The organism is Streptomyces sp. NPDC049687, from assembly GCF_044465285.1.
GTDB lineage: Bacteria > Actinomycetota > Actinomycetes > Streptomycetales > Streptomycetaceae > Streptomyces.
In genome coordinates this window covers 226,851-283,023 of record NZ_JBITLN010000001.1, presented here as the reverse complement: position 1 = coordinate 283,023, position 56,173 = coordinate 226,851, and the positions used below count along the sequence as shown (strand labels likewise).

General features: G+C 72.1%; 52 protein-coding genes and 1 pseudogene (2 of these 53 only partly in view). 28 read left to right on the top strand and 25 right to left on the bottom strand.

Translation table 11 applies throughout. From position 1 onward, the window contains the following. The 4 genes from ACIBVL_RS01315 to ACIBVL_RS01300 all read right to left on the bottom strand — a co-directional run. On the bottom strand, window positions 1-486 hold the 5' portion of the coding sequence (locus ACIBVL_RS01315) for a Tat pathway signal sequence domain protein (RefSeq protein ID WP_399089847.1). Its footprint begins 246 nt before the window's first position; the window shows 486 of its 732 coding nt (coding positions 1-486); the start codon lies at window positions 484-486; its stop codon lies off the left edge, out of view. Then, complete coding sequence (locus ACIBVL_RS01310; RefSeq protein ID WP_399089844.1) at window positions 483-806, bottom strand: hypothetical protein; 324 nt, start codon at window positions 804-806, stop codon at window positions 483-485. Before ACIBVL_RS01310 ends, ACIBVL_RS01315 begins: the two co-directional genes overlap by 4 nt. 86 nt (window positions 807-892) lie before the next feature. After that, window positions 893-1,357, bottom strand: coding sequence for a PaaI family thioesterase (locus ACIBVL_RS01305; RefSeq protein WP_399089841.1), 465 nt, complete (start codon window positions 1,355-1,357; stop codon window positions 893-895). 51 nt (window positions 1,358-1,408) lie between these two features. Next, window positions 1,409-3,688, bottom strand: a complete 2,280-nt coding sequence (locus ACIBVL_RS01300) for an FdhF/YdeP family oxidoreductase (protein ID WP_399089838.1) — start codon at window positions 3,686-3,688, stop codon at window positions 1,409-1,411. Window positions 3,689-3,933: 245 nt separating this feature from the next. Between ACIBVL_RS01300 and polA the strand changes: the two genes are divergently transcribed. Then, complete coding sequence (polA, locus tag ACIBVL_RS01295; RefSeq protein ID WP_399089835.1) at window positions 3,934-6,660, top strand: DNA polymerase I; 2,727 nt, start codon at window positions 3,934-3,936, stop codon at window positions 6,658-6,660. A gap of 236 nt (window positions 6,661-6,896) precedes the next feature. Then, a complete protein-coding gene (locus ACIBVL_RS01290; RefSeq protein WP_399089832.1) occupies window positions 6,897-7,286 on the top strand; it encodes a hypothetical protein in 390 nt (129 codons plus the stop codon). On the opposite strand, the gene ACIBVL_RS01285 is transcribed toward ACIBVL_RS01290, so the two are convergent. Next, a complete protein-coding gene (locus ACIBVL_RS01285) occupies window positions 7,252-8,118 on the bottom strand; it encodes a DUF4184 family protein (protein WP_399089829.1) in 867 nt (288 codons plus the stop codon). The two genes, ACIBVL_RS01290 and ACIBVL_RS01285, sit on opposite strands and share 35 nt — an antisense overlap. Window positions 8,119-8,453: 335 nt before the next feature. On the opposite strand from ACIBVL_RS01285, the gene ACIBVL_RS01280 reads away from it, so the two are divergent. The 3 genes from ACIBVL_RS01280 to ACIBVL_RS01270 all read left to right on the top strand — a co-directional run bounded on the left by ACIBVL_RS01280 (window position 8,454) and on the right by ACIBVL_RS01270 (window position 11,530). Continuing rightward, the gene (locus ACIBVL_RS01280; RefSeq protein WP_399089826.1) at window positions 8,454-10,232 is read left to right on the top strand and encodes a lytic transglycosylase domain-containing protein; all 1,779 of its coding nucleotides are present in this window, start codon (window positions 8,454-8,456) and stop codon (window positions 10,230-10,232) included. A 146-nt stretch (window positions 10,233-10,378) separates the two neighbouring features. Further along, window positions 10,379-10,513 carry an SPW_0924 family protein gene (locus tag ACIBVL_RS01275; RefSeq protein WP_399089823.1) on the top strand — a complete coding sequence of 45 codons (135 nt, stop codon included), beginning with the start codon at window positions 10,379-10,381 and terminating at the stop codon, window positions 10,511-10,513. Window positions 10,514-10,534: 21 nt separating this feature from the next. Further along, window positions 10,535-11,530 carry a DUF3068 domain-containing protein gene (locus ACIBVL_RS01270; RefSeq protein WP_399089820.1) on the top strand — a complete coding sequence of 332 codons (996 nt, stop codon included), beginning with the start codon at window positions 10,535-10,537 and terminating at the stop codon, window positions 11,528-11,530. On the opposite strand, the gene hrpB is transcribed toward ACIBVL_RS01270, so the two are convergent. Together hrpB and ACIBVL_RS01260 are read right to left on the bottom strand one after the other, a co-directional pair. Beyond that, entirely contained in the window at window positions 11,520-14,066 is a 2,547-nt protein-coding gene (gene hrpB / locus ACIBVL_RS01265; RefSeq protein WP_399091961.1) for an ATP-dependent helicase HrpB, read from the bottom strand. The genes ACIBVL_RS01270 and hrpB overlap by 11 nt on opposite strands. 82 nt (window positions 14,067-14,148) lie before the next feature. Then, window positions 14,149-15,084, bottom strand: coding sequence for a class I SAM-dependent methyltransferase (locus tag ACIBVL_RS01260; protein ID WP_399089817.1), 936 nt, complete (start codon window positions 15,082-15,084; stop codon window positions 14,149-14,151). Window positions 15,085-15,361: 277 nt separating this feature from the next. Between ACIBVL_RS01260 and rpsA the strand changes: the two genes are divergently transcribed. From rpsA to ACIBVL_RS01235, 5 genes are all read left to right on the top strand, one after another. Further along, entirely contained in the window at window positions 15,362-16,855 is a 1,494-nt protein-coding gene (gene rpsA / locus ACIBVL_RS01255; protein ID WP_067015219.1) for a 30S ribosomal protein S1, read from the top strand. A gap of 270 nt (window positions 16,856-17,125) precedes the next feature. After that, on the top strand, window positions 17,126-18,655 hold the full coding sequence (locus tag ACIBVL_RS01250) for a flavin monoamine oxidase family protein (RefSeq protein WP_399091958.1): 1,530 nt from the start codon (window positions 17,126-17,128) through the stop codon (window positions 18,653-18,655). 111 nt (window positions 18,656-18,766) lie between these two features. Next, entirely contained in the window at window positions 18,767-19,705 is a 939-nt protein-coding gene (locus tag ACIBVL_RS01245; RefSeq protein ID WP_399089813.1) for a PAC2 family protein, read from the top strand. 63 nt (window positions 19,706-19,768) lie between these two features. Continuing rightward, window positions 19,769-20,383, top strand: a complete 615-nt coding sequence (coaE, locus tag ACIBVL_RS01240) for a dephospho-CoA kinase (protein ID WP_399089810.1) — start codon at window positions 19,769-19,771, stop codon at window positions 20,381-20,383. 50 nt (window positions 20,384-20,433) lie between these two features. Continuing rightward, window positions 20,434-20,814, top strand: coding sequence for a tetratricopeptide repeat protein (locus ACIBVL_RS01235; RefSeq protein WP_399089807.1), 381 nt, complete (start codon window positions 20,434-20,436; stop codon window positions 20,812-20,814). A 9-nt stretch (window positions 20,815-20,823) separates the two neighbouring features. Here ACIBVL_RS01235 and ACIBVL_RS01230 read toward each other — a convergent pair whose 3' ends face one another. Next, entirely contained in the window at window positions 20,824-21,090 is a 267-nt protein-coding gene (locus tag ACIBVL_RS01230) for a DUF6343 family protein (protein ID WP_399089804.1), read from the bottom strand. Between the two features lie 86 nt (window positions 21,091-21,176). Between ACIBVL_RS01230 and ACIBVL_RS01225 the strand changes: the two genes are divergently transcribed. The 4 genes from ACIBVL_RS01225 to ACIBVL_RS01210 all read left to right on the top strand — a co-directional run bounded on the left by ACIBVL_RS01225 (window position 21,177) and on the right by ACIBVL_RS01210 (window position 23,256). Beyond that, complete coding sequence (locus ACIBVL_RS01225; protein ID WP_399089801.1) at window positions 21,177-21,413, top strand: acyltransferase domain-containing protein; 237 nt, start codon at window positions 21,177-21,179, stop codon at window positions 21,411-21,413. After that, window positions 21,414-21,674, top strand: coding sequence for a hypothetical protein (locus ACIBVL_RS01220; protein ID WP_399089798.1), 261 nt, complete (start codon window positions 21,414-21,416; stop codon window positions 21,672-21,674). A 74-nt stretch (window positions 21,675-21,748) separates the two neighbouring features. Further along, window positions 21,749-22,432, top strand: a complete 684-nt coding sequence (locus ACIBVL_RS01215; RefSeq protein ID WP_399089795.1) for a class I SAM-dependent methyltransferase — start codon at window positions 21,749-21,751, stop codon at window positions 22,430-22,432. A 62-nt stretch (window positions 22,433-22,494) separates the two neighbouring features. Further along, window positions 22,495-23,256 (top strand): uracil-DNA glycosylase, encoded by a 762-nt coding sequence (locus ACIBVL_RS01210; protein WP_399089792.1) that lies wholly within the window; start codon window positions 22,495-22,497, stop codon window positions 23,254-23,256. 47 nt (window positions 23,257-23,303) lie between these two features. On the opposite strand, the gene ACIBVL_RS01205 is transcribed toward ACIBVL_RS01210, so the two are convergent. Continuing rightward, complete coding sequence (locus tag ACIBVL_RS01205; protein WP_399089789.1) at window positions 23,304-23,894, bottom strand: TetR/AcrR family transcriptional regulator; 591 nt, start codon at window positions 23,892-23,894, stop codon at window positions 23,304-23,306. Window positions 23,895-24,048: 154 nt separating this feature from the next. Between ACIBVL_RS01205 and ACIBVL_RS01200 the strand changes: the two genes are divergently transcribed. Both ACIBVL_RS01200 and pip read left to right on the top strand, forming a co-directional pair. Next, window positions 24,049-25,068: an aldo/keto reductase gene (locus ACIBVL_RS01200; RefSeq protein WP_399089786.1), complete on the top strand. Its 1,020-nt coding sequence runs from the start codon at window positions 24,049-24,051 to the stop codon at window positions 25,066-25,068. A 78-nt stretch (window positions 25,069-25,146) separates the two neighbouring features. Continuing rightward, window positions 25,147-26,115, top strand: a complete 969-nt coding sequence (gene pip / locus ACIBVL_RS01195) for a prolyl aminopeptidase (RefSeq protein ID WP_399089783.1) — start codon at window positions 25,147-25,149, stop codon at window positions 26,113-26,115. A 13-nt stretch (window positions 26,116-26,128) separates the two neighbouring features. Here the strand turns inward: pip and ACIBVL_RS01190 are convergent, their stop codons facing one another. Both ACIBVL_RS01190 and ACIBVL_RS01185 read right to left on the bottom strand, forming a co-directional pair. Beyond that, the gene (locus ACIBVL_RS01190; RefSeq protein ID WP_399089780.1) at window positions 26,129-27,613 is read right to left on the bottom strand and encodes a LamG domain-containing protein; all 1,485 of its coding nucleotides are present in this window, start codon (window positions 27,611-27,613) and stop codon (window positions 26,129-26,131) included. A 108-nt stretch (window positions 27,614-27,721) separates the two neighbouring features. Then, window positions 27,722-28,372: a GntR family transcriptional regulator gene (locus tag ACIBVL_RS01185; protein WP_399089777.1), complete on the bottom strand. Its 651-nt coding sequence runs from the start codon at window positions 28,370-28,372 to the stop codon at window positions 27,722-27,724. 173 nt (window positions 28,373-28,545) lie between these two features. Here ACIBVL_RS01185 and ACIBVL_RS01180 point away from each other — a divergent pair, with 173 nt between their 5' ends. The 6 genes from ACIBVL_RS01180 to ACIBVL_RS01155 all read left to right on the top strand — a co-directional run bounded on the left by ACIBVL_RS01180 (window position 28,546) and on the right by ACIBVL_RS01155 (window position 35,599). Next, window positions 28,546-30,012 (top strand): NCS1 family nucleobase:cation symporter-1, encoded by a 1,467-nt coding sequence (locus ACIBVL_RS01180; RefSeq protein ID WP_399091955.1) that lies wholly within the window; start codon window positions 28,546-28,548, stop codon window positions 30,010-30,012. A 5-nt stretch (window positions 30,013-30,017) separates the two neighbouring features. Continuing rightward, window positions 30,018-30,746, top strand: a complete 729-nt coding sequence (locus ACIBVL_RS01175; protein WP_399089774.1) for an aspartate/glutamate racemase family protein — start codon at window positions 30,018-30,020, stop codon at window positions 30,744-30,746. A 172-nt stretch (window positions 30,747-30,918) separates the two neighbouring features. After that, the gene (locus tag ACIBVL_RS01170) at window positions 30,919-31,710 is read left to right on the top strand and encodes a nucleotidyltransferase family protein (protein ID WP_399089771.1); all 792 of its coding nucleotides are present in this window, start codon (window positions 30,919-30,921) and stop codon (window positions 31,708-31,710) included. 209 nt (window positions 31,711-31,919) lie between these two features. Then, complete coding sequence (locus tag ACIBVL_RS01165) at window positions 31,920-33,797, top strand: FUSC family protein (protein WP_399089768.1); 1,878 nt, start codon at window positions 31,920-31,922, stop codon at window positions 33,795-33,797. A gap of 60 nt (window positions 33,798-33,857) precedes the next feature. Beyond that, window positions 33,858-35,237 (top strand): amidohydrolase, encoded by a 1,380-nt coding sequence (locus tag ACIBVL_RS01160; protein ID WP_399089765.1) that lies wholly within the window; start codon window positions 33,858-33,860, stop codon window positions 35,235-35,237. A 188-nt stretch (window positions 35,238-35,425) separates the two neighbouring features. Next, complete coding sequence (locus ACIBVL_RS01155) at window positions 35,426-35,599, top strand: hypothetical protein (RefSeq protein ID WP_399092088.1); 174 nt, start codon at window positions 35,426-35,428, stop codon at window positions 35,597-35,599. Window positions 35,600-35,603: 4 nt separating this feature from the next. On the opposite strand, the gene ACIBVL_RS01150 is transcribed toward ACIBVL_RS01155, so the two are convergent. The 3 genes and pseudogenes from ACIBVL_RS01150 to ACIBVL_RS01140 form a co-directional block, all read right to left on the bottom strand. Next, on the bottom strand, window positions 35,604-37,469 hold the full coding sequence (locus ACIBVL_RS01150; protein WP_399091952.1) for an ABC transporter ATP-binding protein: 1,866 nt from the start codon (window positions 37,467-37,469) through the stop codon (window positions 35,604-35,606). Between the two features lie 268 nt (window positions 37,470-37,737). Then, window positions 37,738-38,178 (bottom strand): hypothetical protein, encoded by a 441-nt coding sequence (locus tag ACIBVL_RS01145; protein WP_399089762.1) that lies wholly within the window; start codon window positions 38,176-38,178, stop codon window positions 37,738-37,740. A gap of 581 nt (window positions 38,179-38,759) precedes the next feature. Next, window positions 38,760-39,377, bottom strand: a pseudogene (locus ACIBVL_RS01140) (ATP-binding protein); the annotation flags it as partial. A 265-nt stretch (window positions 39,378-39,642) separates the two neighbouring features. Here ACIBVL_RS01140 and ACIBVL_RS01135 point away from each other — a divergent pair. From ACIBVL_RS01135 to ACIBVL_RS01125, 3 genes are all read left to right on the top strand, one after another. Then, complete coding sequence (locus tag ACIBVL_RS01135; RefSeq protein ID WP_399089759.1) at window positions 39,643-40,503, top strand: helix-turn-helix transcriptional regulator; 861 nt, start codon at window positions 39,643-39,645, stop codon at window positions 40,501-40,503. After that, window positions 40,504-40,758: a DUF397 domain-containing protein gene (locus ACIBVL_RS01130; RefSeq protein WP_057580268.1), complete on the top strand. Its 255-nt coding sequence runs from the start codon at window positions 40,504-40,506 to the stop codon at window positions 40,756-40,758. It begins immediately after the preceding gene. Window positions 40,759-40,886: 128 nt separating this feature from the next. Further along, a complete protein-coding gene (locus ACIBVL_RS01125) occupies window positions 40,887-41,699 on the top strand; it encodes an SAM-dependent methyltransferase (RefSeq protein WP_399089756.1) in 813 nt (270 codons plus the stop codon). Between the two features lie 18 nt (window positions 41,700-41,717). Here ACIBVL_RS01125 and ACIBVL_RS01120 read toward each other — a convergent pair whose 3' ends face one another. The 6 genes from ACIBVL_RS01120 to ACIBVL_RS01095 all read right to left on the bottom strand — a co-directional run bounded on the left by ACIBVL_RS01120 (window position 41,718) and on the right by ACIBVL_RS01095 (window position 48,718). Beyond that, window positions 41,718-42,422, bottom strand: a complete 705-nt coding sequence (locus tag ACIBVL_RS01120) for a dual specificity protein phosphatase family protein (RefSeq protein WP_399089753.1) — start codon at window positions 42,420-42,422, stop codon at window positions 41,718-41,720. Between the two features lie 103 nt (window positions 42,423-42,525). Beyond that, on the bottom strand, window positions 42,526-43,461 hold the full coding sequence (locus tag ACIBVL_RS01115) for a hypothetical protein (RefSeq protein ID WP_399089750.1): 936 nt from the start codon (window positions 43,459-43,461) through the stop codon (window positions 42,526-42,528). Next, window positions 43,458-45,623 (bottom strand): PEP/pyruvate-binding domain-containing protein, encoded by a 2,166-nt coding sequence (locus tag ACIBVL_RS01110; RefSeq protein ID WP_399089747.1) that lies wholly within the window; start codon window positions 45,621-45,623, stop codon window positions 43,458-43,460. The genes ACIBVL_RS01115 and ACIBVL_RS01110 overlap by 4 nt, the downstream gene beginning before the upstream one ends. Window positions 45,624-45,865: 242 nt before the next feature. Continuing rightward, complete coding sequence (locus ACIBVL_RS01105) at window positions 45,866-47,353, bottom strand: glutamate synthase subunit beta (RefSeq protein WP_399089744.1); 1,488 nt, start codon at window positions 47,351-47,353, stop codon at window positions 45,866-45,868. Between the two features lie 104 nt (window positions 47,354-47,457). After that, window positions 47,458-47,937, bottom strand: coding sequence for a DUF1772 domain-containing protein (locus ACIBVL_RS01100; RefSeq protein ID WP_399089741.1), 480 nt, complete (start codon window positions 47,935-47,937; stop codon window positions 47,458-47,460). Window positions 47,938-47,944: 7 nt separating this feature from the next. After that, window positions 47,945-48,718 carry a DUF2293 domain-containing protein gene (locus ACIBVL_RS01095; RefSeq protein ID WP_399089738.1) on the bottom strand — a complete coding sequence of 258 codons (774 nt, stop codon included), beginning with the start codon at window positions 48,716-48,718 and terminating at the stop codon, window positions 47,945-47,947. Between the two features lie 163 nt (window positions 48,719-48,881). On the opposite strand from ACIBVL_RS01095, the gene ACIBVL_RS01090 reads away from it, so the two are divergent. Then, window positions 48,882-49,514, top strand: a complete 633-nt coding sequence (locus ACIBVL_RS01090; protein ID WP_399089735.1) for a uridine kinase — start codon at window positions 48,882-48,884, stop codon at window positions 49,512-49,514. A gap of 121 nt (window positions 49,515-49,635) precedes the next feature. On the opposite strand, the gene corA is transcribed toward ACIBVL_RS01090, so the two are convergent. Further along, on the bottom strand, window positions 49,636-50,763 hold the full coding sequence (corA, locus tag ACIBVL_RS01085) for a magnesium/cobalt transporter CorA (RefSeq protein ID WP_399089732.1): 1,128 nt from the start codon (window positions 50,761-50,763) through the stop codon (window positions 49,636-49,638). Between the two features lie 211 nt (window positions 50,764-50,974). Here corA and ACIBVL_RS01080 point away from each other — a divergent pair, with 211 nt between their 5' ends. Next, complete coding sequence (locus ACIBVL_RS01080) at window positions 50,975-51,769, top strand: methyltransferase domain-containing protein (RefSeq protein WP_399089729.1); 795 nt, start codon at window positions 50,975-50,977, stop codon at window positions 51,767-51,769. 60 nt (window positions 51,770-51,829) lie between these two features. On the opposite strand, the gene ACIBVL_RS01075 is transcribed toward ACIBVL_RS01080, so the two are convergent. From ACIBVL_RS01075 to ACIBVL_RS01060, 4 genes are all read right to left on the bottom strand, one after another. Next, on the bottom strand, window positions 51,830-52,786 hold the full coding sequence (locus ACIBVL_RS01075; RefSeq protein ID WP_399089726.1) for a carbohydrate kinase family protein: 957 nt from the start codon (window positions 52,784-52,786) through the stop codon (window positions 51,830-51,832). 38 nt (window positions 52,787-52,824) lie between these two features. Continuing rightward, window positions 52,825-53,730 carry a pseudouridine-5'-phosphate glycosidase gene (locus tag ACIBVL_RS01070; RefSeq protein WP_399089723.1) on the bottom strand — a complete coding sequence of 302 codons (906 nt, stop codon included), beginning with the start codon at window positions 53,728-53,730 and terminating at the stop codon, window positions 52,825-52,827. A 122-nt stretch (window positions 53,731-53,852) separates the two neighbouring features. Further along, a complete protein-coding gene (locus ACIBVL_RS01065) occupies window positions 53,853-54,407 on the bottom strand; it encodes a methylated-DNA--[protein]-cysteine S-methyltransferase (RefSeq protein WP_399089720.1) in 555 nt (184 codons plus the stop codon). A gap of 35 nt (window positions 54,408-54,442) precedes the next feature. Beyond that, the gene (locus ACIBVL_RS01060; protein ID WP_399089717.1) at window positions 54,443-55,315 is read right to left on the bottom strand and encodes a glycerophosphodiester phosphodiesterase; all 873 of its coding nucleotides are present in this window, start codon (window positions 55,313-55,315) and stop codon (window positions 54,443-54,445) included. A gap of 280 nt (window positions 55,316-55,595) precedes the next feature. On the opposite strand from ACIBVL_RS01060, the gene ACIBVL_RS01055 reads away from it, so the two are divergent. Beyond that, window positions 55,596-56,173: the 5' portion of an MHYT domain-containing protein gene (locus ACIBVL_RS01055; RefSeq protein ID WP_399089715.1), read on the top strand. Its footprint extends 289 nt past the window's final position; 578 of the gene's 867 nt are visible here — the first part of the coding sequence; it begins with the start codon at window positions 55,596-55,598; its stop codon lies beyond the right edge, outside the window.

The window sequence follows — 56,173 nt, the reverse complement described above, 5'->3', positions numbered from 1 at the left end:
CGCGTACGGCTGGGACACGCGGGTCACGGTGACCGGTGGGCCGGATTCCACGGTCAGCAGCACCTCGAAGGCGAGGGTGTGGGGCGGGGCGCCGGGCGGGACGGTGCGGCCGCCGAGGTAGGTGACCTCGACGACCTGGGCGGGGAACGGCGGTCGGGGAGTGGCTTGTTCGCGCTGGTGGGGGCGGGTCGCGTACAGCAGGCCGCCGCCCCCGAGGAGGCCGGCGGCGATGAGGGCGGCGAGCGCGGTCCTGCGGTGGGCGGCGTAGCGGCGGGCGAGTCGGGCGCGTCTGCCGGTGGCCGGGGCGGGCGAGTCCGCCTCGGGGGCGTCCCACGCGGGTGTGCGTGCACCGGGATGGGTGGTGTCCCGCACGTGTGTGTCCGCACCGGGGTTGCTCGTGCCCCGCGAGCGGGTGTCTTCGCCGGGTGGGGCGGTGTCCCACGCGTGCGTGCCCTCGCCGGGCTCGACCGGGCCGATGCCGCTCACCGCCGGGCACCTTCGCCGGGGCCGCCGGAGCGGTACCGGTCCGTGCAGCCCGCCCGTGCCTCGCGGTCGATCAACCGGTCCGCCGCGTCGGCCCCTTGGTGCTTCTTCTCGGCCCGCGCGGCGTCCACCACGCTCCGCAGGATCTCGTACCGCCCGTTGGACAGCCCCGTCGACCGGCAGTCGCCGTAGGTGTCGCTGTCCAGGACCTCACCCGCCCAGTGGGTGAGGATGCGGGTGCACAGCGCCTCGGGGGGAGTGGTGGACGGGGAGGGGGCGGGGTGCCCGCTTTGAGCGGCCTCGCCGCGGGCGCTCACCAACACCCCCGCAGGCAAGGCCACTCCGAGCAGTCGTGCCCCGTCCCCGCCCGCGGGGTCCCTGCGGTTGTCATGCTCCGACGCCAGGGGTGTCAGCCCGCCGCGCGAGCGTCCCGCAGCAGACAGGTCAGCCGTGCGGTGCACACCCGCCGGCCCTCCTCGTCGCTGATCACGATCTCGTACGTCGCCGTGGACCGCCCCTGGTGCAGCGGTGTGGCCACGCCGGTGACCAGGCCGGAGCGGGCGCCGCGGTGGTGGGTGCAGTTGAGGTCGACACCGACGGCGATCTTGGAGCTGCCGCCGTGCAGCATCGACCCGATCGAGCCCAGGGTCTCGGCCAGCACCGCGGAGGCGCCGCCGTGCAGCAGTCCGTACGGCTGGGTGTTGCCCTCCACCGGCATGGTGCCGACGACCCGGTCCGCCGAGGCCTCGACGATCTGCACGCCCATGCGTGTGCCGAGGTGGCCGGCGGAGAACAGGGCCACGAGGTCGACGCCCAGCTCGGCGTACTCGTCGACGACCTCTTGAGGGAACTTCACGTACTGCTGCTCGCCCATGGGGCCCGGCTCCGTTCGTCGATCCAAGTCAAGCGATCACTGAGCAAACGCTCAGTCGGTCGTCGATTGTTCCAGACGGACCACGACGGACTTGCTGGCCGGGGTGTTGCTGGTGTCGGCCGTCGCGTCCAGCGGGACCAGCACGTTGGTCTCCGGGTAGTACGCGGCCGCGCAGCCCCGCGTCGTCGGGTACACCACGACCCGGAATCCGGGCGCCCGCCGCTCCACCCCGTCCTCCCACTCGCTCACCAGGTCCACGTACGACCCGTCCGCGAGCCCGAACGCGCGCGCGTCGTCGGCGTTGACCAGGACGACCCGGCGGCCGTTCCTGATGCCCCGGTAGCGGTCGTCGAGGCCGTAGATCGTGGTGTTGTACTGGTCGTGGGAGCGCAGTGTCTGCAGGAGGAGGCGGCCCTCGGGCAGCTTCGGGTACTCGACCGGCGCGGCGGTGAAGTTGGCCTTGCCGGTGGCCGTCGGGAAGCGGCGCTCGTCGCGCGGGGCGTGCGGGAGGGCGAAGCCGCCGGGGCGGGCCACCTTCGTGTTGAAGTCCTCGAAGCCGGGGATCACGCGCGCGATGCGGTCGCGGATCGTCGCGTAGTCCTTCTCGAACTCCTCCCACGGCACCTTGCTGTCCTCGCCGAGCACGCGGCGGGCGAGCCGGCAGACGATGGCCGGTTCGGACAGCAGGTGGCCGCTCGCGGGGGCCAGGCGGCCGCGCGAGGCGTGCACCAGGCCCATGGAGTCCTCGACGGTCACGAACTGCTCTCCGCCGCCCTGCAGGTCGCGCTCGGTGCGGCCGAGGGTCGGCAGGATCAGGGCACGGGCTCCCGTGACGACGTGCGAGCGGTTGAGCTTCGTCGACACGTGCACCGTCAGCCGGGCGCGCCGCATGGCCGCCTCGGTGACCTCGGTGTCGGGGGACGCGGCCACGAAGTTGCCGCCCATCGCGAAGAAGAGCTTCGCCTCGCCGTCGCGCAGCGCGCGGATGGCCCGTACGACGTCGAAGCCGTGCTCGCGCGGGGGCGCGAAGCCGAACTCCTTCTCCAGGGCGTCCAGGAACGCCGGTGCCGGGCGCTCGAAGATGCCCATGGTGCGGTCGCCTTGCACGTTGGAGTGGCCGCGCACCGGGCACACGCCCGCCCCGGGGCGGCCGATGTTGCCGCGCAGGAGGAGGAAGTTGACCACCTCGCGGATGGTCGCCACGGAGTGCTTGTGCTGGGTGAGGCCCATGGCCCAGCAGACGATCGTGCGCTTGGAGGCGAGCACCATGCGCAGGGTCTCCTCGATCCGCGCGCGCGTGAGACCCGTCGCGGTGAGCGTCTCGTCCCAGTCGGCGGCGCGGGCGGCCTCGGTGAACTCCTCGAAGCCGTGGGTGTGCTCGGCGATGAACGCCTCGTCCAGGGCGCCCGCCGTCTGGAGGATCAGCTTGTTGAGGAGGCGGAAGAGGGCCTGGTCGCCGCCGATGCGGATCTGCAGGAACAGGTCGGTGAGCGCGGCGCCCGCGGTGAGGCCCTTGGGGGTCTGCGGGTTCTTGAAACGCTCCAGGCCGGCCTCGGGCAGCGGGTTGACGCTGATGATCCGCGCGCCGCCCGCCTTGGCCTTCTCCAGGGCGGAGAGCATCCGCGGGTGGTTCGTGCCCGGGTTCTGGCCGGCGACGATGATCAGGTCGGCGTTGTGGAGGTCCTCCAGCAGGACGCTGCCCTTGCCGATGCCGATGGTCTCCGACAGGGCGGACCCGGAGGACTCGTGGCACATGTTGGAGCAGTCCGGCAGGTTGTTCGTGCCGAGCTCGCGGGCGAAGAGCTGGTAGAGGAACGCGGCCTCGTTGCTGGTGCGGCCCGAGGTGTAGAAGACGGCCTCGTCGGGGGAGGCGAGGGCGGCGGTCTCCTCGGCGATGATGTCGAAGGCGCGCTCCCAGGTGACCGGCTCGTAGCGCTCGCCGCCCTCGGGGAGGTACATGGGGTGGGTGAGCCGGCCCTGCTGGCCGAGCCAGTAGCCGCTCCTCGTCGCGAGGTCGGCGACCGGGTGGGCGGCGAAGAACTCCGGGGTGACCCGGCGCAGGGTCGCCTCCTCCGCCACCGCCTTAGCGCCGTTCTCGCAGAACTCCGCCGCGTGCCGGTGGTCGGGCTCCGGCCAGGCGCAGCCAGGGCAGTCGAAGCCGTCCTTCTGGTTGACCCGCAGCAGGGTCAGCGCGGTGCGCCTCACGCCCATCTGCTGCTGGGCGATGCGCAGGGAGTGCCCGATGGCCGGCAGGCCCGCCGCCGCGTGCTGCGGCTCGGCGACCTGCGGCGCGTCCTGGACCGGGTCAGCCTTGGGCGGCTTCGTTGCCATCGCACGCTCTCCTTCGACCTGCCGTCTGCCGTCTGCCGTGTGCGCAGCGCGTACCGCCGTGCGCGGTACGTCCCCGATACTCGCACGCACCGCCGACGACGAGGGCGGCCGGGCGCGCGGAGGGTGGAACCTATGGTTGCGCAATGAGCAATGGTTGCGGAAGGGGCAACCAGTGGCGGCCTCGGCAATGGCCGGGCGGCGGCGGCCGGGGCCGAGTGTCAGTGGGGCGTGGCAGGATCGGGGGCGTGGCAGAGACAGCATCGAAGAAGACCGACACCCCCACCGGCGGAAGCCGGCCGCGCCTGATGCTCATGGACGGGCACTCGCTGGCCTACCGCGCGTTCTTCGCGCTGCCCGCGGAGAACTTCACCACCGCGACGGGCCAGCCGACGAACGCGATCTACGGCTTCGCGTCGATGCTGGCCAACACCCTGCGTGACGAGGCGCCCACGCACTTCGCGGTCGCCTTCGACGTCTCCCGCAAGACCTGGCGCTCCGAGGAGTTCACCGAGTACAAGGCGAACCGCTCGAAGACCCCGGACGAGTTCAAGGGGCAGGTCGAGCTGATCGGCGAGCTGCTCGACGCGATGCACGTCTCACGGTTCGCGATCGACGGCTTCGAGGCCGACGATGTCATCGCCACCCTCGCCACCCGGGCCGAGGCCGAGGGTTTCGAGGTGCTGATCGTCACCGGCGACCGCGACTCCTTCCAGTTGGTGAGCGAGCACACGACGGTGCTGTATCCGACGAAGGGCGTCTCGGAGCTGACCCGGTTCACCCCGGAGAAGGTCTTCGAGAAGTACGGGTTGACGCCCGCCCAGTACCCCGACTTCGCGGCGCTGCGCGGCGACCCGTCCGACAACCTCCCGGGCATCCCGGGCGTCGGCGAGAAGACGGCCGCGAAGTGGATCAACCAGTTCGGTTCCTTCGCGGAGCTGGTCGAGCGCGTCGAGGAGGTCAAGGGCAAGGCCGGGCAGAACCTCCGCGACCATCTGGAGGCGGTCAAGCTCAACCGCCGTCTCACCGAGCTGGAGCGGAACGTCGAGCTGCCCAAGGGCGTCGCCGACCTCGAGCGGGCACCGTACGACCGCAAGACCGTCGCGATGGTCCTGGACACCCTGGAGATCAGGAACCCCTCGCTGCGCGAGCGGCTCCTCGCCGTCGACCCGGGCGGCCAGGAGGCCGAGACGACCCCGGTGGTCACCGGCGGTGTGGAGCTGGACGGCACGGTCCTGGGCACGGGCGAGCTGGCCGGCTGGCTCACCGAGCACGGCGGTGAGACGCTCGGTGTCGCCACGGTCGACACCTGGGCGCTGGGCACCGGCTCGGTCGCCGAGGTCGCCCTCGCCGCGGCCGGGGGAGCGGCCGCCTGGTTCGATCCGTCCCAGCTGGACGAGGCCGACGAGCGGGCGTGGGTGGCCTGGCTCGCCGCCGAGGACCGCCCCAAGGTCCTTCACAACGCCAAGGGCGCGATGCGCGTCGCCACCGAGCACGGCTGGTCCGTGGCCGGCGTTCGCATGGACACCGCCCTCGCCGCCTACCTGGTCAAGCCGGGCCGTCGCTCCTTCGACCTGGACGCCCTGTCCCTGGAGTACCTGGGCAGGGAACTGGCCCCGGCCGCCACGGCCGACGGCCAGCTCGCCTTCGGCGCGGACGACGGCGCCGAGGCCGAGGCACTCATGGTGCAGGCCCGCACGATCCTCGACCTCGGCGAGGCCTTCCGGGGCAAGCTCGAGGAGGTCGGCGCGGCGGACCTCCTCCAGGGCATGGAGTTGCCCACCTCCGCGCTCCTGGCCCGTATGGAGCGGCACGGCATCGCGGCTGACCGCGCCCATCTGGAGGCCATGGAGCAGATGTTCGCGGGCGCCGTGCAGCAGGCCGTGAAGGAGGCCCACGCGGCGGCGGGACACGAGTTCAACCTGGGCTCGCCCAAGCAGCTCCAGGAGGTCCTCTTCGGTGAACTGGCCCTGCCGAAGACCAAGAAGACCAAGACCGGCTACACCACCGACGCCGACGCCCTGGCCTGGCTCGCCACCCAGACGGACAACGAACTGCCGGTGATCATGCTCCGCCACCGTGAGCAGGCGAAGCTGCGCGTCACCGTCGAAGGCCTGATCAAGACCATCGCCGCCGACGGCCGTATCCACACCACTTTCAACCAGACGGTCGCCGCGACCGGCCGCCTGTCCTCCACGGACCCGAACCTGCAGAACATCCCGGTCCGCACGGACGAGGGCCGGGCCATCCGCCGCGGGTTCGTCGTCGGTGAGGGCTTCGAGTCCCTGATGACGGCCGACTACAGCCAGATCGAGCTGCGCGTGATGGCCCACCTGTCGGAGGACGAAGGACTGATCGAGGCCTTCACCTCCGGCGAGGACCTGCACACCACGGCCGCCTCCCAGGTGTTCGGCGTCGAACAGGCCGCGGTGGACGCGGAGATGCGCCGCAAGATCAAGGCCATGTCGTACGGCCTGGCGTACGGTCTGTCGGCGTTCGGCCTGTCCCAGCAGCTGAACATCGAGGCGGCGGAGGCCCGCGCCCTGATGGACGCGTACTTCGAGCGCTTCGGCGGGGTCCGCGACTATCTGCGCCGGGCGGTCGACGAGGCCCGGGCGACGGGCTACACGGCGACGCTCTTCGGCCGCCGCCGCTACCTCCCCGACCTCAACAGCGACAACCGCCAGCGCCGCGAGGCGGCCGAGCGCATGGCCCTCAACGCGCCCATCCAGGGCACGGCCGCCGACATCGTCAAGATCGCCATGCTCAAGGTGGACGGCGCCCTGCGCGCGGCGAACCTCACCTCCCGGATGCTGCTCCAGGTCCACGACGAAATCGTCCTGGAGATCGCCCCCGGCGAGCGCGCGGCCGTGGAGGAACTGGTCCGCCGCGAGATGGCCGGCGCCGTCCACCTCAGGGCCCCCCTGGACGTCTCGGTCGGCGCGGGCCCGGACTGGGAGTCGGCGGCGCACTAGGTGTGGCGACCGGACAGGCTGGTGCCGCGGCACTGGTCTCCGGCACAGGCGTGCAAGCTGTTCCCGAGGTGAGCCGAGAGGGGCCCTGTCGACAGGGGTGGGGCCCCCTCCGCCTGTCTCCCCGTGTGCGGCGGTGGCCCATCCCTTCGTCACTCCCGGTACTTCCCCCAAAGGGTCCTCACCCGCGTGGCCCCCGACAAAGCGCCCCTCGCGGCCCCGCCCGCCAGGATGCCGGCATGGGTATACGCATGTACCACCGCCGGACGGCCACCGCACGCGTGCACGTCACGGCGACCGCGGACACGCAGGGCGCCCCCGAGGCGGCTCCCGCCCCGCGCCCGCTTCCCGCCCTCGCGCCCGACGCCGCCACACTCCGCATCCCCGGCACCCCCGCCACCGCCCTGCGTGCGGCCGCCGCACGGCTGAAGCTCCGCGCTCTGGCCCGGTTCGTCCCCCGGGGCGGCACCTGGCGCCGGTGGGCCGAGCAGGCCCGCAGCTGTCTGGCCCTCGCCCTCGGCGCCCTGGGGCGGCTGCGCGGACCCCGGCCGGCGCGCCGCCGTATCACGGTCTTCGTCGTGAGGGCGAAATCCCTCAGCGAACGCCCTGACGGCTCCGCCCGACACTGACCTCGGCCGGCCGACCGGCTGCGACACCCCGGGCGGCCGGCCGCCACACGCGCACGCCGACGCCGTAGAGCAGCAGTCCCAGCACCAGCCCGGCGCCCGCCCCGAAGCAGACCGTCGGGATCAGCTCCCACGGCTTGGCGTCGCGCGGCCCCCAGTACTCCCACCACCGCGTCGCCCGCTGCCCGGCCCCGGCCAGCGCGCAGCCGCCGATCACCGCCCCGGCCCACCACCGGTCCCGTGCCGACAGGGACGGCACTCCCACGGGCTCGCCCGCGGGCACCCGGCGCAGCGCGCACACCACGAACGCGGCGATCACGACGGCGGACACCGCCGAACCGCCGTACTGCAGATACCAGTAGAGCGGTGAACCCGCGACGTTCTCGCCGAGGACCGGGAACAGCCGCATGCCCCAGCGGTCGAGGTGGGTGAACGCGTCCCACACCACATGCGTCAGCGCGCCGAGCACCGCGGAGACGTACCACCAGGCCACCGTGGACGGCCGGACACGCGCGCGTGGCGCTCCACAGCGGGTCAGCGCCGCGGTCCGGGCCCGCCGGGTCGCCGGCAACAGGGCCACCAGCGGTTCGCGCAGCAGCAGCCAGAGCCCCACCAGGGCCCAGGCGATGAGCACGTCGACGGTGAAGACGCCGGTGAAGGAGTGCGTGAAATCGCCGAACTCCATGGCCCCGGAAAGGACACTTGCCGCGTAGTAGGTCATGTCGGGGGCGAACGAACCCGCCACGAGAACGGCCGGTACCAGCCGTCCCCGGCCGGTTCCGTCGGTGCGCACCGCGGGCAGCACGGCCGCCGCATGGCTCAGAGTGAACGGCAACGCTGCTCCCGGGTGCGGAGATCGAAGGTCTTGTCGGGCACGGTGACGGAAGACGTCCAGTATGCGTGAGCGGTTCCCGGCGAACGGAACCCGGACAACCGGTGAAATCGGCGTTCGAACGGGTGCCGGTGCAAAAGAAGTTGTCGTAGGGTCGCTGGGGTTGCCGTGCCGTCGGGTGCAGTCGAACAGAGGAACAGGCCAGTGCGGGCCTCTCCGGGTGCAACCCTCGGGGCGGGTCGATCGTCACAACAGCCACAGGGATCGTCACCAACGCCACCGGCGTGGTGCAAGACAAGGACATGGGCGCTCGGGCGTTCACGGGAGGGGTTCACTTCATGTCGTCGGCGCATTTCGGCAAGAGGCTGCGCAAGGGAGCGCTCAACACCACCGTGGCCGCGGTCGCGGTCGCGGCGCTGGCCGCGTCCCAGGCGCCGGACGTCACGGCCGACGGCGCGGGCAGACAGACCGCCGCCGACGCCCCGTCCGCCGACGCGAGCACCGACGACAGCGCCACCGGCAACTCGCCGTACTACACGGACCTGCCGCCGCTGAACAGCCCGAACCCCGCGCCGAGCGCGACCCCCACCAACGGCCCGACCGGCACCGGCAGTTCCGAGGCCGGCATCCCCGCGACCGTCCTGGACGCCTACAAGAAGGCCGAGTCGGAGCTGGCGGACTCCAAGCCCGGCTGCAACCTGCCGTGGGAACTCCTCGCCGCCATCGGCAAGGTCGAGTCCGGCCAGGCGCGCGGCGGCAACGTCACCGCCGACGGCACCACCATCACCCCGATCCTCGGCCCCGTCCTCAACGGCAACGGCTTCGCGAACATCAGCGACACCGACAACGGCGCCTACGACGGCGACAGCACCTACGACCGTGCCGTCGGCCCCATGCAGTTCATCCCCTCCACCTGGGCGTGGGCGGGCCGCGACGGCAACAGCGACGGCAAGAAGGACCCCAACAACATCTACGACGCCGCGCTCGCCGCCGGCCACTACCTGTGCCGCAACAACTGGGACATGTCGACCACGTCCGGCATGCGCAGCGCGATCCTCAGCTACAACAACTCGACGGAGTACTACAACACCGTCATGTCGTGGCTGGAGTACTACCGCAAGGGCACCCACGAAATCCCCGACGGCACCGGCTCCGTACCGACCAACCGCAGCGACGACGACGACACGAACTCCACGCCGTCGACCCCGTCCACGCCGGGCACCCCCAGCACGCCGTCACCCCCGAGCACGCCCCCGGCGCCCCCCACCCCGTCGACGCCGAGCACGCCCACCCCCACCCCGACCGACACGGTCGACCACCTCGAGGACGCGAGCACCGCGAAGCTCACCGCCATGGCGGGCGACGCGTTCACCGCGAGGATCAGCACGCGGACGGAGACCGCGGCGGGCAAGGCCGTCGCCAAGGTCAGGGTCCGCTTCACCATCGTCGGTGACACCGACGCCACCTTCACCGGTGGCGAGAGCGTGGCCACCATCGCCACCAGCGGCACGGGCGTCGCGGTGGCGCCCGCACTCCAGGCGGGCGAGAAGACCGGCACGTTCACCGTCCGTGCCACCGTCGTGGGCCGCACGATCTCCCCGCTCACCTACACGGCCACCGTCACCGCGCGGGCCGCCGACACCCTCGCCCGCACCAGTGGTACCGCGCTGACCTGCGTCGCCGGCGGGGAGTTCGCCGACCCGGTCGAGGTGAAGGCCACCTACAAGGGCGCCGTCGCCGACAAGGTCGCCGCCACCGCCACCCTGATCAAGTCGGCGGACGACCCGACCGCGAACGACAAGGGCCCCTACTTCAAGGACGCCTCCGGCAACCCGGTCCGCACCCTGACGGACCTCCAGACCGACGCGAACGGCCTTCTCCAACTGCCGAAGCTGTACGCGGACGGCACCGCCGGCACGTTCCTCCTGCGCATCACCACGACCGGCGGAGCCACCCTCACGGTCGAACTGACCGTCACGGCACCCGAGACCACGACGCCTGACCCGACGCCCAGCGAGTCGTCGAGCGCGAGCGCCTCGCCGAGCGCCTCCACGAGCGCCTCGCCGAGCGCCTCCACGAGCGCCTCGCCGAGCGAGTCGTCCACCTCCGGCTCGTAACCGTTTTCTCCGACCATTGCGGCGCCCTTCCCGACGGAGGGGCGCCGCCGTCGTGTCCGACGTGTTCTCATCTCACCCGCCCGTTGCTACGGTGCCGCACCTGACGCCCTGTCAGCTTTCGAGGCCGATTCCGCCGGGAGGCCCGTATGCGCGCCCTGATCGCCGCCGCGACCGGTCTCGCCGTCGCGCTCGCCCTGGTCCTCACCGTCTCCGCGCTGGGCACACCGACCGGCAAGACCTCCCCGAAACCGATGCTGACGACGGTGCCCGCACACCCGTAACCACCCCGGAGGGAGGCCGAGATGCACCGCAAGGCAAGCCTGGTCCTGCTCGCCCTCGCCGTGTTCTTCGCGGCGCTGTCCCCGCTGCTGCGCTGGTACGCCTTCCCACGCCTGGCCAAGATCCCGGCCAACGAGTACCAGACGATGGTCCTGGAGGCGAAGAACGCCACCCTCCTCGACTACGGCACCATGACCGCCCGCACGGTCCCCAAGGTCACCGTCGTGCAGACCCTCAAGGGCAACGTGCAGGCCTCGGAGAAGATCGAGAAGACGGCGGGGCGGGACGTCGTCGTCTGGGACGGCCTGTCCTACATCCAGGGCCCCGACGGCAAGATGGTCTCCAAGGTCCCCGAGCGCTACATCTTCGACGCCCACAGCCAGGAACCCGTCCACGCCACCGGCGAGATGGTCGACGGCGACCCGGTCCGCCGCGAGGGCATCGAGTTCAAGTGGCCCTTCATGACCGAGAAGCGGGACTACGAGTACTTCGACGCCCAGGCCCGCACCACGGCGCCCATCCACTACAAGGGCACCCAGAACTTCCGCGGAGTGGAGGTCTACTACTTCGAGCAGACCATCCCCTGGACCAAGGTCCCCATGCCCAGGACGATGCCCGTCGCCGGCATCACCCCCGAGACCGTCGCCAAGACCGGCACCACCCGCTGGTACACCACCGTCCGCAAGTTCTGGGTGGAGCCCCTGACCGGGGCACCCGTCTACGGGGAGGAGATCCACAAGGAGGAACTGCGCGGCGGCAGCCTCCTGGGCGGCCGGGCGAAGGTCACGGCGTTCGCGGGCCACGTGAAGATGCGCGAGGACTACATCGAGCACACGGTGGCCCTGGTCAAGCACAACCGCACCCTGGTCCTGCTGATGACGTCCTACCTGCCCAAGGCCTTTCTCGCGCTGGGCGTCCTGCTGCTCGCCCTGGCGCTGTACCTGGAGGCCCGGAGCAGGCGCCCGGCCGGCGGCCCGCCACCGGCCCGGCCGGCCGACCGGGAAACGCTTACCGCCTGAGCCGCGCGTTGGTGTGCCGCGTCGGCTCGGCGGAGGTGGGATCCTCCGGCCACGGATGCTTCGGATACCGGCCGCGCAGTTCCGCCCGCACCTTCTGGTAACCGTCCTTCCAGAAGGACGCGAGATCGGAGGTCACGGCGGCCGGCCGCCCGGCGGGGGAGAGGAGGTGCACGAGCAACGGCACTCCGGCGACCCGCGGCGACTCCTGGAGCCCGAACATCTCCTGCAGCTTCACCGCGAGGACCGGCCGCTCCGGATCCGCGTAGTCGATCCGGATCCCGGACCCGCTCGGCACGGTGATCCGCTCCGGCGCCAGCTCGTCGAGCCGGGCCGCCTCCCCGGAGGCCCAGGGCAGCAACCGCCCGAGCGCCTCCCTCGCGTCGATCCGCGCGAGATCGCTCCGCCGCCGGGCCCGGCCCAGCTCGGGCTCCAGCCACTCGTCCACGCGCGCGTGGAGCGCCGCGTCGGACACATCGGGCCACGGCTCGCCCAGGTGCAGCCGCAGAAACGCGAGCCGCCGCCGCAGCACGTCCGCCTCGGCGGACCACCGCAGCATCCGGAAACCTTCCTGCCCAAGCCCCTCGACAAGCGCCTCGCGCACGAGACCGGCGTCGGCCTCCCGCAGCGGCCGCACCGCCAGCTCCACGGCCCCCAGCCGTTCGACGCGCCGCGCCACGACGTCCCCGCCGGCCCAGCGGACCTCCTCCCGCTCGTCGAGCAGCGCCCCCGCCGCAAGCCGCGCCACCTCCTCGTCGACGACCGCCGCGAGCTGCACACGCGCGTGCCCCTTCCCGACGGGCCGGTCGGCGACGGCCACGGCGAGCCAGGGGGCGGAACGCAGGGGCGAGCCCTCGCGCAGCTCGGCACGGGTCCCGGACACCATGAGGTAGGAGTCCCCATCGGCTCTGGCGAGCCGCTCCGGGAAGGCGAGGGCGACGACGAGGCCGACGAGGCCTTCGTCGGTGACGCCGGTGCGGGAGAAGCCTTCGACGTTCACCTCTGTCGAACGGGGGCCGGGCGGGTGGGACAGCTCCGTGGCGACGACGGCCCGCAGCCGCCGAACCTCGGACCGCCACCGGGACGCATAGGCGTCACCCCCACGCCGGGCACTCCGCATGGCAGCGGCCAGATCATCCCCGTACTCCCGCGGAGCCTCCTCACTCAACAACGCGACCACCTCGGCCACCCGCTCCGGTCCCACCAGCGAGGCCCCGTCCACCAACGCCCTCCCCAGCCGCGGGTGCAACCCGAGCCGGGCAAGCCGCACCCCCCTGCGCGTGGCCCGGCCGGCCGAGTCGACCGCTCCGACAGCCCTCAGCAGACGCCGTGCCGCCGCCATCGCCCCGCCCGGCGGCGGATCCAGCAACGCCAGCCCGGACGCCTCCGGATCGCCCCAGCAGGCCGTCTGCAGGGCGAACGCGGCGAGGTCGGCGACTTTGATCTCCGGCGCCGGGAACCGCGGCAGACGGGCGTCCTCCGCCTCCGTCCAGCACCGGTAGACCGCGCCCGGCGCCTCACGCCCGGCCCGCCCGGCCCGCTGCCGCGCCGCCGCCTGCGAGGCCCTCACGGTCGTCAGCGCGCTCAGCCCGCGCGCGTGGTCCACCCGCGGCTCCCGTGCCAGACCCGAGTCGACGACCACCCGCACACCGGGCACCGTCAGCGAGGACTCCGCGACGGAGGTGGCCAGCACCACCCGGCGCCGCTCACCCGGCGCCAGCACCGCGTCCTGCACCGCCGCGGGCGCCCGCCCGTGCACCTGGAGCACGTCCACGCCGTCCAACGCCCCGAGCCGTCCCGCGACCCGCGCGATCTCGCCGACGCCCGGCAGGAAGCACAGCACGTCCCCCGACCGCTCGGCCAGCGCCCGCCGCACCACCGACGCCACGTGCGCGAGCAGCGCCGGATCGACCCGCATCCCGTGCGGCGGCCGTACCGGACGCGCCGGAGGCGCCCAGACCACCTCCACGTCGTACGCGGGGCCGTGGGCCTCCACCACCGGCGCCCCGCCCAACAGCCGCGCCCACCCCGCCGTGTCCGTCGTCGCGGACGCGGCCACCAGCCGCAGCTCGGGCCGCAGCGTCTGCCTCACGTCCCACAGGAAGGCGGCCGACGTGTCCGCGTCCAGATGCCGCTCGTGGCACTCGTCGAGCACGACCACGTCGACGCCCGGCAGCTCCTGATCGCGCTGAAGGCGCTGGAGCAGTACCCCGGTCGTGACGACCTCCACGCGCGTGTGCCGCCCGACGACCCGCTCCCCGCGCACCGTGAAGCCGACGCTCTCGCCGGTCCGCTCGCCCAGCAGCCACGCCATCCGCCGGGCGGCCGCCCGTGCCGCGATCCGCCGCGGCTCCGCCACGACCACCCGCCGCACCGGCCCCTCGCCCAGCAGCCCGGCGAGCGCCAGCGGCACCAGCGTCGTCTTGCCGGTGCCGGGCGGCGCGGCCAGGACGGCGGTGCCGTGCCCGTCCAGAGCGTCGTTCAGGGCGGGCAGGGCGGCGCGCACGGGCAGCGCGTCCAGGGCGTCGTCACGGAGGATCACGCCCCCAGTGTCGTACGCCTCCCGCGAACCGTACGTACGCGCACGCGCCCCACACGCGCGTGCGCGCAGGCGCGTTCCGTCAGTCCCGCTCGCAGACGAAGATCGCCGTGCCCGGGATCAGGTTCCCGCGCAGCGGCGACCAGCCGCCCCACTCGGCGGTGTTCCAGACCGGCCACTCCGGCTCGGCCAGGTCGACCAGGCGGAAACCGGCCGCCACGATGTCGCGGACCCGGTCGCCGAGCGTGCGGTGGTGCTCGACGTACACCGCGTTGCCCTCCTCGTCGATCTCGACGTACGGCGTGCGGTCGAAGTACGAGGCGGAGACGGACAGGCCCTCGGGGCCCGGCTCGTCCGGGAACGCCCAGCGGATCGGATGGGTGACGGAGAAGACGAAACGGCCGCCCGGGCGCAGGACGCGGTGGACCTCCTTCAGGACCAGCACCGGATCGGCGACGAAGGGCAGCGCCCCGTACGCCGAGCAGGCCAGGTCGAAGGAGCCGTCCGCGAAGGGCAGCGCGCCCGCGTCGGCGCACACCAGCGGGAACGTCCCGCCGATGCGCAGGGCGTGCTGGAGCTGGCGGTGGGAGAGGTCCAGGGCGACCGGACGCGCTCCCTGGGCGGCGAGCCAGCGCGAACACTGGGCCGCGCCGGCGCCGATCTCCAGGACCTCCTTGCCCTTGAGACCCTCGGGCGGGCCGAGCAGCTCGGCCTCCAGCTCGTCGAGACCCTCGGGGCCCCACACGAAGCGGTCGTCGCCGAGGAACGTGCCGTGCTCGATCTGGTACTCGTCCGCGTTGCGGTCCCACCAGCCCCGGTTGGCCCGGGAGCTCTCCGTGACGTCGGCGTCGCGCCGGGTGGCCTCGGGCTCGGAGCCCGGCTCGGGAATCCGCGCGGACGATGCGGGCTCTTGGATGATCGGCTCCCTCGTCGTACTCTTCCGTCCAACCCGCCCGACGGTGCACCGCGGTGTCGCCGGAGGGGCTTCCTGCGGCCTGCGTGGCCTCAGGAAACACATTGTGTGCCGGGTATGAGGCGATCCGCCCCGGGTGTGCGCCTTCGCGCATTGACCCTGTCCGGCTGCCCCCGTATGCTACAAGTTGCGCTGCGGGCCTGCGCACCTCAGACGGAGCAGGCTGCGCTCGCATCTGTTGTATGTCCCCTCGGTTGTCGAGGCGCCGTCGCCAGTTCGCTGGTGGGGCGCTTCCTAGGCTGTCCGGCTTCTTCAGAGCGATACGGGCTCCCGGCGTAGCAGTACCTACGACTTCAATGTCCGTACCGGAGCCCTTTCCCACATGACGAGCAGCACCGAGACCACCGCCACCACCCCGCAGGTTGCGGTCAACGACATCGGTAACGAGGAAGCCTTCCTCGCCGCGATCGACGAGACGATCAAGTACTTCAACGACGGCGACATCGTCGACGGCGTCATCGTGAAGGTCGACCGGGACGAGGTCCTGCTCGACATCGGTTACAAGACCGAAGGCGTTATCCCGAGCCGTGAGCTCTCGATCAAGCACGACGTCGACCCCAATGAGGTCGTCGCCGTCGGTGACGAGATCGAAGCCCTTGTTCTCCAGAAGGAGGACAAGGAAGGCCGCCTGATCCTCTCGAAGAAGCGCGCCCAGTACGAGCGTGCCTGGGGCACCATCGAGAAGATCAAGGAAGAGGACGGGATCGTCACCGGTACCGTCATCGAGGTCGTCAAGGGTGGTCTCATCCTCGACATCGGCCTCCGTGGCTTCCTCCCGGCCTCCCTGGTCGAGATGCGCCGCGTTCGCGACCTCCAGCCCTACGTGGGCAAGGAGCTCGAGGCCAAGATCATCGAGCTCGACAAGAACCGCAACAACGTGGTCCTCTCCCGCCGTGCCTGGCTGGAGCAGACCCAGTCCGAGGTCCGCCAGACGTTCCTCACGACCCTCCAGAAGGGTCAGGTCCGTTCCGGTGTGGTCTCCTCGATCGTCAACTTCGGTGCCTTCGTGGACCTGGGTGGCGTCGACGGTCTGGTCCACGTCTCCGAGCTGTCCTGGAAGCACATCGACCACCCCTCCGAGGTCGTCGAGGTCGGCCAGGAGGTCACGGTCGAGGTCCTCGACGTCGACATGGACCGCGAGCGCGTCTCCCTGTCGCTGAAGGCGACCCAGGAAGACCCGTGGCAGCAGTTCGCCCGCACCCACCAGATCGGCCAGGTCGTGCCCGGCAAGGTCACGAAGCTGGTTCCGTTCGGTGCGTTCGTCCGCGTGGACGAGGGCATCGAGGGTCTGGTCCACATCTCCGAGCTGGCCGAGCGCCACGTGGAGATCCCGGAGCAGGTCGTCCAGGTCAACGACGAGATCTTCGTCAAGGTCATCGACATCGACCTCGAGCGCCGTCGCATCAGCCTCTCGCTGAAGCAGGCCAACGAGTCCTTCGGTGCCGACCCGGCCTCGGTCGAGTTCGACCCGACCCTGTACGGCATGGCCGCGTCCTACGACGACCAGGGCAACTACATCTACCCCGAGGGCTTCGACCCCGAGACCAACGACTGGCTCGAGGGCTACGAGAAGCAGCGCGAGGAGTGGGAGCGCCAGTACGCCGAGGCGCAGACCCGCTTCGAGCAGCACCAGCAGCAGGTCATCAAGTCCCGCGAGGCCGACGCCGCTGCCGCGGCCGAGGGCGGCGAGGCTGCGGCTCCGGCCGCGTCCGGTGGCGGCTCGTACTCCTCCGAGGGCGCGGACACCTCCGGTGCCCTGGCCTCGGACGAGGCGCTTGCCGCGCTGCGGGAGAAGCTGGCGGGTGGGCAGAGCTGACGCCCACTGATCAGTAGCTCTTCTTGACCGAGGGCCCGTACCTTTCCAGGTGCGGGCCCCTCGGTCTTTTTGCGGTCGGCGCCCTCGCCGTTGTGGAAACGTACGGGATACACGAGTAACTGACGGGCTGTAACCCGCCACTGGGACGCTTCCCCGGTCTTCGTTCAAGATCGAAAGGGGAGCCCAGTCATGGCACAGCCTCAAGCCGGGTCGGGAACGAGCAGGCGGGCGTTCTTACGGAACGTCGGTCTCACCGGCGGCGCCGGCACCATGTTCGCCACCATGGGAGCCCTCGGCCTCGCCCCCACCGCGCAGGCCGCCGCGCGCGAGACACCCTTCCGTGCGCCGAGCGCGAGCGACTTCCACCTCACCGGCCGCGCCGCCGCCAGGGTCGTCGTCATCGGCGGTGGTATCGCCGGTCTCACGGCCGCGTACGAACTCGGCAAGGCCGGCTACGACTGTACGGTCCTGGAGGCCAGGGACCGCACCGGCGGGCGCAACTTCACCGTACGCGGCGGCGACACCACCACCGACCTCTACGGCCACACGCAGACCGCCCGCTTCGCCGACGGGCACTACATGAACGCCGGACCCGCCCGCATCCCCCAGTGGATGGTCACCCTCGACTACTGCCGTGAACTCGGTGTTCCGATCGAGGTGTTCACCAACGTCAACGCGGACGCCTACCTCTTCAACGAGTCCGCCGGCATGACCCGGCCGGAGCGCTACCGCACCGCCAAGGCCGATGTCTACGGTCATGTCTCAGAGTTGCTCGCCAAGGCGACCGACAAGGGCGCCCTCGACGCCGAGCTGACGGCCGAGGACCGAGAACGGCTCATCGACTTCCTCAAGGACTGGGGCGAACTCGGCGACACCCTGTCGTACGAGGGTGGCGAGCGGCGCGGTTACACGACCGTTCCCGCCGCGGCCGGGACGCCGGGTGTGCTGCTCGGGGACGTTCCGGCCGCCTCCGAGGTCTTCGCCAGCGGTGTCGGACGGTACTTCTCCTTCGAGTTCGGCTTCGACCAGGCCATGCTGATGTTCCAGCCGGTCGGCGGCATGGACCGGATACCCAAGGCGCTCACACGAGCGATCGGCGGTACCGGCAGGATCCGTACGGGGGCCGTGGTCACGAAGATCACCGACACCGGGCGCGGTGTCACCGTGGTGTACACCCAGGGCGGCCGTACGCGAGTCGTCGAGGCCGACCACTGCGTCGCAGCCCTCCCGCCCAACATCCTCGCCAAGGTGCCCCACAACCTCGGCTCCGGCGTGCAGGGCGCACTGGAGGCGATCACCCCGTCGTCGGCGGCCAAGATCGGCCTGGAGTACCGCTCCCGCTGGTGGGAACTGGACCACCGCATCTACGGCGGCATCACCGAGACCGACCAGGACGTCACCCACATCTGGCACCCGTCGTACGGCTTCCACGGCGAACGCGGCATCCTCATCGGCTACTACAACTACGGCACCGACGCCGACTCCTACGCCAGGCTCACCCCCGAGGCCCGCGAGAAACGGGCGGTGGCCGCCGGAGTGAAGATCTACGGCGCCAAGTACCGCACCGAACTCGCCTCCTCCTTCTCCCACCACTGGCGCCAGACCCCGCACCTGGAGGCGGCCTGGCACAGCACCCCGGGCGGCCCCGACGACCCCCGCTACAAGCCGCTCAACGAGCCCACCGGACGCGTCCACTTCGCCGGTGACTGGCTCAGCTACACCGACGCCTGGCAGCACGGCGCCTTCACCTCCGCGCGCAGGGCCGTGACCGCGCTCCACGCGCGCGTGCTGGCCTCCTGAGACGGCCGGCCTTGAGAAGGACGTAGAAGTCACCTGATCAGGGGCGTGGGCCGGGAATGCCCACGCCCCCGCGCGCGTTGTGATGGAGGAACACGAGGAGGAGCGGTCCAAGTGCTTGATCCGCAGGGTTTGTACGCATGGGAGCCGAAGGGGCTGGCCGTCGTCGACATGGCGCTGGCTCAGGAGTCGGCCGGACTTGTCATGCTCTACCACTTCGACGGATACATCGACGCGGGCGAGACCGGTGACCAGATCGTCGACCGGCTGCTCGACTCGATGCCCCACCAGGTCGTCGCCCGCTTCGACCACGACCGACTGGTGGACTACCGCGCGCGTCGGCCGCTGCTGACCTTCAAGCGCGACCGCTGGACGGAGTACGAGGAGCCGGCCATCGAGGTGCGCCTCGTCCAGGACACCACCGGAGCGCCCTTCCTGCTGCTGTCCGGCCCGGAACCGGACGTGGAGTGGGAGCGCTTCGCGCTGGCGGTGAAGCAGATCGTGGAGCGGCTGGGCGTTCGCCTGTCCGTGAACTTCCACGGCATCCCCATGGGCGTCCCGCACACCCGCCCGGTGGGCCTGACCCCGCACGGCAACCGCGCGGACCTGGTCCCGGGCCACCGCAGCCCCTTCGACGAGGCCCAGGTTCCCGGCAGCGCCGAGGCGCTCGTCGAGTACCGCCTCCTGGAGGCCGGCCACGACGTCCTGGGCGTCGCCGCGCACGTCCCGCACTACATCGCCCGTTCCGCGTACCCGGACGCGGCCCTGACCGTCCTGGAGGCGATCACCGCGGCGACCGGCCTGGTCCTGCCGGGCATCGCACACAGCCTGCGCACGGACGCGCACCGTACGCAGACGGAGATCGACCGCCAGATCCAGGAGGGCGACGAGGAGCTCACCGCCCTCGTCCAGGGCCTGGAGCACCAGTACGACGCCGCCGCGGGCGCCGAGACGCGGGGCAACATGCTCGCCGAGCCGGTGGAGATCCCGTCGGCGGACGAGATCGGTCAGGAGTTCGAGCGCTTCCTGGCGGAGCGCGAGGGCGACAACTGATTCAAGGGCATCGCGTCGGGCCTGCCGGGTGCGTTGTCACCGGCAGGCCCTAAGCTTCCGCTCATGCTGAAGGTGGGCCTGACCGGCGGGATCGGCGCCGGCAAGAGCGAGGTGTCCCGGCTGCTCGTCGCGTGCGGGGCCGTACTCATCGACGCGGACCGCATCGCGCGCGAGGTCGTCGCACCGGGAACGCCGGGGCTGAGGGCGGTGGTCGACGCCTTCGGCGAGGGCGTGCTCGCTGCGGACGGCAGCCTCGACCGCCCGCAACTGGGCTCGATCGTCTTCGCCGACCCGGAGAAGCTGGCCGTCCTCAACTCGATCGTCCACCCGCTGGTCGGCGCCCGCTCGCGCGAACTGGAGACAGCGGCCCCCGAGGACGCCGTCGTCGTCCACGACGTCCCGCTCCTCACCGAGAACGGACTCGCCCCGCTGTACGACGTCGTGATCGTCGTCGACGCCGACCCCGAGACCCAGCTCGACCGGCTGGTACGGCTGCGCGGCATGACCGAGGAGGACGCCCGCGCCCGGATGGCCGCCCAGGCCACCCGCGAGAAACGCCGGGAGATCGCCGACATCGTGATCGACAACGACGTACCGCTCCCGGAGCTGGAGCGGCGCGTGCAGGACGTGTGGGCCGAGCTGGTGCGCAGGGCGCACGCGACAGGGGGCCCGGAATAGGGGTCCTCGCTCCGCGCGTTGAACCCTCTCAGCAAGGGAAGGATTTTTCCGTGCCCGATACCAGCGGTTCGACCGGACGTACTCCGGAGACGCACGTCATCGACTTCCGTGCCGCGGAGCAACTGCTCGCCGCACGGGACCCGCGGGGCGCGGTGAAGCTGCTCGACCGTGTCATCGCCGCTCACCCCGAGAACACCGCCGCCCGTCTGCTGCGCGCCCGTGCCTTCTTCGCCGCCGCGCAACTCAGGCCCGCGGAGCTCGAGTTCGCCGTCGTACTGGAGCGGGAGCCGGACAACGCGTTCGCCCACTTCGCGCTCGCCCGCACCTACGAACGGCAGGGACGCGGTGACCAGGCCAAGCGCCACTTCCGCCTGGCGGCCGCGCTGGACCCCAACCCCCAGTACTTGAAAGCGGCCCGCTTCGAGACCTGAGCCGGTGTCTCAGGGATGGGGGTGCTCCGGCGGCCGGTACGGCGGGATGTCGCGGCCCGGCTGGTAGTGCGGGCCCTGCCGGAGGTGCCTGAGGACCATCGTCAGATCCGCGGTCACGACCAGCCAGAGCACACCGCAGGCGACCGCCCACCCGGTACGGCCCGCGAGGGCGAACGCGGCCGTCCCGAAGACCGCCCAGGCGAACCCCCACAGACTCAGCCAGAGGCGCATCCGCAGTGCACTGCGCGCTGTCGTCGGCTCACTGCCCGTACGCATCGGATCACCACTCCTCACGTGAAACGTACTCTTCGCCCCGGACGTTCTCCAGGGGAGCCGAGCGGCTCCAGAGGGGGGTGGGCGCCGTGCCGCCGGACGCCGACGAACCGGCCGAGGCGTTCCTCGACCTCGGAGTACCGCACCAGGACATCGACGAAGCCGTACGGCTGAGGCGACGGTTCGCCGGTGACGCGGAGACGCTGCGGGCGCTGGAGGAGGCCGTCGGGAAACTCGTCGACGGGATGGGCGGGATCCGCTGCGGGACCGACTTCCCCGAGCTCCTGGGCGGGGCGGGGCCGCGGGCGCGGTACTTCCCCCTGTAGGTGTTCGCCGCTGCGCTGCCGTCCGTACGGGCTCACCACGGTGAGCGCGGCATCCCGGAGGAGGACCGCTTCCAGAACCGCTTCCACCTCGGCCACCTGTCGGTCGAGCCGGAGGACACGGTGCCCGTCCGCTTCGTCTTCGGCACCACCGACGTGCCGCTGGACCGGCGGCCGAGGGACACGGTTCTCCAGCGCGCCGTCGCGGACCATCTGCGGGAGGGCGGGCACTGGTTCGTCGGCCGCGGATGGCTCCCGCTGTGACTCGAACGGGTGAACCCGGTCCGGGCGGGAACGGCAGTCCGAGAACTGGCCGTTGGACGGGCATGAGGCTGAACATGCGAGAGGGACACAAAGGCACGGGGCCCGGCGCGATGACCCCGGACGGCTGCGCGGTCGAGCTCTACTCCCGCCTGCCCGTGGGGAAGGAACCGGATGTCGTTTCGGCGGCGGTGCCCGCCGGCGCGCAGATCCTGGAGCTGGGCAGCGGCGTCGGGCGGGTGACCCACGCCCTCCTGGAGCGCGGGTTCACGGTCACCGCGGTCGACGAGTCCGCCGACATGCTGGAGCGCGTCCGCGGCGCCCGCACGATATGCGCCTCGATCGAGGACCTCGACCTGGGCGAGACCTTCGACGTCGTGATGCTCGCGTCGTTCCTCGTGCACAGCGGGGACGTCGATGTACGACGGGGCCTACTGCGCACCTGCGTCCGGCACGTCGCCGAGGGCGGGTGCGTGCTGATCCAGCGCGAGGGAGCGGACCACCACACCGACCTGCCCCGTGAGCGTGTCGACCCGAGCGGCTTCACCCTGCGGATCCTGTCCTCGGAACCCGTCGGCGAGGGGGTCCACTCGGTGCACGCGGAGTACGAGTTCCCGGACGCGGTATGGACGCAGACCTTCCGCGCCAGACCGCTGACCGGGGAGCAGTTCGAGGAGGCGCTGGCGGAGGCGGGCCTGCGAGTGGACCGGTGTCTGACGGAGGACGGGACCTGGGTGAGGGCGGTGCGGGCGGGGGAGTAGGCCGGTGGCGGAGGGAGTCCGAGGGCGGCGGTGCCCGAGGAACCCGGCCGTACGGTGGAGGCATGGACACCCCGCACCGCCCGGACCCGGCCGACGGCACCACCGGCCTCAGCGGTAGCACGGCTCTCACGGCTCTCGACCGGCGGGTCGCCGGCTGTCGGGCCTGTCCCCGGCTCGTGGCATGGCGTGAGGAGGTCGCCCACACCAAGCGCGCGGCCTTCGCGGACTGGACGTACTGGGGCCGTCCGGTCCCCGGCTTCGGTCCACCGGACGCCCGGCTGCTGATCGTCGGACTCGCCCCGGCCGCGCACGGCGGCAACCGCACCGGCCGGATGTTCACCGGCGACCGTTCCGGGGACGTGCTGTACCAGGCGCTGTACGACGTGGGGCTCGCCTCGCAGCCCACCTCCGTCGCCGCCGACGACGGACTGGAGCTGTACGGGGTGCGGGTGACCGCGCCGGTGCACTGCGCTCCACCCGCCAACAAGCCCACCCCCGACGAGCGGAACACCTGCCGGCCCTGGCTCGTCCAGGAGGTGCGGCTGCTGCGGCCGACGCTGCGCGCCGTCGTCGTCCTCGGCGCGTTCGGCTGGCATGCCGCGCTGCCCGCGTTCGCCGAGGCGGGCTGGACGGTGCCCCGGCCCCGCCCCGTCTTCGCGCACGGGACACGGGTGTCGCTGCCAGGGCAGGAAGCGTACGACGGGCTGGAGTTGTTCGGCTGCTTCCACGTCAGCCAGCGCAACACCTTCACCGGCCGGCTGACCCCCGAGATGCTGAGGGACGTGCTGCGCACGGCGGCGGTCGCGGCGGGACTGCTGAAGTAGGCGCCTGCCGTAGGGGGTGGCCGGACCGCATCAGCCCGCCTGCCCGGTCAGTGCGTCCGGCGCAGTCCCGCGATGAGGAGTCCCACCAGCCGGCGCGCGTCGTACTGGGGGTTGTTCTCCGCGCCGATGCAGAGGTTGCCGACACCGCGCATGAGTTCGAGGGCGCCTACGTCGGAGCGGATCTCGCCGGCGTCGGCCGCGGCTTCGAGCAGTTGCCCGCACACGGGCACGAGCCGGTCGATGAAGTAGGCGTGCAGGGTCTGGAAGCCGGTGTCGTCGGACTGAAGTACGCCGGCGAGACCGTGCTTGGTGACGAGGAAGTCGACGAAGAGGTCGATCCATTTCCCCAGTGCGGCGTAGGGGGTGGGGCTGCTCGCCAGCAGGGCCGGACCGGCTTCGGCGCAGGCCTCCACCTGGTGCCGGTAGACCGCGATGATGAGATCCGCCCGGGTCGGGAAGTGGCGGTAGATCGTGGCCGTCCCGACGCCGGCCTTGGCCGCGATGTCACGTACCGGCGCCTCCACGCCTGACGCGACGAAGACCGCGGCGGCCGCGTCGAGCAGGGTCTCCTCGTTGCGCCGGGCGTCCGCCCGCTTGGGCCGGGCCGCGCGCCCCGCGCCTCCGCTGCTGTCGTGCATCGCTGTGCTCCCTCCGGTCCCGACGTTGCTAAACGGGACACCGTTCCGTATCGTCAAGCGGGACGCGGTTCCGTTTGCTCATGTTGGCAGAGCAAGGGGCCCGTGACCAGCCATGCATTCCACCATGCTTCACACCCCTCCAGGAGACACAGTCATGCAGTACCGCACTTTGGGACGCACCGGTGTGCAGGTCAGCTCCCTCGCGCTCGGCGCGATGAACTTCGGCAGGATCGGACGCACCACCCAGGACGAGGCCACCGCCATCGTCGACGCCGCCCTCGAGGCCGGGATCAACCTCATCGACACCGCCGACATGTACGGCGACGGCGAGTCGGAAGAGATGGTCGGCAAGGCCATCGCCGGCCGACGCGACGACATCGTGCTCGCCACCAAGGCGGGCATGCCCATGAGCGACGAGCGCAACCATCAGGGCAGTTCGCGCCGCTGGCTGGTCACCGCCTTGGACAACAGCCTGCGGCGGCTCGGTGTCGACCATGTCGATCTCTACCAGATCCACCGCTGGGACCCGCGCACCGGCGACGAGGAGACCCTGTCGGCGTTGACCGATCTGCAGCGGGCGGGAAAGATCCGCCACTTCGGCTCCTCGACCTTTCCCGCGTACCGCATCGTGCAGGCCCAGTGGACCGCCCGTGAGCACCACCTCGGCCGCTACGTCACCGAGCAGCCCAGTTATTCGATCCTTCAGCGCGGCATCGAGAGCCATGTGCTGCCCGTGACCGAGGAGTACGGGATGGGCGTGCTGGTGTGGAGCCCGCTGGCCTCGGGCTGGCTGACAGGCGCGATCCGTGAGGGCCGGGAGATCACCACCAGCCGCTCGACGTTCATGCCGCAGCGCTTCGACACCGCCATGCCCTTCAACCGGGCCAGGATGGACGCCGTCGAGCAGCTGGCCAAGATCGCCGACGCGGCGGGCCTGACGATGATCCAGCTCGCCCTCGGTTTCGTGACCGCACACCCCGCCGTGACCAGCGCGCTCATCGGCCCCCGCACCTCGGACCACCTGCAGGCCCAACTCGCCGCAGCCGACACCGTGCTCTCCGCCGACGTGCTCGACGCGATCGACGCCGTCGTCACGCCCGGCACCGACATGGCCGCGCACGAGAAGTTCGACACCCCGCCCGCGCTGCTCGATCCGTCACTTCGGCGCCGCTGACCGTTCGCGGCGCACGCGCGACGGTCCCCCGGCGGGCGGCGTCAAATGTCGCGACGACGGCGGCACTAGGGTGCCCGGATGGGCGCTTATCCGGAGATCGAACCGTACGACCACGGCATGCTCGACGTCGGGGACGGCAACCGCGTGTACTGGGAGACCTGCGGGAACCCGAAGGGCAAGCCCGCGCTGGTGCTGCACGGAGGGCCGGGCTCCGGGGCGAGCCCGTGGGTCCGGCGGCTGTTCGATCCGCAGGCGTACCGGATCGTGGTGCTCGACCAGCGGGGCTGCGGACGGTCCACCCCGCGCGCGAGCGCGTACGACACCGACATGAGTGTCAACACCACCGCGCACCTCCTGGCCGATCTGGAGCTGCTGCGCACGCGGCTCGGGATCGAGCAGTGGCTGGTGTGGGGCGTGTCGTGGGGGTCGGTGCTGGCGCTGCGGTACGCGCAGACGCATCCCGGCGTGGTGAGCGAGCTGGTGCTGACCGGGGTGGCGACCGGGTCGGACGCCGAGGTGGAGCTGCTGACCAGGGGGCTCGGGACCTTCTTCCCCGAGGCCTTCGAGCGGTTCCTGGCCGAGCTGCCCGAGGGCGAGGCGCGGGAGGGCGATCTGCCGGCCGCGTACAACCGGCTGCTGGAGTCGCCCGATCCGCGGGTACGGGAGCGGGCGGCGCGGGCGTGGACGGACTGGGAGACGGCGATCATCCCGGCGCCGCCGCGCTCCGTGGAGCGGTTCGAGGATCCGGCGTTCCGCATGGGGTTCGCCCGTACGGTCACGCACTACTGGGGCCGGGGCCACTTCCTGGGCGAGGAGGCCCATGGGGAGGGCGTGGTGCTGCGCGACGCGCACCTCCTCAAGGGCGTCCCGGGCACCCTCGTCCAGGGCAGCCTCGACTTCGGCAACCTCCTCGGCACAGTCTGGCGGCTTCACCATGCCTGGCCGGACAGCCGGTTGGTGGTCGTGGACCAGGCCGGGCACGACGCGAGCGCGCCGGGCGTGGTGGAGGCGCTGGTGGCGGCCACCGACGCGTACGCCCGGCGCTGACGCCCGACCGGGCTCAGACGATCCGGGCCGCCGCGATCGGCCGCTCCGACACCGGCCAGGTGTTCGTCGACTTGGCGGAGTTGACGCTCCACCGGTAGCGGGAGAACTCCCCGGTGGCGTCTGAGGCGTAGAACATCATGTGGCCGATGCCGACGCCCTGGAAGTTCGCGCCGTCCACGTCGCTGACCATGCGGGTGTCCGGATACAGGGCGTAGTTGGTCTTCCCGTACACGCCGTGCGGTTCGGAGGTGCAGTCGACGACCTCGACGGCGTACTGGGTCTCGCCGCTGAAGTCCGCCACCCCGCTGAAGACGCCCTTCACCTCGCGGACCATGACGATGTGTCCGGTGTTGTCCACGACCTTGCCCATGTAGTCGACCGCGATCAGATCGCCCGGCCGCAGGTCGGTGATCTTGCGGATGCGCTGGAAGCGGGGGCCGCCGGTGCCGTCGGTGAACGCCTTGCGGTAGTCGGCGGCCTCGGGGATGCGGTCCTGGAAGTACTGGCGGAAGTAGTCGTCCGTGGCCCAGCCGTAGGTGTGCTTCAGCACCCAGGTGAGGAAGGACGAGCAGCGGGCGTGGGCGATCCAGCTCGCCAGGTCGTCGGGCGTGCCCCAGGTGACGGTGGAGGGGGAGTCGATCAGATAGCGGTTGTTGGCCCGGGCCGTCTGCCCGCTGATCAGCGAGATCTCGTCGGCGGTCAGGACGCGGCCGTAGGCGCGGACGTCGTCGACCGATCCCTTGAAGCGGTTGACGTACGCGCCGTCCCAGCGGGCCCGGCCGATGTTGAAGCCCTGGGTGGCGGCCCAGGACAGGGCCGCGTCGGCGCTGCTCTGCCACACGCCGTTGACGTACAGGTGGATGCGGGTGCCGTCCCAGACTCCGGTCAGGTGGGTCCAGACGCCGGTTTCGGTGACAGGGGTGGTGGCCTCCGTCGAGATCTTGACGCTCTGGTCCTCGCTGCGCACCTTGAACGCCCATGTGCCCGCGGTGTCGTCGTACTGGAGGAGGAAGCGGCTGCAGCCGGCGCCGTCCTGGCTGACGGCCGTGTACATGTTCGTCAGGTCGGCGGGGCTGGTGGTGTCGTTGGACAGACGCACCCAGGCCGCGACCGTGAACGGGGCCGTGGTGTCCAGCACGGAGGTGGTGGCTGCGTACGCGCCCGAGGTGCCGTCGAGACTCAGCTCGCCGCCGGCCCGCAGGGTGGTCCAGCTCGCGCCACTGCCCAGGGTGAGGGGCCGCTCGCGGCCGGAGCGGTCGGCGCCGGAGCCGTCCAGGGGCCAGTGCCCGGCGAGGCCGGTGGGCAGATGGCCGGCCGCGAGGAGCCGTTGGTACTGCACCATCCGCTCGGCCTCCAGGAGATGGGGCGCGGCGACCGGGGTGAACGGGGTGTCCAGCGGGGCGTCGGCGGCGGCGCTCCCCGCACCGCCGAGTACGCCGGTCATCGCGCCCGCCCCCACGAGTGCGGCTCCGCTCAACAACCCGCGTCTGCTGACCATGTTCCTGTTCTCCTCCCGTTGGGTGTGCAGTCGGGAGAGTCTATTCAGACGACTGTTCGGGTCGGCTGGGCGGGTGGCCGACCGGGGAGGCGACGAGGCCGATTCCGCTCAGCCGAAGAGGTGCCGCACGCTCGAGCGGTAGTTGGCCTGGACATGGTGGAGTGCGTGGGCGCGGGCCCGGTCGGGGTCGCCGGAGGCGATCGCGTCGTACAGCTCGCGGTGCTCGGTGAGGAGTTGGGGCCACTCCGTGTTCTGCCGGGTGAGCCAGCGCATGCGGCCGTCGACGGGTTCCATGACCGAGATCAGCAGGCTGTTGCCCGCCATGGCCAGGATGCCGTCGTGGAAACGGGTGTTGATGTCGGTGATCGTCTCGGCGTCCCCGGCGGCCGTCGCCGTCGCCGCCTGGTCGAGCAGTTCGCGCAGCTGCGCGAGGGCCTCCGGGGTGGCCCGTGACGCGGCCAGCCCCGCCGCGTACACCTCCAACGCCTCGCGCAGCTCGAAGAGTTCCTTGACGTCGTCGGGCGTGAGGCGGCGAACGACGGTGCGGCGCGCGGACTCGAAGAGGACGAAGCCCTCGGAGACAAGGGACCGGATCGCCTCCCGGACCGGTACCCGTGAGACACCGAACCGCTCGGCCAGTTCGCGCTCGACGAGCCGGTCGCCGGGACGCAGGCGGCCCGCGATGATGTCCTGCCGCAGGGTGGCCAGGACGCGCTCGCGCACCGCTCCGAGGGGTTCGATCTTCGCCGTGGAGCTCATGGGTGCCATCTTCGCCGACGCGTGGGTGCTTTTACGGAGCCGTAACGGGGCGGACATCGGTCGGAATGCTTGAAGGGAGGACCATGACGGCAGTTTGGTATACCAAACAGATCGCCAACCGACTCGGCAAGCAGCCCTCCGCCACCCCCCGTCCCGTCGCTCATGGAGGCCCCGTGTCCCTCGCCGACAGCGCCGAAGCCACCGGCGCACCAGCGTTCGTCCCCGACCCCCGGCTCACCAACGAAGACCTCGCACCCGCCGAGAAGCGGAACTGGAAGGTCTTCGACCTCTTCGCCATGTGGATGTCCGACGTCCACAACCTCGGCAACTACACCTTCGCCGCCGGTCTGCTGGTCCTCGGCATGAACGTCTGGCAGGTCTTCACCTCCCTCCTCGTCGGCTTCGTGCTCATCTACGTCGGCATGAACTGGATGGGGAGGATCGGCCAGCGGCACGGCGTGCCGTTCCCCGTCGTCAGCCGGATCAGCTTCGGAGTGTGGGGCGCCAACATCCCGGCCCTCATCCGGGCCGTGATCGCCATCATGTGGTACGGCATCCAGACCTACCTGGCGTCCGTCGCCGTCAACGTGATGCTGCTGGCGGCGTGGCCGGGCCTGGAGTCCTGGACGCACAACTCCTTCCTGGGCCTGGACGCGCTGGGCTGGGTCTCCTTCGTCTCGCTCTGGCTGATCCAGGCGGTGATCATCAGCCAGGGCATGGAGTCGGTGCGCAAGTTCCAGGACTTCTGCGGACCGGCGATCTGGCTGGTGATGATCGCGTTGGCCGTCTGGGTCCTGGCCAAGGCCCACTGGACCATCTCGCTCACCACCACCCCGCACCCGGTCTCCGTCGGCGAGCAGTGGCGGCAGTGGTTCGGCGCGATCGGGCTGATCCTCGCCACCTACGGCACCCTGATGCTCAACTTCTGCGACTTCTCCCGCTTCGCGCCCGACTACAAGACCGTCCGGCGCGGCAACTTCTGGGGTCTGCCCATCAACTCCACGGCCTTCGTGGTCGTCTCGGTGATCGTGACGGCCGGTTCCCTGGAGGTGTTCGGCGAGGCCATCACCGACCCGGCTGAGCTGGTGGCCAAGGTCGGCAACACCTGGGTGATGGTGCTGGGCGCCTTCACCTTCGCCGTCGCCACCATGGGCGTCAACATCGTCGCCAACTTCGTCTCCCCGGCGTACGACCTCGCCAACGTCTGGCCGCAGAAGATCACCTTCAAGGTCGGCGGCATGATCAGCACCGTCGCCGCACTGGTCGTCACCCCCTGGAACCTCTTCTCCAACCCGACCGTCGTCAACTACTTCCTCGGTGGCCTCGGCGCCTTCCTCGGCCCGCTGTTCGGCGTGATCATGGTCGACTACTACCTGGTCAAGCGCGGCCGCGTCGACGTGAACGAACTCTTCGACGCCACCCCCGGCTCCCGCTACTACTACCGCAAGGGCGTCAACCCCAAGGCACTGTGGGCGTTCCTCCCCTCGGCCGCGGTCGCGGCGGTGCTCGCCCTGGTGAAGACCTTCGGCGACATCGCCCCGTACTCCTGGTTCATCGGTACGGCACTGGCGGCCGGCCTGTACGTCCTGCTGACCCGCGGTGAGCGGGCGGCCGTCCCCGAGCAGCCCGCGGAGGTCTGAGAAGCGTGCGGAACGTACGGATCGTCGTCACCAACTGCAACACCACGCAGGAGATGACCGAGGAGATCGTGCGAGGTGCCCGGGCCGCGGCCGGCCCGGGCACCACCGTGACCGGACTGACCCCCGCCTGGGGTCCGGAGTCGGCGGAGGGCTGGCTCGACAGCTACCTCTCGGCCGCGGCCGTCATCGACACCCTCCGCACCTACGACGGCCCGCCCTACGACGCCGTCGTCATGGCCGGCTTCGGCGAGCACGGACGCGAGGGCGTCCGGGAACTGGTGGACGTCCCCGTCGTCGACATCACCGAGGCCGCGGCCCACCTCGCCTGCCTCCTGGGCCGCCGCTACGGCGTCGTCACCACCCTGGAGCGGTCCTGCGGCCAGATCGAGGACAGCCTGGAACTGGCCGGCGTGGGCCGTAACTGCGCCGCCGTCGTCGGCACCGGCCTGCGCGTCCTCGACCTGGGCTCGGGCGACACCGACCGCACGGAAACAGCCTTCCTGGCCGCCGCCGAACGCGCCCGGGACGCCGGAGCCGAGGTCCTCGTCCTCGGCTGCGCCGGCATGACGGGCCTGCAGCGAGCGGTCGGCGACAAGCTGGGCCTTCCGGTCGTCGACGGGGTGGGGGCGGCGGTGAAACTGGCCGAGGCGCTGGTGGACCTGGGCCTGACCACGAGCCGGTCGGGAAGCTTCGCGAAGCCGGTGCCGAAGCGGAGGGGGTGGCGGCCCGAGTGAGCGGTCACGCGGTCAGCGGCGGGGCGGGCAAGCTGCTGGCGTTGCAATGCCCGGCAGGGTCCGATGCCCGAGGGGACGCGCGAGCGCGAAATGCCTCGCACCTCATTCCGGCCGTCGCGTAGTCTCCAGGCGCTTCCCTGTCCGCCGCCACTCCACGCTCCGGGGTCATCGGGTGTCCTCTGCCGACGAACGCGCCTTCCTCGACGCCACCGCCGACCGTCTCGCCGCGCTCCCCGGAGTCCGGGCCGTGGCGCTCGGCGGTTCCCGGGCCGAGGGGGTCCATCGGGCCGGCAGCGACTGGGACCTGGCCGTCTACTACCGGGGCGCCTTCGACCCCGACGACCTGCGGGCCGTCGGCTGGGAGGGGCAGGTGTCGGAGATCGGCGAGTGGGGCGGCGGGGTCTTCAACGGCGGTGCCTGGCTGACCGTCTGCGGGCGGCGGGTCGATGTGCACTACCGGGATCTCGACGTCGTCGAGCACGAGTGGGCCGAGGCGGAGGAAGGGCGGTTCCGGGTGGAGCCGTTGATGTTCCATCTCGCGGGGATCCCGAGCTATCTCGTCGTCGCCGAGCTGGCCGTCAACCAGGTACTGCGCGGCGAACTGCGCCAGCCCGTGGCATACCCCGCCGAACTCCGCCGGACCGCCCCCGGACGCTGGTACGGGACCGCCCGCGCCACTCTCGCCTACTCCAAGGCCGCCCACGCGCCCGCCGGACGGCGTACCGAGGCCGCCGGGGCGCTCGCCGTGGCGGCCGCGCAGGTGGGGCACGCGGTGCTGGCGGCCCGCGGGGAGTGGGTGACGAACGAGAAGCGGCTGCTGGAAAGGGCGGGACTGCGGGGCGTGGATGAACTCATCGCCCTTCTCGGCACCGCGTCCGGTGATCTCGTGACCGCGGTCGAAAGGGCCGAGTCGCTCTTCGCGGAATGCGTACGGGCGGCCTCGGAAAACAATGGCGCCGAATGACTCTTCCCGTCTTCGCGGTACCAGAAGTGCTCTTCCGGGCGTTGCGTTCATAAAGAAAGCGGGATTCGGCCCAGCCGTCACCTCGCCGAAACGCAACGGTCCCACTCCCTCCAGGACCGCCCCGTACCGTGGACACACAGCTCACCGCTGACCGCCCCGGCCACCGTCGCCCGAAGGCACACCCCCGCCCTCGATACGACAGGAGCTACGTGTCCCCGCGTTCCCCCGTTGCCGTTCGCACAGTACTGCCGCCCTGGCTCGCCCACGCCCTGCGGGCCCAGCGCGGTCCCGTCCCCTGGAGCGCCGTCACGCGCGGGGCGTTGGCCGCCGGGCCGCTGCTGCTCGTCGCGGTTCTCGCCGGCCGGGTCTCCCTCGGGGTGGTCGCCGCCATCGCCGCGATGCTCGCCGGGATCAACGACCGGCCCGGCAGCCGGCGGGCCGCCGTCAGGCGGCTCGGGGCGCCCGCGCTCGCGGGAGCGGGCGGGATGCTCGTCGGGACGTACGTCGGGGAGCACGTGGGCGCCGTCGCGCTGACAGCCGTACTGACCGGGCTCGGGCTGTTCGCGGGCGGGATCAGCGCCATCGGGCCCGTCGCCTCCGGGGCGGGGACACAGCTGCTCGTCGCCGCGGCCATCGGGGCCGGGATGCCCGTGCCGGAGGCCGGGTGGGTCCGCGCGCTCGCCTTCGTCGCGGGCGCCGGATGGCTGCTCGTGCTGCGGCTCGCGCTGCCCACGCCCGGCGCGATGACCGGCGACTTCCGCTTCGACGGGGAGCGCCACGCGGTGGCCGGGGTGTACGACGCCGTCGCCGCGCTGCTGGACGCCACCGGCACCGAGGACGCCACCGCCCGCCGCGCCGCCCTCACCGCCGCCCTCGACCACGCCCAGGACGCCCTCACCGGCCCCCGCCTGCGCCGCTACGCCAGCTCCGCCGCCGAACGGCGACTGCACGCCCAGTACGCCGCCGCCCTGCCCCTCGCCGAGGCCGCGACCGCCCTCGCCTGGGCCGGGGAACCCGTCTCCGAACGGGCCGCCGCGGGACCCCGCCGGCTCGCCGCCGCCGTACGCGAGAACACCTCCACCGGGCCGCTGCCCGCGCCCTCCCGGTCCGCGCCCGCGCTGCGCGCCCTCGACGACGCGCTGCTGCACGCCGCCGACGCCTTCGACCAGGGCGGCGGAACCGATCTGCACACCCGGCGGCGCAGTGCCCGCGACCTGCTGCGGACCGCGTTCGGAGCCGGCGGGCGCGAGTACGGGCCGCGGGTCGCGCTCTGCTTCGGGGCCAGCGCCGCCATCGCCCAGGCCCTGCACCACTCCCACTGGTACGGGCAGCACACGCACTGGTACTGGCTGCCCGCCACCGCCGTCTTCCTGGTCAAGCCCGATCTCGGACCCCTGGTGTCCAGGGTGCTGTGCCGGGCCGCCGGGACCGTGCTCGGGGCGCTGCTCTTCGCCGGGTTCGCCGCCGTACTGCCCCGGCCGGAGGGGCTCATCGCTCTGGTCGCCGTCTGCGGGGCGCTGGTTCCCGTGTCCACCCGGCACTTCGCCGCGCAGACCGCCGTGGTCACCGTGCTCGTACTGTCCCTCGTGATGGTCGGCGGCGAGCCCCAGGCCTCCGTCAGCCGGATCGCGGAAACCCTGCTGGCCTGCGCGCTCGTGCTGATCGTCGGGCATCTGCCGATGCCGGGGGAGCGCGGCGGGCAGGTGCGCGCCCGACTCGCCGCGGCCACGAGCGCCGCGCACGCCTACCTCACCCACGTCCTCTACGGCTCCGACGACCGCGCCGCCCGCTGGACCCTGCGCCGCGAGGCCTACCGCACCCTCGCCGAGGCCCGCACCGCCATCGCCCTCGCCGCCCATGAACTGCCCGCCCTCGCCCGGCACACCGAGGGCACCGACGAGGTCGCCGCCGTCCTCGAACGGCTCGTCGACACCACCACCGCCTGCGCCGTCCACCTCGACGACACCGGCCGGCTCGACCCGGCGCACCGAGCGCAGCTCGCCGACCTCCTCGGCGAACTCGACGTACGGAGGGAGGGAGTGGGGCTGACGACGTCGGTGTCCGTGCTGCCGCTCGCGGTCCGGTGAGGCCCCTCGGACGCGGGGCACGGCTCACACGGGGGCACGACACCGTCGTACGTTGACGCCATGACGCCTTCTCCGACGCCCGCCCCGGAGCCCGCCCGCGCCGCCGACCTCGTCATCACCGGCTGCACCGTCCTCGTCCACGACGAGGAGGAACGCGTCGGCTTCCGCGAGGACGCCGCGATCGTCGTCCGGGACGGCACCGTCGACGCCGTCACCGGTGCCGCCGAGGCCGAAGGCATCCCCGCCGTCGAACGGCTCGACGCGCGCGGACAGCTCGCGATGCCGGGGCTCGTCAACTGCCACACCCACGCCCCGATGGTCGCCCTGCGCGGCCTCGCCGAGGACCTGCCCACCGAGGAGTGGTTCAACGACGTCGTCTGGCCCGTCGAGTCCAACCTCACCGCGACGGACGTCGAGCTGGGCGCGCGGCTGGCCTGCGCGGAGATGATCCGCGGCGGAGTCACCTGCTTCGCCGACCACTACTTCGCGATGGACGCCGTCGCCGCCGTCGTCGCCGAGTGCGGCATCCGCGCCCACCTGGGGCAGGCGTACTTCTCCTCCCAGGGTCCCCAGGGGCGGGAGGAGTCCCTGGAGTTCGCGCTACGACACCGGGGCGGCGCCGGCGGACGCATCACCACCGCCCTCGCCCCGCACGCCCCCTACACGGTGACCGACGCCGACCTCGCCGCCACCGCCGAACTCGCCCGCACACACCACCTTCCCGTGCATCTGCACGCCTCCGAGAACCGTGACCAGACCGACACCAGCCTCGCCCGGCACGGCGTCACCCCCATCGAGGTCCTGGAACGCACCGGCATCCTCGACACCGACGTCCTCATCGCCCACGGCACCGGCATCCTGGAGCGCGACCTGCCCCTCCTCGCGCGCGCCCGTGGCCGTACGGCCGTGGCGAGCGCGCCGCGCGGCTATCTCAAGTTCGCCTGGCCCACCACCACCCCCGTCCGCGCCCTGTGCGAGATCGGCGTCCCCGTCGGACTCGCCACCGACGGCGCCGCCTCGAACAACTCCCTCGACGTATGGGAGTCCATGGCCCTCACCTCTCTCCTCCAGAAGTCGACCACCGGCGACCCCCGCTGGCTGACCTCCCGTCAGGCCCTGCACCACGCCACTCTCCAGAGCGCGCGGGCGGTAGGCCTGGAGGACCGCGTGGGCAGCGTCGCCCCCGGCCGGCGCGCCGACCTCGTCCTCGTCGACCTCACCGGCCCGCACACCCAGCCCGTCCACGACCTCGCCGCGACCCTGGTGCACAGCGCCCGCGCCGCCGACGTGCGCACCACGATCGTCGACGGACGGATCCTCATGCGCGACCGCGAGCTCCTGACGATCGACGTCCCGGAGGTGGTGCGGGAGCTGGGCCGGCGGCTGCCCGCGCTCCTCGACCGCGGCCACGGCGGGCGCGTCCAGGAGTACGACACCTGACAGCCGGTATCACTCGCTGTCCGTCTTCCGGCACGGACGGTGCGCGATGTGTTCGGAGAGTTTCCGGAACCTCACACTCCGCGCCGAACCTGTGTCAACTACGTCTCAGTAACGCAACTGAGCGAGGCATCAGGGGGCCGGAGAGCGTTAACTCCTACAAGTTCGACGCTTTCTGGAGGTGCGAGATGGTGAACGGGCGAACAGTGCTCGAACGCTTTCCCGCCGGTGGGCCGCGCGGATCGTGGCCCGCGGAGGAGTTCGCGCACGCGCGACGCATGGAGGGACTGGCCGCCGAGGTCGTCATGGACCTCGCATCGGACACGTTCCTGGTGGTCGTCCGCGGCGGCGACGTGACCGACTGAGCCGTCAGCCCGCCTTCGACGGGGCGGGCACCTGCGCCGTGAACTGCTCCGCCTGGAGCGCGTACAGCTCCGCGTACACGCCCCCGCACGCCAGCAGCTCCTCCGGAGTCCCGGACTCCACGAGCCGGCCCTGGTCCAGGACGTGCACCAGGTCGGCGTGGCGCACCGACGCCAGCCGGTGGGTGATCAGCACGACCGTCTGGCCGCTGTCGGCCAGCGCGCGGATCTTCTCGAAGACCTCCAGCTCGGCCCGGGCGTCCAGGGCCGCCGTCGGCTCGTCCACGATGAGGATGCGACCGCGCCGGTACGCGGCCCGAGCGATGCCGAGCCGCTGCCACTGACCGCCGGACAGCTCGTGCCCGCCGCTGAAGTGCCGGGCCAGCAGTGTGTCCAGGCCGCGCGGCAGGTCCGCGACCACCTCCTCGGCGCCCGCCTCGGCGATCGCGCCGGCGAGCCGCTCCTCCGTCAGCGGGGCCGACGAACGGCCCACCGCCACGTTCACCCGCGCGGTGAACGGCCAGCGCTTGAAGTCCTGCGCGACCATCGCGATGCGCTCGGCCAGTTGGTGCCGGTCCGCGGCCGCCGCGTCCACCCCGTCCCACAGGATCCGCCCGCGGTCCGGCTTGTACAGCCCGGCCAGCAGCTTCACCAGGGTCGTCTTGCCGGAACCGTTCTCGCCGACCAGCGCGATGATCCGGCCCAGGGGAAGCGACAGCGTGACGTCGTCGAGGGCGGGCCGGGTCGACTCGCCCGGATAGCCGAACGTCACGTTCTCGAAACGGATCTCCCGTGGATCGTCCGGCAGGGCCGCGCCGCCCACCGGGATCGCCCGTTGCGCCGCCTCGACGTACAGCCGCTGCAGATCGCCCACGAACAGGGCCTCCTCATGGAGCTGGTTGACCTCCAGGACGAGGGTGTTCAGGCTCGCCGAGCCGCTGCGGATCGCGATCACCGCCGTGCCCGCCACCGCCAGCGCCATCGTCCCCGTCAGCAGCAGCCCGCCGAGCGTGGCGTATGTCGCCACCGTCGCCAGGCCCGTCCAGGTGGCCGCGATCAGACCGGTGCGGGCGGCGAGCCGGGCCAGCCGGGCCTGCTCCGCCTCCGCGGTCTCCGACATCGCGCGGAAGTGACGCAGCAGGAACGGGCCGACCCCGTGCACCCGGATCTCGGGCGCGGCCGCCGGTTCGGTGAGGAGCCCGGCGATGAGGTGACCCGCGCGCGCGTGCTGCACCCAGGTGTGGAAGGACTCGTAGCGGCGCCGGGCGTTCGTCAACGCGCTCCAGGCGCTCGGCAGGGTCATCGTGACCAGCAGCGGCAGCAGCATCGGGTGCAGCACCGTCAGCACACCGGCCGCCGCGACCAGCGAGATCATCGCGTTCACCACCCGCGTGCCGTACATGATCATTCGACGGGCGGACGAGGCGCCGTACTGGGCGGTGTCCAGCAGCTTGTGAAAGGCGTGGTCCTCGATCGCGGCCAGCTCCACCGCCGCCGCCCGCTCCAGATACAGCTCGGTCGCCACCCGCTCCACCTTGGGCTCGAGGCGTCCGGTGGCATACGTCGACGCGGCCCGCAGCAGCGCCCCGACGAGGAGTACGACGGCCATGACGGCCAGGGCGGGAACGGCGCCGCGCAGCCGGTCCTCGATCGGGCCGTCGCCGATCAGCCGCCCCAGCACGGAGTTCACCGCGAGCAGCCCCACCGCCTGTGCCGCACCCCGGGCGATCTCCGCGGTCAGCACGATCCGGGCGGCCCGCGGGTCGGCCTGCCGGGCCAGCCGCAGGCTCGCGGCCAGCAGGGAGGGCAGCCGGGTCACCATGGCGAGGAAGCCCAGCTCCAGGAAGGCGTCCCGGTGCTGGTTCCACCCCATGTCGTAGCGGAGCGGGCCCCCGAAGAGCAGCCGCTCCGACTCGGACACCTCGCGTTCGTCGGGACCCTTCGGTTTGTGCGCCTTCCCCACCTTTTCCGCCTCCCGGGATCGTGGACGAACGGCCACTATCCCGGGAGAGGAGAGGTGAGGACAGGGCGCGGGCCGGGGAAGAGGAGTGCGCGCGGGCGTACGCCGGACGGCTTCGGTTTCGGGGAGGGCTCAGTGGTTCCGGAAGCAGCCCGAGGGGCGGCCGTTCAGGAGCGGCAAGCTAGGCGCTGATCGGCCGTGACCATGTGGGGGGCGTCCCGGTGAGGCGGCACAGGGCCAGATAGAGGGGGATCGGCGGGGTGTACGGAAGCGTGCCGTCCGGTCGGTGGATGAGGCCGGGGGCGGACAGGGTGTCCGGGACGATCGCGCCCGGTGCGTAGCGCGCGGGAGCGGGCCACTCCAGGGCGTAGTCGGAGTCGGAGGGCAGGAGCCACCACCAGTGCGTGTCGTCGGCGTAGACGCAGCCGACGCGCGGCAGCCGGGGCATGAGCAGCGGGCCGATTCCGGCGGGGACGGCCACCGCGTCACAGCCCATCGGGGCGGTCATGCCGTCCGGCACGGTGAGCCTGCGGCGGGGCTCCGGGGCGGGGCCCAGGGCGCGCCGCAGACGGACGAGCGTGTCGAGGGAGCGCACCGGCCTCCGGCCGGGCGCGCCCGTCATGCCCTCCCTCGCTCTCGGCTTCTCTCGAGCGGGGGGAGCCCCGGGCCGCCGGTCCCGGCCCCGATCACGGGGTACGGGCGCGGGGCGGGGGACTCGCCGACGGGGGCGGGAGAGTGGTTCGGGAACGGGTGGCCCGGGGTGTGGTGGTCGAGGGCGCGGTGGGTCAGGGGGGTGTGGCTGACGGGGGTGTGGTGCAGGGCGTGGTGGCTCGGGCCCTGGTGTTCCAGGACGCAGAGCTCGGATATGTGCCGGGCCGGGCCGCGCGCTTCGGGCCCGAAGGGATTGAACGAGCGGTGGTCCGGGCCTGCGGCGCTCAGGGTGTGGTGGTCCGGGCCGAGGGGGCTCATGGCCTGGGGGCTCGTGTTGTGCCGGTCCGGCGCATGCTCCTCGGCTGCGCGCTGGTCCGCCGGGCTCGTGCCGTGGTGGTCTTCCGGGCCCTGGGGATCCACTCCTCGGTGCCACTGGGGTGCCACGCGCGCGTTCGGACGTATCAGCTCGGCCGCGTACGCCTCCGCCGCGCCGGGCGGTATAGGGGGAGCCGGGGTGCCGCACCGAGGCCCGCGGAGTGTCTGCTCCGCGGGCTCCTCCTCGTCCCCCGAGTCGTCGTCCGGTCCGGGCTCGGGACGAGCCCCCCAGCCGAGGTCGTCGCGGGGCTCCGTGTCGTCCCGGTCGAGGCTGTCGTGGGGCTCGGCGGGCCCGGTGACAGCCTCGACCCCCCGGGGCAGGTCCGCCCAGACGAGCAGGCCGGAACCCTGCTCCTGGGCGCCCCAGGACCGACAGAGGGCCTCGACGAGGAGCAGCCCCCTGCCGTGCTCCTCCTCGGGACGCTGTGGGGACGGATGCGGCTCGCCGGGTGCGCAGCCCTCGTCCTGCACGGCTATGCGCACCACGTCGTCGCCGTCGTACAGCTCGCACACGACGATGTCGCTGGCCGTGTGCACGATCGCGTTGGTGACCAGTTCGGAGATGACGAGAGCCGCGGTGTCGCAGGTGTCCTCGCACACCGACCAACCGGTCAGCCGGGCCCGCGCCATGCGTCTGGCCTGGGCGGGGGAGCCCGGCTGTGCGGCCAGTTCGAATCGGAACCGGCGCTCGGCAGCGGCCACTTCGGGGCCAACTCCCTCGGCGGCACCGAGACCCTGGGGGCGGCCTGCGGCGGCGTCTGTTCCTAAGGGCGCGGACGGAATCACGCTTGCCACTATCGCCCCGCCGTGAACACTTGGCAAGAGTCACTCTGAAAAATGCAGAGTGCTGTGTGACGCTGTGGAGCGCCGTGGCACACTGCTCGCAACAGCACGATGGACGGCGCCAGTTGGGATCACCGAAGATCCGTACAAGTCGTACAGATCTTCCCATAGGTCCTCGAATGGCGCCGTAAGGCTGTCAGGATTCGTTCCGTTACCGGCGGTCGGGACCCAGGTGCCCAAGACGGCCGTCGGGCGGGGCTCTTCGTGGAGGTGGAGCGTGAGCGAACCGCGGTCCGCGCCGACCGTCGGACAGGTCGTCCTCGGCCGGCGCCTGCTGGATCTGCGGGAGCGCGCAGGGCTCAAGCGCGAGGAGGCCGCCCGCATCCTCCGCGTCGCGCCCGCCACCGTCCGCCGTATGGAGATGGCCGAAGTCAGCCTCAAGATCCCGTACCTCCAACTGCTGCTGAAGGCGTACGGCGTCACCGACGAGGAGGCCGAGGGGTTCGTGCAGTTGGCCGAGGAGGCCAACAAGCCCGGCTGGTGGCAGCGGTTCCACGACGTCCTGCCCGGCTGGTTCTCGATGCACGTCAGCCTGGAGGGCGCGGCCGCCCTGATCCGCCAGTACGAACCGCACTTCGTCCCCGGGCTGTTGCAGACGGAGGACTACGCGCGTGGCGTCCTGAGGTCGGGCGCCATCGGCCAGACCCGGCCGGAGGACATCGAGGGTCTCGTCGCCCTGCGCATGCAACGCCAGGAACTGCTCACTCGTCAGGACGCGCCCCGGTTGTGGGTCGTGATGGACGAGACGGTGCTGCGCCGCCCGGTCGGCGGCCCGGAGGTGATGCGCGCGCAGATCGACAAACTGCTCGAGGTGGCGAAGCTGCCCCATGTGACGCTGCAGGTCGCCCCGTTCTCCTGCGGGCCGCACCCCGGTACCTACGGGCCCTTCGTGCTGTTCCGATTCGCCATGCCGGAGCTTCCGGACATGGTCTACAGCGAGTACCTGACCGGCGCCGTCTATCTCGACGCGCGCACCGAGGTGGCGACCCACCTCGAGGTCATGGACCGCATGGCGGCGCAGGCCGCTACTGCACATCGCACGAAGGAGATCCTCAGGGATCTCCGCAAGGAGCTGTGAATGGATCGCATCAAGCCGCGCAAACGGGTCTACAACGGCATGCCCGCGCGGGACTTGGGCAGCGAAGGCTGGCACAAGCCGTGGAGCGGCGGCAACGGAGGAAACTGCCTGGAGGCGATGAAGCTCGCCGACGGCCGGATCGCCGTCCGCCAGTCGACCGACCCGGACGGTCCGGCGCTGATATACACCACCGACGAGATGACCGCCTTCATCGAGGGCGCCAAGGCGGGGGAGGCCGATTTCCTGCTGTCCTGACCCGACTGGCCGTAACGTCCCCCGACCGTCCGTCGATTTGTCGTTCTGCCGCTCGCCTGCCTTTTTCTTCCTTGTTCCTTCTTCCTTGGTACTGACTTGATTACTGGTTGCGTCCTACGGAGTGCCTCATGACCGGGCAGGACCCCGCCCCCCTCGTCCAGATCGACACCGGCAAGCCCCATCCCGCGCGGATGTACGACTGGTATCTCGGCGGCAAGGACAACTACCCCGTCGACGAGGCGATGGGCCGGCAGATGCTCGCGCTCGACCCGCGGGTACCGGTGATGGCACGTGTCAACCGCGCCTTCATGCACCGGGCCACCCGCTGGCTGGCCGGGAACGGCGTACGCCAGTTCCTGGACATCGGCACGGGCATCCCCACCGAGCCCAACCTGCACCAGGTCGCCCAGGAGATCGCGCCGGACGCCCGGGTGGTCTACTGCGACAACGATCCGATCGTGCTGGCCCACGCGGCGGCGTTGCTGCGCAGCACGCCCGGGGGCGTCACGGAGTACCTTCAGGCGGACGTCCGCGACCCGGCCACCATCGTCGAGGGGGCCAGGAAGATCCTGGACTTCGGCCGGCCGGTGGCCCTGTCGCTGGTCGCGCTGCTGCACTTCGTCCCCGACGAGGACGGCGCCCACGAACTCGTCGACCGGCTGCTCTCGGAACTGCCCTCGGGCAGCTACCTGATGATGACGCATGCCACCGCCGACTTCACTCCGCAGGAGTCCGCGGCGGCCACGGAGAAACTCAGGGCGGCGGGCGTCACGCTGGCCCTGCGTTCGCGCGCGGAGTTCGGCCGCTTCTTCGACGGCCTCGACCTGGTCGACCCGGGCCTGGCGGTCGTATCCGAATGGCACCCCGAACTCGGCGAACCGGTGCCCGGGCAGGACGACGGGGTCATCCCGGGCTACGGGGCGGTGGGCCGCAAGCCGTAGCCCCCGCCGCCCAGAGGGTCAGAACCAGGTCAGCATGCGCCGTGGGGCGTCCACCAGACGGCTCACGGCGACGATCGCCAGCGGCGGCTGCTCGGCCTCGCTGCGTTCCAGGTGCAGCCCGTAGTAGATCTGCTCGATCGACGGCGGTCCGACCGCGAGATTGCGCCGGACCGCCGCCGAGGCCGAGTTCTGCCCGGTCTCCACGAGGTATGCCGCCGCCATCGTGCCCGTACGGCCGACTCCGGCGCCGCAGTGCACGAACACCTTCCCGGGCGCCTGCGCGACGGCCTCGAGGAACCGCCGGACCTGCTCCGGCTTCGGCGTCTGTCCGTCGCGGATGGGCAGGTGTACGACGTTCAGCCCCGCCTCCCGGGGTTTCGCGAGCTGGGCCGCGCTCAGGTCCTCGGCGCGCAGGTCGACGACCGTGGTGAAGCCCATGCCCGCCAGCGCCCGGTACCCGGCCGGGGAAGGCGCGGCGCCGCGCCACAGCCGTCCCTCGGTGCCCACCGGCTGGTAGTTGTGCAGGCCCTGCACGGTGCGTGTGCCCGCCGGGGCGGGGGTCTCCTCCCGCGCCAGGTACGACAGGGCGGCGATGCCGCCGGCACCGGCGACCCACAGGGCGAGGTAACCGATGACCAGGGCGAGCAGGACGCGCAGCGTACGCCGGGGGAGAGGGCGCTTGCGCAGGGCAGGGTTGGGCAGGGTAGCGGTGAGGACAGCCATGGGTGACCAGACGGGCTAGGGGACGTGAGCCCAAGGGTAGCCCGGGTGCCATCTGGGTGTCTTGTCCATGTACGCATGCATATGCGCATCACACGCTGTTCGATCAGCCGTCCTCCGTGTCCGCGTCGCCGATGCCGACCACCGTGAGGTGGGCGCGTTCCAGGGTCGCGTCCTCCAGGCAGCCGATCAGCCGCAGCCGGTCGTGCTCGGTGAGCGCGGGCCGTACGGTCCCGGCGAACAGGCCGTCCCCGAGCTCGCCGAGGGCCGCGTGGCGCAGCGGCACGGACGTGGAGTCCCGGCAGCGCTCCCAGACCTGCTGGGCGGCCAGGGACCGGCGTGCGGCCGTCACGTCCGAGCCCCGCATGTCGACCCGGACGAGCACGGACGTCGCCTCGTTCCGGTTCTCCTTCTCCTCCCGGGTCTGCGTGAGGTCGGCGACCCCTCCGACCAGCGCCGCGATCAGAGCGGTGCCGACCACGGAAGTGACGGCCACGCGCGCGATGCGGCCACGGGAGGGCGGGGCGCCGCCCGGCAGTGGCAGATCCTCCAGGTCGTCGGCGTCCTCGGCGTCGTAGCGGGCGTCCGGGGCGGGTGCGGCCAGGACGGCCAGGCGATCGGCCAGTCGGCGCTCGGCCGGCCGTCCCGTGGCCGAGGCGATCCGCTGGACCACCCAGGCCAGCCCGGACAGCAGTACGCCGGTGACCATGAGGACCGGCACGAAGACGTACGTACGGTCCGCGGGGTCCTCCAGCCAAGGGAACCGGGCCTCCTCGTGCTCGGGAGACTGCCGGAGCCGGGTGAGCACGTCCTCCTGGCGTGCGTCCAGCTCCCGCTGCCGCCGGTCGGTGTCCCGCAGCCGCGCCTCGATCCGGGTCAGCCGCCCCAGCAGCACCACGCCGAACAGCATCACCTCCACGACCAGCAGCAGCACCCCGCAGATCAGGGCCCGCTGCCACTGCCACCAGTACAGGTAGACGACGAGGTAGGTGGCCGCCCCGGCGGCGGCCAGGCCGGCGAAAACGAGCGCGACTCTCCTCATGGCGCGTCCCCCAGTCGTACGTCACCCGTGGTCCCGTCGACGGTGAGCCGGGCGCCGGGCGGAAGGCGGCGTACGGCGTCCGCGGCGCCGACGACCGCGGGCAACCCGAGCTCCCTGGCCAGGACCGCCAGGTGGGACAGCGGACTGCCGGTCTGCGCCACCAGGGCGGTGAGGTCGGGCAGCAGCGGGGCGAGCGCGGGGTCCAGGGTGCGCACGACGAGCACCGGATCCTCCGGCCGGGGGCCCGTGCCGTCCCAGGCGGTTCCGACCGCGCGCCCGCCGGACACGCCCCGTCCCACGTCGCCGTGGCCGTCACGGCGGTCGGCGACCACGATCTCGCCCTCCGCCAGCCGGAAGGCGTCCGGCAGCGGGGGCGACGCCGTACGCGGCACGCGCGCGTGCAGGTCGGCGGGCAGCGGCCTGCCGCCGAGCGCGGCGGCGAGCTCCCGCCAGCGCAGCAGCGCGACCTCCTCGACCCCGGCTCCCACCCGCCACGCCGCCTCCCGCACCAGCCGGACCTGCAGCTCCTGCACCCAGCGGATCCGGAGGCGGAGGGCCTCGCGGGGCGGTAGGACGGGGGTGGGGGAGGGGAGGACGGCGGGTTCGGGGGCAACGGGCCGGCCTCTGTCCCGCGCCGCGTCCGGCCGACCCGGCACAGTGGCGTCGGCCTGCCGGTCGCGTTCGGGGTGGTCCCGGCTCGGGGGCTGTGCCCCGGGGAGCCGTGACCGGTCCTGCAGGCTCGGTGCCGTGAGAGCCAGGATCACCGGGTTCGCGGCGACCGCGCGGTCGTCGGACAGGCCCCGGGCGCGGGCGTCGGCCAGGGCGGTCAGGGCCGTTCCGGCCGCTGTGCGGCTCCTCGGGGGTTCACGCAGAAGGGCGCCCGCGAGGGTTTCCTGGGCGTGCAGCGACACCAGCACCCGGCGGGTCCAGCGCAACTCCGCCGTCAGGGCGGGCGCGGGCAGTGCGGCGGCCGGCGGGATCCGGGCCAGCCGGCGGTCGACGTCGGCCGCCAGGTCCGTCGCGAGGCCGGGCAGCGCCGAGCCCAGCCGCCCCACCCGCCAGGCCGCGGCGAGCCGGCGCGCTCCCGGCGCCGGATTGAGCAGCGCGAGCCACCGGTGCGCGGGCGCGACCGCGCCGAGCAGGCGCAGGTCGGCGGCCGCACGCCCGCCGACCGTCGTGACCACCGGTACCGTCCGCAGCAGCCGGCGTGGTGCGCTGCCCGCGATGTCGAGCGCGGCGGCGAGTCCGCGGGCCATGGGGGCCACCCACAGGTCCTCCTCCAGCGGCGCCAGCTGCCCCGGCAGCGTCTCGGCGACCGGCCCCGGCCCGAGGAGCCGGGCCCCGCGTGCCGGCCGCACGGCCATCGCCGTGATGGGGCGGCTCTGGAACAGCCACAGCGTCCCGTCCGCGTCGAACCCGAACTCGATGTCCTGCGGCCCGTCGAAGACCTTCCGGGCCTGTCGCGCGAGGCGTGCCAGCCGGGCCAGTTGCGCGCGCGTGAGCAGCGGTGCGGCCTGGGCGGGCTCGGTCCGCAGCAGCCGTCCGCGTCCGCCGAGCCAGTAGTCGGTTCCGGCCTGCTCCCCGCCGACCAGGCTGTCCGGCCCGCCGCGCACCGCGCTCACCAGCATCCGGTCGGCCCGCCCCCCGACCGGGTCGGCACCGAACAGCACCCCTCCGACACGCGCCGTGAGCATCGGCTGCACCAGCACCGACATGGGCGCAGTGGACCCGTCGGGCAGGTGCGCCGAGGCGAGCACCGTCCGCACGGCCGTACGGAAGGCGGGCCAGCCGCGTACGTCGAGCACGGAGGCGAACCGGCCCGCCAGCGAGGACTCCCCGGTGTCCTCCTGCGGCGACGAGGACCGTACGACGAGCGGGCGGGTGCCGCCTTCGGAGAGATCGTCCCAGGCACGCCACAGGGCGACCGGGTGGCCTGCCGCGCCGTGCGGGATCACGAAACCGGGGAGCACGGGCAGGCCCGCGCGGGCCGCGCGGGCGAGATTCGCGGCCTTGGACCCTGCCCGTCCGGGAACTGCGGCGCCGGGTTCTTCCAGGAGGACGGTGGCCGGGCCGTGGGCCTCCACCGGGCCGGGGGCGACCTGGCCCGGTGGGCCGTACCCACCGTGGGCACCTTCTCCGTGGCGTTCGTCGAGCGTCGTCATCCAGCACCCTCCAGGACCGGCCGCCAACAGGGGGGACGCTCGGGGTTGGTCCTGCGCCTGACGGCGGAACGAAGGATGGGGCGAACCGCTGTCCTGCCCTGATGCGGACAGGGCGACAGCACACCTCCTGCCTTCGATGGTCCCACCGCTGTCCGGATCCCTGTAGCCCACAAGCCACTTTTCGGGCAGATGGACAGATGGGGGGAAACCGCTCACGGTGCGGTCGTACGGCGGCGTCGGCGCTAGACGCTCATGGGGCGGTCGTACGGCGATATCGGCGCCGGCAGCCGAGAGCTGCCCGACAGATGGCGGTCGACGGCCGCCGCCACCGCACGCCCCTCCGCGATCGCCCACACGATGAGCGACTGCCCGCGTGCCGCGTCCCCCGCGGCGAACACGCCGGGGACGTTCGTCGCGAAGCCGCCGTCCCGGGCGATCGTGCCGCGCGGGGCCAGCGTCAGCCCCAGTTGGTCCACGAGCCCGTCCTCCCGGTCGGGCCCGGAGAAACCGAGTGCCAGCAGCACCATGTCCACGGGCAGCGCCCGCCCGCTGCCCGCCACCGGCCGGCGCTGGGCGTCGACCTCGACGAGGTGCAGGGACCGTATGTGCCCGTCCCCGTCGCCGGTGAAGCGGAGCGTGGAGGCGGCGAACAGGCGCGCGTCCGCGTCGGCCGCCGGCGCGCTGCGAAGGTCGCGCGCCTCCTCGTGCGCGGCCGACAGCCGGTAGATCTTCGGGTACGTCGGCCAGGGGTCGCTGTCCTCGTCACGGTCCACACCGGGCTGGGCGTAGATGTCCAGCTGGGTCACGGAGGCCGCACCCTCCCGGACCGCCGTCCCCAGGCAGTCCGCCCCGGTGTCGCCGCCGCCGACGATCACGACGTGCTTGCCGGCGGCGGACATCGGCGAGACCTCCAGATCGCCCTCGCACACCCGGTTGGCGAGCGGCAGGTACTCCATCGCCTGGTGAATCCCGGCCAACTCCCGTCCTGGCACGGGAAGCTCCCGCCAGGCCGTCGCCCCGGTGGCGATCACCACGGCGTCGTAGCGCGCCCGCAACTCCGCGGCGTCGATGTCCCGGCCGACCGCCGTCCCCGTACGGAAACGGGTCCCCTCGGCGCTCATCTGCTCGATCCGCCGCTCCAGATGGTGCTTCTCCATCTTGAACTCGGGGATGCCGTACCGCATCAGACCGCCGATCCGGTCGTCCTTCTCGTACACGGCGACCGTGTGCCCGGCCCGGGTCAGCTGCTGGGCGGCGGCCAGCCCGGTGGGTCCGGAACCGATCACCGCCACCGTCTTCCCCGAGAGCCGGTCCGGCGGCCGCGGCGGCGCGAACCCGTCCGCCCAGGCCCGGTCGGCGATCGCCGCCTCGACGTTCTTGATGGTGACGGCGGGCTGGTTGATGGCGAGCACGCACCCCGCCTCGCACGGCGCCGGGCACAACCGCCCCGTGAACTCGGGAAAGTTGTTCGTCGCGTGCAGCCGGTCGCTCGCCGCCCGCCAGTCCTCCCGCGACACCAGGTCGTTCCACTCCGGAATCAGATTGCCGAGCGGACAGGCGTCGTGGCAGAAGGGAATGCCGCAGTCCATGCAGCGGTCGGCCTGCTTGCTGATGATGGGCAGCAGCGCCCCGGGGACGTAGACCTCGTCCCAGTCCCGGACCCGTTCCTCGACCGGCCTGCGCGGCCAGTCCTGGCGGGGTGTCGTCATGAATCCCTTGGGATCGGCCATGGGCGTCTTCCTTGCGTACGCGTGGTACAGGCCGAGCGTCATCGGGCGGCACTCTTGCGGCCACGATACGTCCCGTCGGCCACCCGTGCAGAGAGCCCGGAGAGTCAGACAAGGGCCAAGGCGTACATGACGGCTGCCGCCGCCGACGCCACGGCCCGAACGTGGTTCCACCGCGTCCACTCGCGCACATACGTCGGCCAGTACGTCACCGCCTCCGGCGTACCCGGCTCCAGCTTCATCAGGGCCTCGTTGCGCGGCACGTTCGCCACCACGGTGACCCCGAACGCGCCGGCCAGATAGACCCCGCTGCCCAGCAGCAGCGCGACCGTCCCCGCGCCCGGCCACAGCACGAACGTCACCACCGCGATCACCGCGCACAGGCCCGCCGCACCGAGGAACAGGACCATGAACGCCGGCGTCGTCGCCGAGGAGTTGATCGCGTTCATCGCGGCGATCCCCTGCGCGGGCGGCAGCGCGGCGAGCCCCCGCACGACCAGGACCGAGAAAGCGCAGAACACGCCCGCCATCAGCGCCGTCGCCAGGGCGCCCAGCACCGCGAGCAACAGATACGGTCCCTCGATCATGCCAGCGTCAACTCCCCGTGTCGTGCGAAGATCCTGCCCTGTGCCGGTCCGTCACCTCAAGTGAAAACCCGTACGTGACCGGTGACGACGGTCGAGGGTCCCACCCCGCCCGCCACTGCCTCATCCGTCCCTCCACCGCCGCCGCGATCCGCCGTCTCGCCTCCCTCCGCGGCACGCCGCTCATCAGCAGACCGTCGTACGGCGTGTCCACATGCCGTACGGACGCCACGACCGCCGACACCACCGCGACCTCGGACAACGCCCGTCCGGCGGCGCTGCGGCCCACCCGCCCGCTGCCCCGCACCGAGGCGTGCGCGGCGATCTCCCGGGCCCGGTCCGCCGGGCAGCCGGGGAACAGACGCAGGATCTCCGCCGCGAACGCCTCCGCGAACCGCGCGTCCTGCACCGCCCGCCGCCGCGCGTCCCGCTCCCGGCGGCGCCGGCGCGCCTCGGCGTCCGCCAGACACCGCTCCTCGGCCCGGGCGAGCCCCGCCTCCTCGACCAGGACGCCCTGCCGCTCGTAACGCCCCTTGCGCCGGTTGAACCGCACCACCACCGCCGACAGCCCGCTCTCCTCCCGAGACCTGCGGGTCAGCGCCGTGTCGCCGCGCGGCAGGAACACCAGGTGCCCCAGGTCCGCACAGTCCAGACAGCGGGGCCCGCCGTCCTCCATGACCAGCATCGGCTGCGGTCCCCGACGGCACCCGGCGCAGTGCTTCCGTCGGAGCGGCTGCACCACGAGGAATCCGGCGTGCGGCGGGGAGGGTGCGGGAGCTGCCATGGAGGCTTCATTCCCGCTGGTGGGCGCGGTGGCACATGGTCACCCGGAACAGTTCGCCGCCCCTTCGCGGTGTCCCGGCTCCGTGCGGCCTCGGTGCCCGACGGCCCTCCGCCGTGCCCTGACCCCCACGCGGCAGGGCCCGCGCCTGGCGCATGATGGCCGTGTGCGACTCGAAGCGATCACCTGGGAACGGCTCGGCGACCTCCTCGCCGATCGGCTGCTCGACCTGAAGCCGGACGACGCCGGTCCCTGGCCCCGCATCGCCTTCGACGGCGCTCCCGCCGCCCGCCCCGGAGACCTCGCCGAACGCGTCGCCGAAGCGCTGCGCGTACGCGGCCGAGCATCCCGTGTCGTCGACGCGCACGGCTTCCTGCGCCCCGCCTCCCTCCGTCTGGAATACGGCCATCACGACGTCGAGGCCTACTACGACGGCTGGTTCGACACCGGCGCCCTCTGGCGCGAGGTCTTCGGCCCCCTCGAACCAGACGGCGACGGGCGGATCCTGCCCGACTTCTGGGACCCGGACACCGACCGCGCCACCCGCAGCCCCTACGTCCAACTCCCTCCCGGCGGCTTCCTGTTGCTGCACGGCCCCCTCCTGCTGCGGCACTGGTTCCCCTTCGACCTCACCGTCCACGTCCAGCTCTCCCCGGCTGCTCTGCGCCGCCGTACCCCGGAGGCCGACCAGTGGACGCTGCCCGCCTTCGACAGCTACGCGCGGGACACCGACCCGGCTGCCACGGCCGACGTCCTCGTCCGTGCGGACGATCCGCGCCATCCAGCGTGGCACGGCTGAACCGGACCGAAGGCGACCACCGAGGCAGATCGCCTCCCGGGCCGAGAGCGTCCACGCCGGAATCGGTCCTGCCCGGCACCGACGCCGGTCGTGTCGGCGCTCGGGGCCGGGTCGCGCGCCGTCAGAGCCAGCCGTTGCGCCGGAAGCCGCGGTACAGCACCCCGCAGGCCACCGATATCACGCCGAGGATCAGCGGATAGCCGAACGTCCAGTGCAGCTCCGGCATGTACTCGAAGTTCATGCCGTACACCCCGCAGACCATCGTCGGCACCGCGATCACCGCGGCCCAGGCGGTGATCTTCCGCATGTCCTCGTTCTGAGCGACCGTGACCTGCGCCAGATGCGCCTGAAGAATCGAGTTCAGCAGTTCGTCGAAGGCGGCGATCTGCTCCGTGGCCCGCAGCAGGTGGTCCGAGACATCCCGGAAGTACGCCTGTATCTCCGGCTCGACCACCCGCACCGGCCGGTCGGCGAGATCCAGGAGCGGGCGCTTCAGCGGTACCACCGCCCGCTTGAGCTCCAGCAGTTCCCGCTTGAGCTGGTAGATGCGTCCCGGGTCGGTCCGCGCGCCGTTCTCCGCGAAGACATCCGCCTCGACCTGGTCGATGTCCGCCTGGACGGCGTCGATGACGTTGAGATAGTCGTCGACCACGTGGTCCGCGACGGCGTGCAGCACCGCGGACGGCCCCTTGCCGAGCTGGGCGGGATCGGACTCCAGCTCCTCACGCAGCGGGCCCAGCGAGCCGTGCCGCCCGTGCCGTACCGTGATCACGAAGTCCTCGCCGACGAACACCATGATCTCGCCGGTGTCGACCACCTCGCTCGTCGCCGTCAGCTGCTCGTGCTCGATGTAGCAGACCGTCTTGAACACAGCGAACAGCGTCTCGCCGTACCGCTCGACCTTCGGGCGCTGATGGGCTTCGACGGCGTCCTCCACCGCCAGCGGATGCAGGTCGAAGAGCTCGGCGATCCCCGCGAACTCGTCGTTCGTCGGCTCGTGCAGACCGAGCCAGACGAAGCCGTGGCCGCTCTTGCGCACCTGCTCCACCGTGTCGACCAGATCCTCGCCGACCGGGGCCCGCAGTCCGTCCCGGTACGTCACGCAGTTGACCACCGAGGAGCCCAGCGGGGAGCGCGCGGGGTGACTCAGGTCGACCCGGGCACGCCGCCGGGCCAACCGCCCCACCTTCCGCAGGCCGCCGACCCTTCCGAGGCCGGTGACCTTCCGCAGATTCCCCGCCATGGTCATCTGGGTCTCCTTGCGTGGATCTCCTCGCGCCGCGCCTGTGCGCCTGACGAGCCAGTCTGCCAGGCCCGGGTATGCCGTGGGTAAGCCTGTGGAAAGGGTCGGTTCCGCTTTGTTCCCGCCTGTGGACAACGTGACTTCGGGCCCTCGGTGACACGCATTTACGGCGGTGTCGACCGCCTCCGGCAAGCTGGACAACTGGGATGATCAGCACATGACGCGAACCGACCGGTACCTCCTCGACAACCGGCAGGCCGAGGCGGGGGAACGCTTCGACGCCTTCGCCGCCCTCTTCGACCCCACGACCTTCCGCCACCTCGAAGGGTTCGGCGTCGGCCCCGGCTGGCGCTGCTGGGAGGTGGGAGCGGGCGGCACCTCCGTCGTCACCTGGCTGGCCAAGAAGGTCGGTCCCACGGGCATGGTCCTCGCGACCGACATCGACACCTCCCGGCTGACCCCGGCCGCCCGTCCGCCGGTCCAGGTGCGCGTCCACGACGTCGGCGCCGAGGAGCCGCCCGCAGAGGGCTTCGACCTGGTGCACGCGCGGCTCGTCCTCGTCCATGTCCCGGACCGGGAGCGGGCGTTGCGCTCGATGATCCAGGCACTTCGCCCCGGCGGACGTCTCCTCGTAGAGGACGCCGACCCGGCGCTGCAGCCCCTCCTGTGCCCCGACGAGCACGGCCCCGAGCAGCAGCTGGCGAACCGACTGCGGCACGGCTTCCGCAAGCTGCTCGCCGACCGGGGGGCCGACCTCTCCTACGGCCGTAAACTTCCGCGGCTGCTCCGCGAGGCCGGGCTGCGCCGTGTCGAGGCCGACGCCTACTTCCCGGTCACCTCACCGGCCTGCGCGACCCTGGAGTCGGCGACGGTCCGCCAGATCCGCGGCGAACTCGTCACCGCCGGCCTCGCGACCGACGAGGACATCGACCGCCACCTGGCCAACATCGCCTCCGGCACCATGGACCTGGCCACGGCACCGATGATCTCGGCGTGGGGGCGGAAGGGGTAGGGGGCGGCGGCCCGGTGGACACCGGATCGGGGGGGACGACGCCTGCCCCGGGCGACGCCCTCAGCCGGCGCGGACCGAGTCCGCGGTCGTCGGCGTCGACCCGTCGCCGAGCGCGGGTGGCCGACCCCCCACGCGCTCCACGGCTCGAGCGCCCGCCCTGCATCCCTCTGACGCCGCGGCCCCGGGCTCCGCGCCGGTGAGCAGGGCGGCGAGGAAGGCGCCCGTGAAGGCGTCGCCGGCGCCCGTGGTGTCCCGGGGCGTCGCCGGGACGGCGGGCGCGCGGGACAGGACGACGCCGTTCCGCGCGACAAGAGCGCCCAGCGCGCCCTGCTTGGCCACCACGAGCGGGACCCGGCGGCTCAGTTCGGCCGCCGCGGCCACGCCGTCGGGCAACCCGGTCAGCAGACACGCCTCGTCACGGCTGGGCAGCAGCACGTCCACCCCCTCGACGAGGGCCAGGAAACGGTCGGCGCCCAGGTCCGCGAGGAAGCCGGCCGACGCCGGATCGAGGCTCACCGGCACCCCACGCGCGCGTGCGGCCGTCACCGCCGTACGCACCAGGGCGCGTCCGGACTCGGAGAACAGCAGGTAGCCCGACAGGTGCAGGCGGCCGACCCCGACCAGGAGCGCGTCCGACCAGTCGTCGGGTTCGAGCCGCAGCGAGGCGCCGCTGTCCGTGAGGAACGTCCGCTCGGCCGCGGCATCCGCGTCGACCAGACAGATCACCGTCCCGGTCGGGGCCCCCGGATCGACGACGAGCCGCGGCCGCACGCCACAGGCGGTCAGCTCCCGTTCGTGCCAGGCCGCCGCGTCCGCACCCACCCGGCCGAGCAGCCGTACGTCCGCACAGCCCCAATGAGCCGCCCAGCACGCCACGTTGGCGCCCGCGCCACCCGGCAGGGTCCGGATTTCGGCGGCCGTGTCCGTCCCCGACGCCAGCGGCCCCCGGTGCCGTGCGACGACGTCCGTCACCACGTCCCCGACGACCAGCAGCGCCCCGCCCGACGGAACCCCCACCCCCGTCACCTCGGGTGCCGCCTCGCCCCGAGGATCGGTCACACTCCGGCCCACGCCGCCGCGATCCGTGCCGCCAGCCGTACATTGCCGCGCACCGCCGCCAGATTGGCGCTCAAGGACGCCCCGTCGGTGTGCCGGACGAGATAGTCCAGGAGGAAGGGTGTGACTCCCTGGCCGGTGACGCCCTCCTCCTCGCACGCGTGCAGTGCGTCGGCGAGCACGCGCGCGTGCAGTTCGGGATCCAGCTGCTCCGCCTCGGGCACCGGGTTGGCGACGATCAGGGCCGACTCCGGCCCGCCCAGCGCGTCCTGGGCCCGCATCACATCGGCCACCTGCGCGGGCGTCTCCAGCGTCCAGTCCACCGGATGCCCCGAGTCGGACAGGTAGAACCCGGGGAAGCGGTCCGTGCCGTACCCGGCGATGGCCACGCCGAGCGTCTCCAGCCGCTGCAGGGTCGCCGGGACGTCGAGGATCGACTTCACCCCCGCGCACACCACCGTGATCCGGGTACGCGCCAGCAACCCCAGGTCGGCGGACTCGTCCTGGGTCACCGTCCACTCCCGGTGCACGCCGCCGAGCCCGCCCGTCGCGAACACCCGCACGCCCGCCAGTGCCGCCAGCAGCGCCGTCGCCGACACGGTGGTCGCTCCGCTCGCCCCGGAGGCCACCGCGAGCGGCAGGTCGCGATGGCCCAGCTTGCGGATCCCGTCCTCGTTGGCGACCCGCTCCAACTGCTCCTTGTCCAGACCGACATGCGGCCGTCCGTCCAGCACGGCGATCGTCGCCGGGACGGCACCCTCCGCGCGGACGACAGCCTCCAGCTCCAGCGCAACCTGGAGGTTGCGCGGACGCGGCAGCCCGTGCGCGATGATCGTGGACTCCAGGGCCACCACGGGTTGACGCGCGTCGACCGCCTCCCGCACCTCTTCCGACACCAGCACCATGCGCCTGTCTCCTGTCCTCGGGTCTTCCCTCATCTCTGGCGGGCACCGCGCCCGGCCAAACCCCGGCGGCCTGTGGTGGACGCCACCGGCGCGCGACGCATGGAGCACACCCGGACCCGACCTCAGAACAGCGGCTCGGGCAGTACCCCTTCCAGCGCGAGCAGCTTCCGCTTGGTCTCCAGACCGCCCCCGAACCCGCCGATACCACCGTCGCTCTCGACGACCCGGTGGCAGGGCACGACGACCGGCAGGGGATTGGCGCCCATCGCCGTCCCGACCGCCTGCGCCGCCCCCGGCTGCCCGACCCGCTTGGCCAGGTCGCCGTAGCCGACGACCGCGCCGAACGGCACGCCCGAGGCGAGTTCGCGCAGCACCTGGCGGTTGAAGCCCGAGATCAGCGACCAGTCCAGGGGCAGCTCGAAGTCACGCCGCTCACCCGCGAAGTAGGCGGCGACCTGCCGTGCCGCCTCGGCCAGCAGCGGGGAGTCCGGCGCCTCGACAGGCTCCGCGCCCAGTCTCTCCGCGAGCCTGCCGAGCGCCTTGTCGCGCACCGCGTCGGTGGCGTGGAACACGACGTTGACCAGGCCCTCGTGGGTGGCGGCCAGCAGCAGCGGACCGATGTCGGTGCCGACGACGGCCCACACGACCTGCTGCTCGCCCCGCCCATGGCTGTTCATGCGATCCACCGTACGGCCTGCCACCGACAACGGGGTCAGTACCGGTACAGGGCCCTGCGCACCACGTCGGGCCGGTTGGTGATGACACCGTCGACGCCGTACCCGGCGACGGTCCGCGCGGTGGAGACGTCGTCGACGGTCCAGGCGAAAACCCCCATCCGTTTGCCGTGCGGTCCCGTGAGCGCGTGCACGGCGTCGACGTAGCCCCGGGACAGGGCGGTGTGCGACGGGTTGACCAGGTCGGCGAAGCCCGCGTACCGGGCCAGGTCCGCCTGGGCCGGCGCGCCCAGCAGGCCGGTCCGCACCCCCGGCTTCAACTCGTGCACGGTGCGCAGAGTCTCGGCGCTGAAGCTCTGCACGATCAGCCGGCCGGTGAGATGCCACCGGTCGAGCCAGCCCTCGTTGCTCAGGAGCTTGAGGGTCTGCTGCTCGATCCCCGGATACAGCTCGGGGTTCTTGATCTCCAGGAGCAGCTTCTGGTGGTGGTGCTCCACCCGCTCGACGTACTGCTCGAGCGTCGGCACGCGCGCGCCCGCGTGCGCGGCACCGAACCAGCTTCCCGCGTCCAGCCGGGCGATCTCGGCCGCGGTGAAGTCCTTCACCTTCCAGGGCGCACGGTCGGGAAAGACCTCCTCGACGTCGGTCGTACGGCGAAGAGTGTCGTCGTGGATCACCACGAGCTCGCCGTCCCTGGTGCGCTGCACATCGTTCTCCACCCACGCCACGCCCAAGGCCGCGGCCTCGTCGACGGCCTTCAGGGTGTTCTCCGGGGCGAGCGCGGAGGCGCCCCGGTGACCGATGACCGCTGGCCGTGCGGCGATGCCCGCCCGGGCGTCGTGAACGGGCGTCAGAAGGGCGGCTGTGCCCAGAAGCGCGGTGGTCGTGGCGGCAACTGCGCGCGCGTGCATGCGTACTCCTCGCGTCGAGGTGATCACGTACAGCTCAACTGTGACAGCACAGAGTCAACGACGGAGCGGGCGCAGGATGACCACACGATGAAAGGAGACGCCCGAGCCCGCTCACTGCTGCCGCACATGTGGGGCAAGGACGTGTTTGTTTGCCGGAAAATCGTTCGACCATTCCGGTGGGGGTCATACTCTCTCTCAGCCTTGACCGCCTCGCGCGGTCCTGGGAGGGGCGCGTTTCAGGGAAATCCGGCAACAGGGCGGAAGGGCAGGGCAGCCGCGCATGCAAGGCACGGTCGACGGATTCAGCTACGGACTCGTCACACCGCTGGTGGCCTACCTCATGGCCTGCCTCGGCGGTGCCCTCGGCCTGCGCTGCGCCACCAGAGCCCTGCTCGTCGCCCAATCCTGGCGCCCCGGATGGCTCGCCCTCGGCTCGGCGGCGATCGGCTCCGGCATCTGGACCATGCACTTCATCGCCATGATGGGCTTCACGGTCGACGGGGCCCCGATCCACTACGACAAACCGACGACCTACGCCAGCCTCGGCGTCGCCGTCGTCATGGTGGGCGTGGGGATCTTCATAGTCGGCTACAGGGGCGCGACCGGCACCGCGCTGTTCACCGGCGGCACCGTCACCGGCCTGGGCATCGCGTCGATGCACTACCTCGGCATGGCCGGAATGCGGTTCAACGGCAAGCTGGAGTACAACACCGTCACCGTCGCCACCTCCGTCGCCATAGCGATGGCCGCCGCCACCGCCGCCCTGTGGGCCGCCGGCCGGGTCAGGGGCTTCTTGTGGAGCGTCGGCGCCAGCCTCGTCATGGGACTGGCCGTCACCGGCATGCACTACACCGGCAT

Bases quoted from the DNA above. Each gene is read 5' to 3' on its own strand.
- ACIBVL_RS01100 (WP_399089741.1), bottom strand. From the start codon at position 47,937: ATGATCGAGGGACCGTATCTGTTGCTCGCGGTGCTGGGCGCCCTGGCG.
- ACIBVL_RS01305 (WP_399089841.1), bottom strand. From the start codon at position 1,357: ATGGGCGAGCAGCAGTACGTGAAGTTCCCTCAAGAGGTCGTCGACGAG.
- ACIBVL_RS01185 (WP_399089777.1), bottom strand. From the start codon at position 28,372: ATGAGCTCCACGGCGAAGATCGAACCCCTCGGAGCGGTGCGCGAGCGC.
- ACIBVL_RS01120 (WP_399089753.1), bottom strand. From the start codon at position 42,422: ATGGCTGTCCTCACCGCTACCCTGCCCAACCCTGCCCTGCGCAAGCGC.
- coaE (WP_399089810.1), top strand. From the start codon at position 19,769: ATGCTGAAGGTGGGCCTGACCGGCGGGATCGGCGCCGGCAAGAGCGAG.
- ACIBVL_RS01280 (WP_399089826.1), top strand. From the start codon at position 8,454: ATGTCGTCGGCGCATTTCGGCAAGAGGCTGCGCAAGGGAGCGCTCAAC.
- ACIBVL_RS01080 (WP_399089729.1), top strand. From the start codon at position 50,975: ATGACGCGAACCGACCGGTACCTCCTCGACAACCGGCAGGCCGAGGCG.
- ACIBVL_RS01125 (WP_399089756.1), top strand. From the start codon at position 40,887: ATGACCGGGCAGGACCCCGCCCCCCTCGTCCAGATCGACACCGGCAAG.
- ACIBVL_RS01205 (WP_399089789.1), bottom strand. From the start codon at position 23,894: ATGCACGACAGCAGCGGAGGCGCGGGGCGCGCGGCCCGGCCCAAGCGG.
- ACIBVL_RS01115 (WP_399089750.1), bottom strand. From the start codon at position 43,461: ATGAGGAGAGTCGCGCTCGTTTTCGCCGGCCTGGCCGCCGCCGGGGCG.
- ACIBVL_RS01095 (WP_399089738.1), bottom strand. From the start codon at position 48,718: ATGGCAGCTCCCGCACCCTCCCCGCCGCACGCCGGATTCCTCGTGGTG.
- ACIBVL_RS01290 (WP_399089832.1), top strand. From the start codon at position 6,897: ATGGGTATACGCATGTACCACCGCCGGACGGCCACCGCACGCGTGCAC.
- ACIBVL_RS01275 (WP_399089823.1), top strand. From the start codon at position 10,379: ATGCGCGCCCTGATCGCCGCCGCGACCGGTCTCGCCGTCGCGCTCGCC.
- ACIBVL_RS01230 (WP_399089804.1), bottom strand. From the start codon at position 21,090: ATGCGTACGGGCAGTGAGCCGACGACAGCGCGCAGTGCACTGCGGATG.
- ACIBVL_RS01215 (WP_399089795.1), top strand. From the start codon at position 21,749: ATGCGAGAGGGACACAAAGGCACGGGGCCCGGCGCGATGACCCCGGAC.
- ACIBVL_RS01150 (WP_399091952.1), bottom strand. From the start codon at position 37,469: ATGGGGTGGAACCAGCACCGGGACGCCTTCCTGGAGCTGGGCTTCCTC.
- ACIBVL_RS01110 (WP_399089747.1), bottom strand. From the start codon at position 45,623: ATGACGACGCTCGACGAACGCCACGGAGAAGGTGCCCACGGTGGGTAC.
- ACIBVL_RS01210 (WP_399089792.1), top strand. From the start codon at position 22,495: ATGGACACCCCGCACCGCCCGGACCCGGCCGACGGCACCACCGGCCTC.
- ACIBVL_RS01145 (WP_399089762.1), bottom strand. From the start codon at position 38,178: ATGACGGGCGCGCCCGGCCGGAGGCCGGTGCGCTCCCTCGACACGCTC.
- ACIBVL_RS01260 (WP_399089817.1), bottom strand. From the start codon at position 15,084: ATGTGTTTCCTGAGGCCACGCAGGCCGCAGGAAGCCCCTCCGGCGACA.
- pip (WP_399089783.1), top strand. From the start codon at position 25,147: ATGGGCGCTTATCCGGAGATCGAACCGTACGACCACGGCATGCTCGAC.
- ACIBVL_RS01130 (WP_057580268.1), top strand. From the start codon at position 40,504: ATGGATCGCATCAAGCCGCGCAAACGGGTCTACAACGGCATGCCCGCG.
- ACIBVL_RS01250 (WP_399091958.1), top strand. From the start codon at position 17,126: ATGTTCGCCACCATGGGAGCCCTCGGCCTCGCCCCCACCGCGCAGGCC.
- ACIBVL_RS01060 (WP_399089717.1), bottom strand. From the start codon at position 55,315: ATGCACGCGCGCGCAGTTGCCGCCACGACCACCGCGCTTCTGGGCACA.
- ACIBVL_RS01070 (WP_399089723.1), bottom strand. From the start codon at position 53,730: ATGGTGCTGGTGTCGGAAGAGGTGCGGGAGGCGGTCGACGCGCGTCAA.
- rpsA (WP_067015219.1), top strand. From the start codon at position 15,362: ATGACGAGCAGCACCGAGACCACCGCCACCACCCCGCAGGTTGCGGTC.
- ACIBVL_RS01270 (WP_399089820.1), top strand. From the start codon at position 10,535: ATGCACCGCAAGGCAAGCCTGGTCCTGCTCGCCCTCGCCGTGTTCTTC.
- ACIBVL_RS01190 (WP_399089780.1), bottom strand. From the start codon at position 27,613: ATGGTCAGCAGACGCGGGTTGTTGAGCGGAGCCGCACTCGTGGGGGCG.
- ACIBVL_RS01065 (WP_399089720.1), bottom strand. From the start codon at position 54,407: ATGAACAGCCATGGGCGGGGCGAGCAGCAGGTCGTGTGGGCCGTCGTC.
- ACIBVL_RS01200 (WP_399089786.1), top strand. From the start codon at position 24,049: ATGCAGTACCGCACTTTGGGACGCACCGGTGTGCAGGTCAGCTCCCTC.
- corA (WP_399089732.1), bottom strand. From the start codon at position 50,763: ATGACCATGGCGGGGAATCTGCGGAAGGTCACCGGCCTCGGAAGGGTC.
- ACIBVL_RS01160 (WP_399089765.1), top strand. From the start codon at position 33,858: ATGACGCCTTCTCCGACGCCCGCCCCGGAGCCCGCCCGCGCCGCCGAC.
- ACIBVL_RS01300 (WP_399089838.1), bottom strand. From the start codon at position 3,688: ATGGCAACGAAGCCGCCCAAGGCTGACCCGGTCCAGGACGCGCCGCAG.
- ACIBVL_RS01105 (WP_399089744.1), bottom strand. From the start codon at position 47,353: ATGGCCGATCCCAAGGGATTCATGACGACACCCCGCCAGGACTGGCCG.